Consider the following 57,671-nt stretch of genomic DNA (forward strand, 5'->3'; position numbering starts at 1 on the left):
CTTCGGCGGAAGGCGAGTGACGGGTATTGCCCCCCGCCTGCAATGCTGCGAAGTGCCGTCGTTCACCGCAGGCAGCCGCGTCGACCGTTTCAACCGGAAATTTTCCGTCCCAGTAACGAAGAGCGTTTTTATACAGTCCATGCTGTCTGGTATACGCCTGCCGGGAAAGGCCACTCTTGCGCCAGGCGGATACATGGGATTGCCAATATCGCCGGAGTTCATCGTTTTGCGAGTTAACCGCTTTCATGATCATCACCTCGAAACTGAAGATGACGATCATGATGACACCCGCCAACCCTCAACAAAAGATGGGGTTAATTATCCGCTTACGTTGCACATGATCAATTATGACGCGGCGAAGAACAATCAGGAAAAACCCGTGTTACTGGCCCGGCGAGCGCTGGAATTCACCGCTTCGCGACCTCCCGGAACCGAGGATTACGTGCAATATCTGGCACGCGTTCTCGACGATCAGGACGCCGAGTTCAGCCTGACGGAAGGGATTCTGGTGCGCAACGTCATCCGCTGATGTCCAGCCGTTCCCGGTGAACGAGCTGCGCGTGGGTGGCCGATGTGCTTCCCCGTCGCAACGACCGAACGTTCGCTTCTGCTTGTTTCGGCGGCTGTGCGTTATTTCGAGATGCGGATGTTGTCGATATACGACTGGTAGGGGCTCCCGTGACCGCCGACCTCGATATGATCCAGCGTCACGGTGATCGGCTGGCCGGTCCAGGGATTGGTCGCAGAAAATGATTTCGGCTTGATGGAAAGCCGGTCGCCGACTTTTACCCCATCGACATAGATGTCGCCGGTCAGATCATCGAAATTCAGATCGACCTTGATGTGAGCGAACTGGTCGAACTTCCACAACCCGATCTGGCTGGAACCTCCTCGAGCACCCTGGTCACTGCAGAAATTGAGATGCAGATCGTTGTGATTGAAACTGAGGCGGTTGTAGCCCATACTGCGATCGGTGCCGAGCTTGAAACAGGGACCGATATAGGTGTCACCGCTGCCGCTCCCCGAATCGGGGCGGGTGATCTTGATGTCGAACTCATAGACGAGCCGGTTGCTGATGCTGATCGGAAGATCCTGGTACTTGTTCCGGGAAATTTTGTAACACCCGGGAGGAGAGGATGAGGTGGTGCGGACGATCTCGCCTGCGTCGGTTTCCCGGGGTGTGAACCCGGGAATGGCGGCATTCCCGGCGGGGGGGGCGTCGAAGGTTTCCTCGTAGATCGTGGTCAGAGGGGGCGGCGGTGGAGGGGTGAGCGTTTCGGGCCCCTGTGGCAAAGTCGTCCCCAGAGAGGGTTCATCGAGAATACCCGGATCGGTCGGCCCATCGAGCACGGCAATCATGTCCTTGGCCGAGGTCATGGGTTTGATGAGAGCGGCCTTGGCCGCCGCTGCCGGCGCATTCTTCCGGCGAGTGGCCAGGAGGTCGTCGATGAACCCTCCCATGGGAGAGGTTCCGGTGTTGAGAGTTTGCGCCGAGGTCGCGGTAAACACCAACGGAAAGATCCTTCCCGCCGCGTCAAGAATGGAGGTTTCGTACCGCAATCGCCAGAAGAATAAGCGTTTGGCGCGCTGAAACCGGATCTGGGCATAGACGTCCATTTCGGAGGGACGGCCGGGGGTATCGAGGACATACAGTTCATACTCGCCCCCGAAATCGGAAAAGCCCGTTTCATAATACGGGGCCTTGCTGAAGAAACGGTCTTTCCATCGCTTCGTCTGAATTCGAGCCTGTACTTTTGCCAGTAACGAGTCGGCGATGAACTGGGCGCGGGAAAACTCGTCCAGATGGGCAATCTGGTTCGAATACCCCTGACTCATCGAATGGACGAAGGTCACGAAAAGGGCTACCGCCAGGATGGCAAGGATGATCAAGGGAAGGAGGAACCCCCGCCTTTCGTAAGCTCGAGTCATGGCTGGCCTCCTTGGGGATGTCTGGCGATGAGCTCGGGAACCTTTTTTCCATTGGGCAGGATTTCCAGAGTCATTCTCTGGAGGATGTCCTTGAGGTTTGGAAACACCTCCACATAGCGCTCAGGGCGCTGTCGCAACAGTTCCTCCCGTTGGAAAAATTTCATGAGATGGGGATTCTTCCCGGCGACACGGTCACCTTCCCGCTTCAGAAACGAGGCGAAGGAGGTCGCTGCGCCCGGCCTCAGCTTCAACAGCAGGCGGTATGCCTCCAGGCGTTTGCCCGCAGCGATCTCCCGTTCCCGATCGGTTATGAAGCGCTCCATGCCGGCTTGGAGAAGCCATTCATAGGCATCTCCGGCTTCCTTTACCCAATCGGCGATCTGCGGTCCGAGAGTGGCGTACGTTTTCAGTCCCTGGCGGTAAGATCCCACCGGAAGCTTCCCGAGCCGGTTGGGATCCGTTTCCCGGGCCACATGGTCCCAGGAATCCCTGCACTCAGCCAGGACGTTATACAGCAGGCTCGCCCCATCCTCGGTTCTGGCGGCGATCCGCATCTGCAGGGGAATCAACCGGCCATCGGGAGTGGCGAGCAGGGTGCGTCGTTGCTTGCCGAGCTCGGTGATCTCCGCCGTGATCGTTCCGATAGCCTGGTCAAGTTGCGACATCAGCACGGCAATCCGACCCGCATGATAGGCCAATTCGCGATCGCACTCGTTGGCGGCTGCTGCCTGATCGAGCGTGAGCCCCTCATCGGCCGGGAAGAGGTTCTTGCGGATGAGCTTCAGAAGCGTGTCCTGGTCGATAAACAGACCTTCGGGGATGACCCCGGCGCTGGGACTGAACACCTGCGCCGCCAGATGATAATCGTGCAGCTTTCCCGCCTTGTCGCCCCAGTTGATCCGGATGACCGTCTCGCACAGATGGCTTTCGGGAAGCCCGGCGGACGGCGGTTCCTGGCGCTGCGCCTCGAGCTTGATCCGGAATGGCTTCAATTCACTATACAGCGCTCCATCGGCCGGAGTGACCGTGGGGCCGTCACGGGAATCGATGGTTCCCAAAGGCGGCTTCCGGTCGATTCCCCAGCGGAAATACCAGGAGCCGCCGTCGACGACCTCGCCCTGATCCGTCAGTTCAGGGTATTCGTGCAGCATCTCCAGAAAGGCTGGGTTCAGACGCACCTCTTCGCCCAGATCGGCGCGGACCTTCGTGCCCAGATGGATGGCGGCAAAGAGGTCGGAGGAGTAGCTCAAACGCTGATTGCTCGAGCCCAACAGACGGAACACGGTCAGCAAAACGAGCGACAGGATGCCGACGGAAACCACGACCTCGGTCAGGGTGAACCCGTTCTTGTACTTACTCATAGGCTGCCCCGACGTTCTTGAGGGGAACTTCGATCAGGGCGCTGAGTTCCTTCCCCCCGGAATCCACGAGGGTCAGATGCGCCTGGATCAATCCCGGGGTGATGGTCGTGAAGACCAGCCGGCGGATGCCACCGAACAATCGTCGTTTGCGGCCGGGGTTATAGCTCGAATTATAGGTATCGGTATACATGACCAGGGAATATGTTGTTCCGGAACGGCTGGATGGTTTTTCCGGCTCGGCTTCCAGATACAGAATGCTGGTATAGTTGGCGAGGTCGCGAATGACCAGGGGGCCCAGCGATGATCCGGGAACGGGCTTGAGCACCTCGGTTCCGTCAAGCAGGGTTTCGGTCAGAATATCGGCTGCCCGGCGAAGATCCATGTGCATGGAAAGGTTGCCGGCAACGGCGGTCGAAGAGGAAGAGGTGTTCCGGAAATTCATGAAGCCGATTCCGACGGCCAATGCCAGGATTCCGGAAACGATCATCACCTCCAGGAGCGTGAATGCTCTTCGCTGCACTACGTGGGGGCCTCCATCCCGTCGCGTGATTAAAAGGTCTGCAAGGCTGATCCGTCGTTATCCTGGAATTCGTTGAGGAACTCTGGCAGCTTCCCGCCCGCCGGGATGACCTGGACCTCGGAGGATTTCTCGATCACCCCGGTTTCCTGGTCCTGGAGCGGGGTGATCTTGCCGTCCTTTTCGACCTCGAGCCGACCCTCGAACATTTTGACGACCGATGTCCCATCGGACTGGACCCCGACCAGGAAACGGGTTCCGCGGATACCCAGAACGGCGCCGGGCAGGACGATCTTGAATTCACCATTCATCTTGCGAAATTCGAACATGGTCTTGCCGCGAAACATCGTGATCTTCTGGCCTCCCAGCTGAACCCTGGCCTGAGGGGCGAGGGCGAACTTGTGCCCTTCCTTGAGATCCTTGATGGAAGCCGGCTTGCCGCCCTTGTTCTCGAGAATGTCACCATCATGAAGAGGATATTCGGGGGGCAAGGGCAGTTCGGAAATCTTGCTAGAGCGCTCGAGGCTGACGATGGTCTTTTCCATCGCACTCACCTGGTAGCGCGACTCCCCTTTGCCGACCGAAGGCGCGGCAGAGGATGATTTCCCACTCTTGCCGCATCCGACGAACAGGAGATTCAGAAGAACGAGGGCCACGGCGACGAACACCGTCGTCCCAAGATTCTTTTCACGGGGTCTCATGTGATACCTCCATCATTTCCCAGACTCGCTTGATACAACGGAAAACCGGAAATCATTGTGACAGGAAAAACGATGCGCTGCATAGATGTTCTGACGACAGTTTACACGGAAAAAGCTTCGGAAAGTCTTATTCAGAATAGGAATTATTTTTCGAACAATCGGACAACCCCGCCAGGAATGGGGGGGTTACGCATGGAAGCTGTCTTGTGTTATCCGATTATTGAGTCCTGCATATCAAAAAAACCAGCTTCGTGTCTCCGTTCGTGCTGAGCTTGTCGAAGCACGAACAGTCACTTGCCGATGATTCCTCATTTCGCCCTTCGACAGGCTCAGGGCGAACGGGTGGCTTTCATTCTGCAGGAATCAATAATGTCGGCCAGTTCATCCGGTTGATGTCGGCCACGTTGTCCGGTAGAAGTCAGCCAGGTATCCGGTGTAGGCCGGACACACTGGCCGACTTCCCGGATTGGGTGGCCGACTTGCCCGGATGACGCACAAAACACCATAGAATAAATATACATATATATTCAACGCAGGTGTTCGCCGGGCCGAGGCAACGGGATGCTGAAACGGATGTTCCGGAAATAAAAAAGCGCGCCCGAAGGGATTCGAACCCCTGGCCTTCTGCTCCGGAGGCAGACGCTCTATCCAGCTGAGCTACGGGCGCAACGGAACAAAGAAGGCATCGCAGTCACTTCGAACTCATATCAAAACTCGAATACATTTTACCACAACACACAATCGCCTCCGCCTGACCGAAATGACGGCATCTTGAATAGAGGAATTGCCATTCACAGTATTCACGCGACCCAATCGGCGCACAGCAGTTCGGCCTGGGCGAGAACGGTTTTCGTGGCTTCTTCCTGAAGGTCGGGCGGGTAGCCGTGTTTCTTCAGGATACGCTTCACCATGACCTTGATTCTGGCACGGGCGCTCTCGCGAACCGTCCAGTCGATGGTGACGCTCTTGCGGACCTGGGTGACCAGCTCGGCAGCGATCACCTTCAGTTCGTCGTTGCCCATCGCCCTGACAGCGCTTTCATTCGCGGCGAGAGCGTCGTAAAAGGCGATTTCATCATCGTTCAGCCCCAGGTCAATGCCACGCTTCTTCGCCTCGCTCATCTGCTTCGCGAGTTCAATCAGTTCTTCGATGATCTCCTGCGTTGCAATGGCGCGGTTATGATACGCGTTTAACGCCTTCTGGAGCATCTCGCTGAACTGTCTACCCTGGACGATGTTCCGGGCAGAAATCCCCTTGATCTCGTCTTTCAACAGCTTGGCGAGGAGTTCCGCCGCGACGTTCCTGTGTTTCAGCCCCCGGACTTCAGCCAGGAACTGATCTGACAGAATCGAGATGTCGGGCTTCTTCAGTCCTGCGGCGGCAAAGACGTCGATGACGCCTTCATCGGTCATAATCGCTTGGGATACGAGCTGTCGAATCGCATGGTCCAGATCCTCGGGAGGCCGTTGCGAACCTGATGTCTTCGCAAGTTGCGCCTTGATAGCCTGGAAGAACGCGACGTCGTCACGAATCTCCGTGGCTTCATCCGATGCGGCGCACAGAGCAAAGGCCCGCGAGAGGTCTGTCACCACCTGGACGAACCGCTGTTTGCCGTTTTCCTGTTGTAATACGTGTTCCTGGCCAGCAGGGAGCAGGGCCATCTTCTGGGCCGGTGTTCCGATAGTCCAGGCGGTCCAGTCGAACCCGTGCATGATATCGCAGGCAATATGATACTTCTCCAGCATCACGGATATCGCCTGTGCCGTATCGATGCTGGGCGTCCCCTTCCCGCCGCTCTGGGTGTAGGTTGCAAGAGCGTGCTTCAGCTGGTCCGCAAGGCCGAGATAATCGACAATCAGCCCACCCGGCTTATCCCGGAATACCCGGTTCACGCGTGCAATCGCCTGCATCAGCCCGTGGCCGCGCATCGGTTTGTCGGCATACATGGTATGCAGGCAGGGTGCGTCGAAGCCGGTGAGCCACATGTCACGCACGATGACGATCCGGAACGGGTCTTTGCTGTCCTTGAACCGGTTTGCCATCTCCCGGCGTCGCAGCTTGTTCCGGATATGCGGCTGCCAGTCGGGGCCGTCTTCGGCGCTGCCGGTCATGATGATCTTCATGACACAGGACTGCTTTCGTTCCGCCTCGATATCGTCATCCTTCGCACTCGCCCAGTTGGGGCGCAGCTTCAGAATGGCGTTGTGGAGGTCCACGCAGATGCGGCGGCTCATGCAGACGATCATTGCCTTGCCGTCCATCGCTTCGAGGCGTCGCTCATAATGCTGAACGATATCTTCCGCAATGAGCGCGATGCGCTTCGGATCACCGACCAGTGCTTCGAGAGCGGCCCATTTCGACTTGAGCTTCTGCTTCTTCTCTTCTTCCTCGCCCTCGGTCAGCTCCTCGAACTCCTCGTCCAGCAGGGGAAGAAGCGACTGGTTCAACGACAACTTCGCGATGCGGCTCTCGTAGTAGATCGGAACCGTCGCACCGTCGGTCACCGCGCGCTGGATATCATAGATACTGATATATTCGCCAAAGATGGCGCGTGTGTTTGCGTCAGTCTGCTCTATCGGTGTGCCCGTGAACCCGATGAACGAAGCGTTGGGAAGCGCGTCCCGGAGGTTTCGTGCGAGGCCGTCGATGAGATCGTATTGACTGCGATGCGCTTCATCGGCGATGACGACGATGTTCTGCCGGTCAGACAGCAGGTTCACACGCCCACCGCGTTCTTCCGGCATAAACTTCTGGATCGTCGTGAACACGACTCCGCCGCTGGCGACTTTGAGCAGGGACCGGAGATGTTCGACGGATTCCGCCTGGACGGGCATCTGGCGCAGGAGCTCATGGCACCGCTGGAACTGCCCGAACAGCTGGTCATCAAGATCGTTCCGGTCCGTCAGGACCACAAGTGTCGGATTCTGCATCATCGGATGCCGGATGACCCTCGCCGCGTAGAACAGCATCGAGAAGCTCTTCCCCGAACCCTGCGTGTGCCAGACGACACCGGCCCGCCTGTCGCCTTTCTTCCCGTTCAGCATCGGGCCGACCCAGTAGGTGCCTGCCTCTTCCCGCATGCCTGGAGGGGGTGTCATACCGCTTGCACGGATAGTCTCGTCAACGGCGGCGTTTACAGCGTGGAACTGGTGATACCCGGCGATGATCTTGTTCAGCTTGTCGCTGTCGGTATCTTCTTCGAAGGCGATGAAGTGCTGGAGCAAATCCAGAAACCGAGCCTGCTCGAAGACACCCCGTATAAGGACTTCCAGTTCCAGTGAAATGATGGGCGACGCCGCTTCGCTGTCTATGGTCCGCCAGACCTTGAACCACTCCTGGTTCGCCGTGAGGGAGCCGATTCTCGCCTGCATCCCGTCAGAGACGATTAGAAGTTCGTTGAAGTGCATCAGCGAGCCGATCTGCGCCTTGTAGGTCTGGAGCTGCTGATACGCGGACCAGATGGTAGCGTTCTCGTCGGCGGCGTTCTTCAGTTCGATGACGACGAGAGGTAACCCGTTTATAAATACGACTATATCAGGCCGTCGCTTGTTCTGGCCTTCGACGACGGTATACTGGTTCACCGCAAGCCAGTCGTTGTTCACCGGGTTCACGAAATCGACGAGCCGGACCCGATCTCCTGCGATGCTCCCGTCGGGGCGCTTATACTCAACCTCGACACCATCTCGCAACATCGCGTGGAACCGGCGATTGTTCGCGACGAGAGACGGCGTGTCCTGTCGCAGGAGTTTCCGTATCGCCTCTTCACGCGCTTCGTCAGGGATCTTTGGATTCAGCCGCTGAACCGCATCCTGGAGCCGACGCAACAGAACGACATCGGTGAAGGCATCACGCTCCGCCTGCGCCCCGCCCGGAGCGATATCAACTCCATGAACGACCGTGTAGCCCAGCTCCAGGAACCAGGCCAGCGCCGCTTCTTCGATGATCGCTTCGTTGAATTGGCTCATACTTGTCGTTTTCCCGAGAACCGAACTATCCGGAATTTCCGGATAGTTGCCTCTCCTTGAAGTTCTCGTTCCTGCGTCCTCGACAGTTGTCTCAAGGTGCGGAGTATCCTTTCAAATGTTTGGAGCTCCTCGCCAAATGTTTGGAGCTCAACCCCAAATGTTTGGAGCTCCCCTCCAAATGTGCGGAGCATCCATCCCAACTGTGCGAAGCTCCCCTCCAATTTTCTTGTTCAAATTCGGGGAGTTTGTCACCAAATTCGGGGAGCTCAAGGGCAAATTCGGGGAGCTGGACTCCGAAATTCGGGTAGGTGGTTCGAATACGGGACCAAATTCGGAAGGGGCTCACCGTGAGCATTGATTCATGAAATGTCATTGTTTGCCTGCGACACCTGCATTTCCTTGAGGGTCTTTCCTTCTTTCGACTTCCACTCCAGGCGTCCGTTGGCTGAACGGCCCAGGACGACTCCTGCCGCCGTGGAGGGGGAGTTGAACACGTAGTCCTGGGAAAACACGTAGCCATCAGCCACCTTCTGAAGCACTCCGTTTGTAAGAAGGGCTGACCTGAGTTCCCGAAGATACTGATGACAGGATGGCGTTTCATCCGTCGCTGCACCGCTACCGGCTTTCACAGCAAAGCCCTCTGAAGTTTCCAGACCATGCGCTTCCGTGCCCTTCCCGCTCAAATGCAGAAGCTTTCCGCCTTTCGGTGATGCAGATGGCGCCGAGAAAACGTTCAATCCCAGCAGGGGGCAGCAGAGGAGAATCTCACCGAGGAACCCTTCGGCGTCGGCGGCATCAGACTCTGACAGGGACGGCAACGCAGGAGCATTCCCATTTTCGAGAAGACATCGTTTCGCACGCATGGCGAGATCGAGAAGGCGCGATTCGAGATACTGCACATGCGCCTTGTTCAGATTCTCGTCCTTACTCGTGAACGCAACACAGCCGGTCCAGAAGTCCTTCTTCGCTGCATGCTGCTCAAGACGAGGCTTGATCGGATCACCTTCCCCGACGTAGATCCGAGGCAGGCCAGAGTCTTCTGGTGGCCCCAACAGGATATACACGCCTGTTCGTGACAGTTCCCGGCGCTGTTTCGCATCGCCCATGAGAGCGCGGGGAATGACGATGCCAGCACCGCTCCAGTTCGACTTCTCGATGGTCCGGATTCCGTCTGGATCACCGCCAGGAAGGAATATCTTGATCGAATACGGTTTTCTCATGAGGCAACATCCTCGACGAGAGATACAGCATCCGCGACGCTCAGTTCCCCGCTCAACAGCTTTGGCAGCAGCGTATCGCGTAGAGCGGCAAGGGTGCGGGATTGCTCTTCATTTGCGTATATGGCTGCAAAGACGGGGGAAATCTGTGAATCAAACGTTTTGAGTATGACCTGCGAAGGAATTACCTGTTTGCTCATGTAGGCATGGTTGCGATTTAGTCCCGGAACAGCAGAGTCTGCGCTGAGATTCGCAAGATCTTGTGCAGAAAGTGCATAATACAAGAAATACAAACTTCGACAATCACTGGTAGGCACTACGTAGAAGGTGGTATCAATCGGGTAAAAATCATCATGCGCCCAAGTCACAACACCTGGATTGCCCTTACGTCCGATAACAATCCCAGGACCAGGGACAAGCCTTTCGTTGTGCCAGCCGACAGGGCCATTTGCACCATATACGGAAACATGACCGTTCTTTCGATCTTCCGCCTTCAGGGGTTTTCCGTAGGCTAATTCGAGTATCTCCCCTATGGATTTAACGCACCATCCCTTCGGAATGAGTCCGAGAGATGAGTCTTGAAACTCCCCAGGGAACAGGGCGGCGGTTTCGGCGTCCATTCCGGCGGGTTGTCTGCCGTCGAGTTTGGCGCGGACGGGGTCGAAATCGACGAACCAGCTCTGGAACAGCGCCCTCGCGATACCCTCCAGCGTCTCATTCATCCGCCGGTTCAGTTCTATTTTGTCATCTATAGTTCCGAGGATATGCGCGATGGCTTTCTGTTCGGGGAGAGGCGGGAGTGTTATTTTCATTGCACGCTGGTCTCTCAAACTGACATATTCAGCCATATCCGTCTGGCCAGCGACACCTTTGTATTGCATGAAAAATTCGCGCCCCTGCATCCAGTAAAACAACCAGCGAGGATTAATACGAGACGCATCTTCAGAGCGCCAATAACACAGCTGCGGCGAGTAAACAAATTCAGGGGTATCTTCTCGAACAAATGCAAAACGACCAACAGTCCCTTTCGATGTAAAGACAACATCACCAGGTTTACTTCGCTTCAAACCAACCTTCTCAAGGGTTTCAAAAGGAACTCTGTCTGCATCTTGGAAATGAAAACCTTCATCAATATTCCCAGCACGAGCAAAGGGGATTCCCACTTTCGAAAGTTCACTATTTTTTGCTCGGTAGCCATCATTGATGAGCAAAACACCACGTCGAATCAGTTCTTCTACTTCGAATAAATCACCCGCCATACCCAATTCCCTTCAGGTTCGCCTTGATGGTCTGTTCCAGCTTTGCGGTTTTTCCGAACTGCTGCGGGATGTCGGTAATGTGGCGGGATAACACGCTCACCGTCGAGATGCTCACTCTGAGTCGCCTTTCCTTGGCAATTCGAGAATATGCCGCCGTTCGAATTTGGCGATCTGTGCACAGAAGTGAGCCGTCCTGGCGCCGTGGCTCGATTTTCAGAGAGCGTGCCGGCGATCCTGGAGATGTCGCTTGTACAGAGTTGCCAATCATGCTCTATCCTTCCGCTCATCCATTTCTCGTTCGAGATCGTCGATGGATGGCAAGGCGCCATGAAGCTCTTTTGGAAGAGCTTTCACAATCCGGGTTTCCCAGGAGGCCACCCCAACGGGCTTTTTCAGGTCGCGAAGGGCATACTCGACGACCAGCTTGTTCTTGTCGCGACAGAGGAGAAGGCCGATCGTTGGCTTGTCTTCGGGATGCCGCATCAGATCGTCCACCACCGAGAGGTAGAGGTTGAGCTGGCCGACGAAGCCGGGGTTGAAAGCCGTCGCCTTCAGCTCCACCACCACGAAACATCGCAGTTTCAGGTGATAGAACAGCAGATCGATGTAGAAGTCCTGGTCCCCAACTTCGAGATGCACCTGCCGGCCGACAAACGCAAAGCCCGCGCCCATTTCCAGAAGGAACCGCTGGATGTGATCGACGAGAGCGTTCTCGACCTCCCGCTCCTGCCGCTGGTCAGCGGTTCCGAGAAAATCGAAGAGATACGGGTCTTTGAACACTTGCGCGGCCATATCGGACTCGGCCGGCGGGAGCGTCAGGGAAAAATTTGAGATGACCTTTCCTTGCCGCTGGTAAGCGTCATTTTCGATCTGGAGGGCCAGGATGTTCCGACTCCAACCTTGAGCGATGGCTTGTCTCACATACCATATCCGTGCCTTCTCGTCAGCAACACGCTCCAGGAGCAGGCAATTATGGAACCAGGGAATTTGTGCAGCACCCTGCTGCACAAATTGAGAATCCGGCCAGGCGGCAGCAAAAGCACGCATGTATTTGAGGTTCCGGGGTGAAAACCCCTTCATGTCGGGAAAGGCCTTCCGGAGATCGGCCGACAGCCGGTCGATGACATGCGCCCCCCACCCCTGGGCTTCCTGCCGCGCCAGGATGGCTTTTCCGATGTCCCAATACAGAAGAATCATGCCGGCGTTCGCCGCCAGGACGGTCCGCAACCGTTCCCGGCCAATCCGCTCTTTGATCTCCCGCAGCAGGGCTCCATACTCTTCCGGCATTCGGGTCAGAGCCGCGGCGCCGGGAATGATGGCCCCTTCGCGCTGCCGCCCCAGCGACAACCGCTTCGAATCCGGGTTTTCCTTACTCTTTTTCGATGCCATACCCGAGACCTTTCAGATTTGCCTTGATAACCCGTTCCAGCTTTGCGGATTCTGCAAACTGGCTCTGGAGTTCGGCGACAAGGCGGGTCATCTTCTGCTCGAAGGGTTCGCCATCGGATTCGACTTCTTCGGCACCGACATATCGGCCTGGGGTGAGCACGTGGCCGTGGCTGGCGATCTCATCCGTTGTAGCGGATTTACAGAAGCCGGCGATATCCTCGTATGTTCCGGCATCCTTCTCGCCCCTCCACGCATGGTAGGTGCCGACGATCTTCTGGATGTCAGCCTCGGTCAGTTCGCGGTGGACGCGGTCAACCAGGGTTCCGAGCTTGCGGGCGTCGATGAACAGGGTTTCGCGGGTGCGTTTGCGGAACGCGCCGTTGGTCTTGTTCTTCGTCAGAAACCACAGGCAGACGGGAATCTGCGTGCTGTAGAAGAGCTGGCCCGGCAGGGCGACCATGCAGTCGACGAGATCGGCCTCAACAATTGCGCGTCGTATATCACCTTCTCCCGACTGATTCGACGACATGCTGCCGTTCGCGAGAACGAAGCCGGCCATACCGTCGGGCGCGAGATGATGGATGAAATGCTGGACCCAGGCGAAGTTCGCGTTGCCTTTCGGGGGCGTTCCGAACTTCCAGCGCACGTCGTCGTCGGCACGGTGCCAGTCGGAATCGTTGAACGGCGGATTCGCGAGGACGTAGTTCGCACGAAGATCCTTGTGCAGATCTCGCCGGAACGTGTCGGCGTGCTCGGGGCCGAAATCGGCGTCGATGCCCCGGATCGCGAGGTTCATGATCGCGAGTCGGCGGGTCGTGGCGTTGCTCTCCTGGCCGTAGATGCTGATGTCGCCGATCCTGCCGCCGTGTTCGAGAACGAACTTCTCGGACTGGACGAACATGCCGCCAGATCCGCAGCAGGGGTCGTAGACGCGGCCCTTGTACGGCCCGAGCATTCCGACGAGAAGCCGGACAATACATGAGGGCGTATAGAACTGGCCGCCGTTCTTGCCTTCCGCGCTCGCGAACTGGGTCAGGAAGTATTCATACACCCTGCCCAGCACATCCTTCGAGCGGTTCGCGGCATCACCGAGCCCGATGGTGCCGATGAGGTCGATCAGTTCGCCCAGACGGTGCTTGTCAAGGGCGGGACGGGCGTAATCCTTCGGCAGGACGCCCTTGAGACGCGGGTTGTCACGCTCAATCGCAACCATCGCGTCATCGACGACTTTTCCGATGGCCGGCTGCTTCGCATTCGCCTGGAGATGTGCCCAGCGTGCTTCACGTGGAACCCAGAAGACGTTCTCGGCACGATACTCGTCGGGATCTTCAGGATCAGAACCTTCATACTCGCCCGAACCTGCGACGAGCTTCGCCCGCATCTCCTCGAACGAGTCGGAGATGTATTTCAAGAAGATCAGCCCCAGGACGACGTGCTTGTATTCCGCCGCGTCCATGTTGTTGCGCAGTTTGTCGGCCGCCAGCCAGAGCTTCGCCTCGAAACCCACATTCGCCGTCGATTCGGCGTTCGAACCCGTCGCTTTTCTGCGTGCCATGCCGTCTCATCCTCGATATCGTCGAGATTCGAAGCCGCGCGCTCCCGCATATCCCGCGCCCGGCTCACCATGCATTACGGTAGCCCTGCCCGGAGCCCCCTGTCAAAATACCATAAAATAGAGGAATATACATTTTCAACACAGGGGTTCGCCGGACCGACGTAACGGGATGATGAGGCAGATGTTCCGGGAAATAAAAAAGCGCGCCCGAAGGGATTCGAACCCCTGGCCTTCTGCTCCGGAGGCAGACGCTCTATCCAGCTGAGCTACGGGCGCAGCTGGTTCAGAGTATCACAGGTGGCGGCCCGGCGCAAGTGCCTTCGGGCAAATGCGCTTTCCAGGCTTCTTCTGCCCCCCCTTGACGGGTTGAGCCGAAATCGGATACTATACCGCTGGACGGTATATAAATTTAACCGTCCGGACGGTTTAACAGAATGCGCATCCGCCGGGATGCATTCATCAAGGAGGCTTACAGCATGAGTCCAAGAGTGAACTGCCGGGATCTGATCCTGGACGCCGCGGAAAAAATCGCCATCCACGAGGGCATCGTCAACCTGACGCTCGACGGCGTTGCAAAGCTCTCCGGTGTCAGCAAAGGGGGGCTGCTGTACCACTTCCCCTCCAAAGAGGCCCTGATCGAAGCCATGATGCAGCGGCTGGATATCCGCATGACGGACGAGTTCAACGCCCTGCGGCTCAAGTATCCCGATACCCCTGACCGGGATGCCCGCATCTACGTCCAGCAGGCGCTGAACAATCCGCGACCGGAGCGGCTCGTCGCATCGATCCTCGTCGTCGCCGCCTCCGCCCCAGGGAAAGTGGAGTTCCTCAAGCGGATCACGGCGAGCAGGATGTCGAAAATAGCCAACGTCAGCCCCCAGGCAAAGATCGCCTGCCTCGCGGCCGATTCCCTCTGGCTGTTCGAGTTTCTCGGCCTCTCCACGTATTCGGAAGCAGAGCGCCAGGAGCTCATTGCCGAGATCATGCGCATGGCCGGTTCAACCTCCACCAGCAAAAAGCCCGCAGGAAAAAAATAACGGCGGCTCAATCAGGAAAGGTTGTCATGAAAGGCCGGATTGCCTCGTCATCCGGAGAGTGAACACGATGTTTTGCCCTACCAGGAGCCACAGCCCTTTTCACACAATCCTCCTCACCCTTCTCCTTGCCTCCTCCCGCCTCGCAGCGGCCGAGCCGGCCCCCGTTCAACCGGCTGACGTCATGGCCCGCGCGGAAGAGGCCTCGGCGACCCGGGCTCTGCTCGCGGAACTCTTTCCCGACGTGCAGCGTCAGAACGAGTCCGATAGCGACCAGGCCGGCATGTTCGATCTGGAAGACTGTCTGCATGCGGCTCTCGAATCGAATCTCGACGTCGGTGCCTCGAAGAAATCGGTCGGCATCGCACGCAGCCAGGTTTCTCAGGCTCGCAGCGCGGCCCGGCCGCGTCTCAATGTGCAGGCCGAGCAGGTTCATGTCGACAGGCTGACGAGTTTCGGCACGCTCTCCATCGGGGATAAAGACCCCGCGTATTCCCACGCGGTTCTCCAGCAGCCCCTCTTCACCTCCGGCCGGATCGAACTGGGGATCGCGGCATCGCGGGACAATCAGAAAGCCGCCGAGTGGGGTGTCCGGGCGACGAAGGAGGATGTGATCCTCCGGACCATCAAGGGGTATCTCGCCGTCCTGTCACAAAACAACCGTCTCCGCATCGCAAGCGAAAGCCTGCAGGTGTACCTCGAGCACCTGGCCCTGACGGAAGACCTGGCCAAAGGCGGCGTCATTCTCAGCACGGATGTCGCCACGACGCGGGTCAAGATGCTGGAAGCCCGGCAGAAGGTGCTCGAAGAGGAAAACGCGCTCGAAATCCGCCGGGAATCGCTCGCCGAGCTGATCGGCATGCCAACGGACTCCCTCGCCCGGGTGAAACAGATCGATGCCTGGAGCCTCGCCGCCATCACCCCGGAAGGCCCTGCCACGATGAGCGTCGGCCTGCTTCCCGAGCTCGAAGGGCTGTCCACGACGGGAAAAATGCTCCGAAAGCGCGTGCTCGCCGAGCAGCGCGGCCGGCTTCCGTCCATCGTATTCCAGGCCAAATGGGATTCCGGCAGCAGTTTCAAGACGAATTTTCCCAACTGGAACGCTGCGGTGGCCATCGACCTTCCCGTCTTCGACGGCGGGATCTCTCGCGCAAAAGCCGAACAGGCACGCCGGGAGCTCGAAAAAACGAACCTGCTCCGGGAGCAGACCAGCCGGAAACTCGGCCTCGCGGCGCAGACCAGCTATCTGAAGGTGCAGGAGATCGCCCGGAAGATCGGCCTCGCCATCGAGGCCCTGAAAACGGCGCACGAGAACCTCGAACAGAACCGCATCAACTATCAGGCGGGAACCGTTCTCAACACGGATGTCCTCAACGCCCAGCTCCTGTATTCGGACGCCCGCGTCCGGGTGAACAACGCCGTCTACGAGTATCTGGAAAATCTCGCGGCGTATTACCGGCATACGGGGAATATTGAAGAATATCTTTCGAAGATCCTGCATCTTTCCATCGAACTCTGACAGCGACATCAGCACGGAGAACCCACCATGAAAAAATATATTGTTGCATGCATTATTCTTGTCGTTCTGCTTGCCATAAGCGTTTCCGCACGCATCAGCACGATCCGGAACACGCCTCCGGCACCGAGTATCGCCTCGTTCCAGGCCGCCCGCGGTATTCCCATCACCGTCGCAGCTCCCCGCCGGGAAGCCCTGAAGCTTCAGTACGAGCTCCTGGGCACTATCGAGCCGGTGCAGGAAGTCGAGGTCGTGGCGAAGGTCGGGGAAACGATCACCAGTTCCTCCCTTGCCCTGGGCCGATCGTGCAGGAAGGGCGAGGCGCTGGTGACGCTGTATGACGGGGAGATCGCCGCGCAGGTCCGTCTGGCCGAAGCCGTCGTGGCCCAGGCCCGCTCCGGGCTGGACAAGCTGGCCTCCGGCGCCCGCCCCCAGGAGCGCCGACAGACAGAGGCTGGCCTGGCAGCGGCGCAGGCGCAGTATGAAAGTGCCGCGAAGGAGTATGAGCGGACGGCGACGTTGCTCGAAAAAAAGGCAATCCCCGCGCAGAAGGCCGAAAAGGCCGTCGCCGCTTTCGAGGCGGCAAAAGCCGATCTCGAAGCTGCCCGGCAACGCGTCAGCATGGTCCGGGAGGGAACGCGGCGCGAGGACATCCTCACCGCCGAGGCCGTCCTGAAGCAGGCGCTCGCCAATCTGGAGCTCACGAAGATCCGGCTCCAGTACACGCGCATCGCATCGCCCATCGACGGCGTCGTCTCGCGCGTCTTCAAACAGGCCGGCGAACAGACAGACAAGGACAAGCCCGTGTTCACCGTCGTCTCGACGGACCAGCTGCAGATCGTCGTGGATGTTCCGCGCGAGATTATCCGTCGGATCACCCCCGAGTCCCCGGTCCGGGTCAGGAGCGTGAACGAAGGAACCGAAGTCACCGGCCGGATCGTGGAGATTCAGCCCGACGCCGATCCGGTCACCCGCACCTTCCCGGTGAAGATCGCCTTCGAGAATACCGGCGGCGTCTTCCGCGCCGGTTCGTTTGAACGGGCCATCTTCGATCTGGAAACCCGTCCCGACACCCTGACGCTGCCACGCGAATGCATCATCGATCAGAACGGCAACTCCGGCGTGTATGTGGCCGAGGCCGGCACCGTGAAGTTCCAGGCCGTGACAACCGGGTTGAGCGGCAAGGAGCGTATCGAGGTCCTTCAGGGCGTCAGCGCCTCGGATTCCGTGGTCCTCACCGGCCGCGATCGGGTGAAGGCCGGCGCGGCCGTGGATGTGACAGAGAAGGTGAGTTGAATGAACATGATCGAAACGCTGGTCAGGCGGCCCGTTCTGACCACGATGCTGCTCCTGTTCCTGGTCGTGATGGGGGTGTATTCCTACGGCCTGATTCCCCTGAACATGCTCCCGAGCTTCGATATCCCCCTCATCACCGTCGTCACGGTGTATCCGGGCGCATCCCCGGAAAACATCGAAACGCTGGTCTCCAAGCCGATCGAAGACGCCGTCAGCGCGATCAACGGCATCGACGAGCTCAAGTCGAACTCGTATGAAGGCGCTTCCAACGTCATCATCAAGTTCAATGAAAACGTCGACGTCGACGAAGTCGCGGCAGACGTCCGCGAGAAGGTGTCGGCGATCCGGAACGATCTCCCGGCGGATGCGAAGGAACCGGTCATCCTCAAGCTCGACATCAACGCGATGCCGATTCTCAGTATCGCCATCTCGGGGGACCGGTCGGTCGAATCGACGTACAAGATCGCCGAGGATTTCATCGAGGATGAGGTTCTCAAGACGCCGGGCGTTGCCGATGTCGAGTTCATCGGCGGGCGGAAGCGGGAGCTCCAGGTTTTCGTGAACCAGGATATTCTCCGCGCCTACCATCTCTCCCCGATGACCCTCGCAGGGATCATCGCCCAGAAAAGCCTCAACATCCCAAGTGGCCATATCACCCAGAATAGAACCGAGTATTCGATCCGCATGGACGGCGAGTTCGCTTCCATCGACGATATCCGGAACCTGCCGATCCCCGTTTCGAACGGCCGCAGCATCCCTCTCGGCCAGCTTGCGAAGGTGACGGACGATTTCGAGGAGCTGCGCGAATCGGTCAGGCTCAACGGCAAGAGCGCCGTCGCCATGATCGTCAAGAAGCGGGCCGACGCGAACTCCGTCAGCACCGCGAAAGCCGTTCTCGACGCCCTGGAAGCCCTTCGCAGAAAGCTCCCTTCCGATCTCAGTATTACGCCGATCCGCAACACGTCGACATTCATCCTGGAGTCGTCGGAGGACCTGAACGGCAATATTTTCTCCGGCATCCTCATCACCGCCCTCGTCCTCTTCCTGTTCCTGCACTCGTTCAAGGCGACCGTCGTTTCCATCATCTCGATTCCCGTCTCGATCATCGCAAGCTATTCGCTCATCTATTTTTCCGGGTTTTCGCTGAACATGATGACACAGATGGCGCTGGCGATCAGCATCGGCGTTCTCGTGAACAACGCCATCGTCGTCCTCGAGAACATCTACGTCCACCTGCAGAGGAAGGAAGCCCCGATCGATGCGGCCGTCAGGGGAACGGGAGAGATCCTGGTCGCCGTTTCCGGCTGCACGCTCACGAACGTGGTCGTGTTCACACCCATCGCCTTCATGACCGGCATGGTCGGCCAGTTCTTCTACGAGTTCGGTCTGACGGTCACGTTCGCCACGTTCGTCTCGCTCCTGGCGGCATTCACCGTGACCCCGATGGGCGCGGCCTATTTCATGTCCGGCAGGGACGCCGACCCGCAGGCCAAGAGCGGATTTGGCAAGCTCTGGGACAGGGTCTATGGGGTTCTCGAACAGGATTACGGCCGGATCCTCGCGAAAGCATTCAACCACCGCTGGACGATCGTCACGGTATCGGCACTGCTCGTCGCCTCGACCTTCCTGCTCACTCCCTACATCGGATTCGAGTTCGTGACGGAGGCGGACCAGCACGAGTTCGACATCACGCTCAAGATGCAGCCCGGCACATCGCTGAGCGAGACGGACACAGCCCTCGGGAAAATCGAGGGTATTCTTTCGGCCATCCCCGGCGTGAAGCATGTTTTCACGAAGCTCGGAAAGACCGAGTCTCTCGTCGGCGGCTCATCGACCGGGACGAACATCGGCGAAATCAGCGTCAAGCTCGAAGACACGGCAGGACCCACCAATGCCTTCATCGCGAGCATCTCGTCAGGCATCGCGAAAATCCCCGGGGTCGAGCTGAACATGCGCAAAACCAGCGTCATGGGCTCCTCGGAGTCCCCCCTGCAGATCGATATCACCGGTGACAGCCTCGCCGAGCTGCAGAAGATCGAGAAGCAGGTCCTGCTGATCGCCCGCGAGACGCCCGGCACCACCGACGTCCAGAGCAGCTGGCAATCCGGCAAGCCCGAACTGCGCGTTCTCCCGAAGCGGGACGAGCTCGTCCGGTATGGTGTGACGGAAGCGTTCCTGGCAACCACGCTCCGCAACTACTACGAAGGCAGTATCGCCACCGTCTACCGGGAAGGCGACGACGAGTATGACATCCGGCTGAAGCTCGACAGTGAAGCACGACGGGACGTGGGAAACCTCGCCAGGCTCGTTGTCGTCACCCCCGGCGGCGCGACGGTCCCCCTCACCCAGCTTGCCCGCATCGAGGAGGCATTCGGGCCGTCCCAGATCAACCGGAAGTCCCGGACCAAGCTCATCACGATCTCGGGCAACCTGATGAATCGAAGCCTCGGCGAAGTCATGAACGACATCCGGGCGAAAACCGACGCCATCGACCTTCCGCCGGGATACTCGATCGCTTTTGCCGGCACCGGCGAGCGGATGGGCGAATCGTTCCAGAGCCTTGCCGTCACGCTCGTTCTCGCTCTCGTTCTGACCTACATGCTTCTCGCAGCCCTCCTGGAATCCTTCATCCATCCGTTCACGATCCTTCTCACCTTCCCGCTCGCGTTCGGCGGTATTTTCCTCGGGCTGTTCCTGACCGGGAACACGCTGAGCATCTTCTCCCTGATGGGCGTCATCATGCTGGTCGGGATCGTCGTCAACAACGGCATCCTGCTGATCGAGGAGTACAAGCTTCGCATCGAAAGCGGCCTCGATCGGCTCCAGGCCGTTCTCCAGGGATCGCAGGCCAAGCTGCGTCCCATCATCATGACCACGATCGCCTCCGTCGCGGCCATGCTCCCCCTGGCGCTCGGAAACGGTTCCGGTGGTGAGATGCGCTCCGGCATGGCGGTCGTCCAGATCGGCGGGCTGCTCGTTTCCGGTCTGCTTTCGCTCTTCATCATCCCGATCGTCTACCACGAGGTCGAAACACGCCTGCTTCGGAACTCATGACCGCATGAGTCCTGATGGTTGTCGAAAGGAGTCACCCCCATGACACGCCATCCTTTCCCGTTTCTTCCGGTCCTTCTCCTGTTCGTGTTCGGCCTGCTTCCGGCATTTGCCCTGGCCGGGGATTATCACCTCGACGTGAAAATCTGCAACGATCGGGGCGAGGAGTTCGATTTCGTGTTCCGTCTCGACACACGCGAGGGAAACTCTTTCAAGAGTGACCCATATACTTCCATACAGCCGTATCTGATCCGTATCCGACAAATCTGCGCAGACAAGTGCGGTTACGCAGAAAGTGAGTATGGGCCTGAGTATTATCGGATGGTCTCGATCTCACGATATTCATTCACGCTGCTGGATGATCACGGACGTATCATTCTGCGAACATGAGCCACCGTTGCTTCTGAAGACTGGCGTGAAGAAAGACCTCGAGGGAAGTCGCCGAAACGATGTTCAGTGAACGTCACCGATGCGGAACACGTTCAGGCGTTTCAGGGTTTCGGAGAGATTCAGCTCGAATTCGAGTTTCACGTCACCGATCTCGTAGACCAGGAGAATTTCATACTCATCCGTATCAAGAAGGTTCGGGGCACCGAGCGCAACCATGAGTCCGTCTTTCGTCGTCGTTTTGCCGATCTCCAGAGTCTCGCCGCCGGCGCGGAAGTGCACCGTCGGGGATCTGAACTCGTCGTCCAGCTCGTCGTCGAAGATGAACGCTATGTAGTCAATGCGGTCCCCCTCGGTCTCGAACACAACACCGTGAGATATATATTTAAATACATTGTAATAAACAGGACGGGTGTTGTCGGGTTTCCCGAACTCTTCGAGCCGCTCGAATCGGTCGCCGAGGGCGACGCCGTTCAGCGCACGGGATTCGAGGTCGAACCGGAGGCGGATCGACTCTCGAACGAGCCACCGTGCCGTCGGGTCGGGCCCCAGATATCTGCGCAGCATCCTGATCAGAGCATCGAACATTCTCGCCTCCCGGGCTCACACACAGATCGGCAGCATCCGCCTCAGCCGGGCACGCTATGCAAAGCATACCGCCAGAAACACGGGAACCAGAGGCACGGCTCTCCGAAGATCGGCCGTCACCGCTCACCCGACGGGGCAAGGGTCTCCCAGATTGCGACGGCGGTGGAGCTGGCGCGGGCGTGAGAGATCGAGAGATGAATCTTCCAGGGCTGGTGGCGGTCGACGTGGGCCGCATAATGAGGGCCGAGCTCGACGTGGGGAAACGCCCGGTCGCCCGAGAGCAGCTCGATCTGGCGCCAGGCCATGAAGCCGGGGAAGCCGAGCGCCTTGAACACGGCCTCCTTCGCGGCGAACCGAGCCGCCCAGCCCTGGAGGTTCCGCTGTCGCTCCCGCCCCTCGGCAAGTTCGCGTTCGGAGAAGATGCGCGCGAGGAACCGGTCGCCGAACCGCTCGACGGAGCGGGCAAACCGCTCATGCTCGACCAGATCGATCCCCACCCCCAGAATCATCACGAACCTCCACCAGGAAAGAAGCTTCACCACAGAGTCACAGAGACACAGAGACAGGGACCTTCGCCCGGAACTATTCCCGAAAATCGTGCATCACAGAGTTATGGAGAAACAAGCATCCCCGAGATTTCTTCGCAAAAAGAGGTTCTCTGGGCCTCTGTGTCTCTGTGGTTCGTGTTTTTTGTATCCCGCTGTCCTTCAAGGTCAGTCGGAGAGCACACGCTTCTCGACCTTGCGGGCAAGGGTCGCCATCGCGGCCGAGGCGGTCTTCTGTCCGGTGAGCACGGCTTCCATCTCAGGGTTCACGAAGTCCTCGAGCCGTTCGTAGCTGGTGACGATGGGGTTGCTGACGGCGCTCTTCATCTGCTCCATGAAGGTCATCAGGTGGGGGTCGTCGAATTTCACCAGATCGTAAGCCTTCAGGTTCACCGGCATCTGGTTGAGCTTCGAGCACCAGCGGGCCTGTACTTCGGGCGAGGTGAAGTAAGTCAGGAAGTCGTAGCAGGCCTTCGGGAACTTTCCGGTGTTGAAGATGACGACGTTCGTTCCGCCGACGTTCGTCGAGGTCCCGGCCGGCCCGGCGGGAATCAGCGTCACGCCGAAATCGAGTTTTGAGCTCGTGAATTTGGGCAGGTTCCAGGGGCCCATGAATATCATGGCATATTTTCCATTGGCGAAGCCCTGTTCCGGGGTGATCGAGCCGGCACGCCAGGCACCCGCCTCGATCTTGTAGTCGGCGAAGAGAGCGCGCTTGAAATCGATCGCGCGGATGGCCGGTTCCTGATCGAGCAGGCATTTCTTCCCGTCTTCGGAGATCAGGGTTGCGCCGAAGGTGTTGAAGAACGGCAGGCTCCACCAGAGGGTGTTCTCGAAGCCGCAGGCGAACGTGCCCTTCTCGACGTTCGTCAGCTTTTTGCCCATCTCGACGAACTCGTCCCAGGTTTTCGGCGGCGCCTCGGGGTCGAGGCCGGCGTCACGGAACAGTTGTTTGTTGTAGAACAGGGCGACGCAGGTCGTCTGGTCGGGCAGGCCGAGGTAACGGCCGTCGATGAAGTTGGTGCGAAGCGGCGCCTTCAGATACGTATCCTTGATCGCATCGAAGCCGAACTGGGCCAGGTCGACGAGAGCGTGCTTGCGGCCGAGCTCGCAGACGAACGACCAGTCGACGCGGGCCATGTCGGGGCCGCGGCCGACCGTGAGGGCCGTGCGCAGCTTCGGCTTGTGGCCGTCGAAGGGAATGCGCACCGCGCGCACGCTCCAGCTCGCGTTGGCCGCTTCCCAGTCGGCGATGATCTTCTTGAGCTCGACCTCTTCGTCGTCGTTGTAGGTGTGCCAGAAGTTGAGGATGGTCCGCCCGTCGGCGGTGTATTCGGTCTTGCGCTCGTTGCAGCCCGTCGTGAAGACCGCGCCGGCCAGGAGTGCGACGAAGCAGGCGAAACGGAGGAGGCCGCGTAAAGAAGCGTTCGATATATATTTCACGATATTACTCCTTCACCGCGCCCTGGGTCATGCCTTCGATGAAGTAGCGCTGGGCGAACAGGAACAGCACCACGATGGGCACGATCGAGAAGCAGGAGGCCGACATGATCAGGCCGAGGTCGGAGGTGTACTGGCCGCGGAAGAGGGCCAGGCCGACCGGCAGGGTGACGCTGAGGGGGTTTTCGAAATCCGTCACGATCAGCTGCCAGAGGAAGTTCGACCAGTGGGAGAGGAAGGTGAGCAGGAAGAGGGTGAGGATGATCGGCATCGAGAGCGGGATGATGACGACCCGGAAGATCTGCCACTCGGAGGCGCCGTCGATGCGGGCCGCCTCGATCAGCGAACTGGGGATCGTCTCCATGAACTGCTTCAGCATGAAGATGCCGAACACCGAGGCCAGGTGGGGCAGGATCATGGCGAGCTTCGTTCCGAACAGGCCCATGCTGCACACCATGAAGAACTGCGGAACCATGTACATCATGCCGGGGATCATCATGGTGGCCATCAGCAAGCCGAACAGCTGCTTCTTGTAGGGCAGCTCCTTTTTCGCGAACACGTAGCCGCCCATCGAGGCGAAGAGGGTCACGAGGAACGCGGCCATCGAGGCCACGGTCAGGCTGTTCATAAAATACGTGCCGAAATTTTTCTTCGCCTCGACCGGATCGATCGATGCGCCCGTCGGCGCGGCGTCGAGCTTGAGCACTTTCTTGAAATTGCCGATCGTCGGCTCGGCGGGCACGATGTCGAACGGGTTCGCCGTGTTGATGAGGAGCTCGGTGCCGGCAGGCTTGAACGAGGTGCAGAGCATCCAGAAGAACGGGAACAGCACCACGATGACGCCGACGGTGAGGCAGAGATAGAGGAAGAAGGTGCGCAGGAATTCGGCCCGGTGCTCGGCTTGGGTGGCGATCCAGCGCCGGATGACGAACGAAGCGAGGGCCAGGCCCGTGACCGCGACCATGCCGTCGATCAGCCAGGCCATGTTCTTCATGATCGCGCCGGCCTTCGCGGGGTCGGACCCGGCCATGAAGGCGGCGGCGACCATCGTGACGAACTTGTAGAGCTGGCCGGAGATGCCGACGCAGAGGGCGAGCATCACGACGAACAGGGAGACGAAGATCACGATCCGGAGCGGCGAAGATGCCGGTTTTTCGGGAATCGCGGTTGCGATGTTCTGCATGTTCATTCTGTTCTCTCCCTTCGGTCAGCGGCGCTCGCCGGCGAAAAACCGCTGCTGGATCCAGGTGATGAGCAGCGTGATCGCGAGCAGCACGTAGGAGATCGCGGCGGCGTAGCCGTACCGTCCGCCTTCGAACTGTTTGTACAGGTAATACCCGGCCACCGAGGTCGAGCCGAGCGTCTCCTCGCCGATGACGAGCTGGGGACCACCGGCCGTCATGGCGTAGATCTCGGTGAATGCGTTGAGCGAGCCGATGATGCCGGTGATAACCATGAAGAAGATGATCGGCTGCAGCAGCGGCAGAGTGATGTACCAGAACTGCTGGGTTTTCGAGGCGCCGTCGATGTCGGCGGCCTCGTAGACTGCCTCGGGGATGTTCTGGAGGGCGGCGAGAAACAGCACCATGCCGAAGCCTGCGCCCTTGAGCACCATCGCGAACACGACGGCCGGAAGAGCGGTGTAGGGGCTGGCGAGCGGGCCGACCTTGTTGAAGAACTGCTCGGGGCCGAGGAACGCCGAGGTGATCTGGGCGAGGGCCCCGTATTTCGGCGCGTAGATGAGGGTCCAGATGACGCCGACGACGAGCATGTCGAGGATGTTCGGCAGGAAGAAGGCGCTGCGGAAGAAGCCTTTCCCATAGAGTTTGTTATGCAACAGGATGGCGAGGAACAGCGCGGCGGCGATGCCCAGCGGGATGCTGAGGCCGCCGTAGATGGCCGTCACGACGAGCGACCACCAGAAGGCGGGGTCGTTGAACTTCCAGCTCGCGCCTTCCCAGTGGATGCCGAGGATCTGGAAGTAATTCGAGAGGCCCACCCAGCGCAGGTTCGTGAGACCGAAGCCCTGCGACGAGTCGAAGAAGCTCAGGTAGAGCGAGTACAGGATCGGAAAGATCAGGAACACCGTGAAGAGGATCAGGAACGGTGACAAGAACAGCAGCGAACTCGCCGTTTCCCGGGAATTCTGCGGAGCGCTCACGGCTACTCCTCCTCTCGACTCTGGATATTGGCGGATTCCACCACGAAGCAGGGGAAATCCAGCTCGTTCAGCCTGCGCGCGAGAGCCTCGGCTTCGGCCTCCTGCGCGAACGGGCCCATCAGGACCCGATACATTTCATACTGGTCGTCGGGCACCGTGAACGTCGCGACGTGCCCTTGTTGTCTCAGGGCTTCGACGGTGGTGCGGGCGGTCTCCTCGTCGCCGAACGCCCCGAGCTGGACGTGAAAGCGGGGCGTCGCGACGATCGGCACGACCTCACCCGGCGTCACCGTCACCTTCGCGGCGGCCGGCTCGTCCCGCGGGACGGGGGGGGCGTCGACGTCGCCGGCAACCTCGGCCTCGTCGGCCTGTTCCGCGTTTTTCGCCGCGGAGCCGCGGGGCATCTCGGGGCCCGTGTCGATCAGAAGCCAGCCGACCCCCGCGATCAGGACGGCGATCAGCAGATATATACTATATTCCTTGATATTTTCGGACACGCCGATCGCGGGCGGTCCCCAGTCGAACGAGCGGCCGGCCGAACCGGACGAAGCGAGTTCCGGCTTTTCCCGCACGTCGTCGAAAAGTTCAGGCATGATCGGCACCCCGCATCGGAAGCACCGCGCCGCAGGAACAGGCGGAGCCGGACTGGACGATCTCGATCCGGTATCCGGCGCGGCGGATGACGGTCTTGCCGCACGCCGGGCAGAGGGTGTCCTGATGATGCCCGAGGTCGATGTTGCCGACATACACGTATTTCAGCCGGGACGCGGCCCTGCGCGCGAAATCCTCGAGCGTTTCCGCCGGCGTGGGCGGCGCGGACTCGTGGAACCGCGGGAAATACCGCGAAAGATGGAGAGGCACGTCGGGCGAGAGGGCGGCGATCCAGTCGATCATCCTGTCGAACGTCGCCGGATCGTCGTTGAGATGCGGCACGACGAGATTGGTGAGCTCGACGTGGACGCCCGCGCGCACGGCGGCAGTGATGTTCTCGAGGACCGGCCCGAGCGATGCCTTCGTGATGTCGCGGTAGAACTCGTTCGTAAATCCCTTCAGATCGATGTTCATGGCGTCGGTCACGCCGCACAGGTTGCGCCACGGCTCGGCTTCGAGATAGCCGTTCGTGACCATGACCGTCTTCAGGCCTTTTCGATGCAGCAGGGGCGCCGAATCGACGATGTACTCGTACCAGATGCCGGGCTCGTTGTAGGTGAAAGCCACGCCGATGTTGTCGGGAACCTCCGTGGCCAGCTCGACGAGCCGTTCGGGGGCGATATACTCGGTGGGGCAGATTTCCTGCGAGATTTCGTGGTTCTGGCAGAACCTGCACGAGAGGTTGCAGCCGTAGGAGCCGATCGAAAAAATCGGACGGCCCGGAAAGAAGTGATACAGCGGCTTCTTCTCGACCGGATCGACGTGGCCCGAGGTGATCTGCCCGTAGGTATGGAGAACACCGCGGCCCTGTTCGCGGCCGCGGGCCAGGCACCGGCCGCGCCGGCCGTCGGCGATGCGGCAGTGGTTCGGGCACAGCCGGCACTCGGTGAAAGCGCCGTCCTCTCGCATATACTCGGGTGTACGCATGCGCTCCTGTTCTAGCACGGCCGCTCTGGCCGCGTCAACAATCGGCCGCCCTGGACAGAAACGAACGAGAATTCGTAAGAACCCAGGAATTCGCAGGACAGCAGGGCAAACAAAGTCACGTGCAAATGCGGGCGGTTCACGAACCGCCCCTACGTCATGGTTTCGATTGCTCCGCAGGGGCGCTTCGCGAAGAGCCCGAATTATGGGCCGTGCATGCACACACTTTGACCCTGGGTATATTCCATGATAAGGTGACATTCCCATCTTTCCCGGAGGTCATCATGTTGGAAACCAAGGCCACCGCCCAGGAACAGCAAGACATCGCCGCCCTGTCCGATATCCGCAAGGCCCGTGAACAGGTCCTCAAGGAGATCGGCAGGGTTTTCATCGGTCAGAACAAGGTCGTCGAGGAAGTGCTCTACGCCCTCTTCGCGCGCGGTCACGTGCTGCTCATCGGCGTTCCCGGCCTCGGCAAGACGCTGCTGGTCAACACGCTGGCGAAGCTGCTCGATCTGAACTTCCGGCGCATCCAGTTCACGCCCGATCTCATGCCGACCGACATCATCGGCACCGAGATCCTCGAGGAAGACCAGACGACGCGCGAGCGCCGGTTCCGGTTCGTCCAGGGGCCGCTGTTCACGCAGATCCTGCTCGCCGACGAGATCAACCGCACCCCGCCGAAAACGCAGGCGGCGCTGCTCCAGTCGATGCAGGAATACTCGGTCACCAGCGGCGGCAAGACCTACCAGCTCGACGCGCCGTTCTTCGTGCTCGCCACGCAGAACCCGATCGAGCAGGAAGGCACGTATCCGCTTCCCGAGGCGCAGCTCGACCGGTTCATGTTCAACGTGCGCATCGAGTACCCGCCGATGGAAGAGGAAGTCACGATGGTGAAAGCCACGACGGGCGGCTCCCTGCCCGAGCTGAAGCCCGTGCTGAGCCGCACCCGCATCCTCGAACTCCAGGACATGGTCCGCCGCGTCCCCGTCTCCGATCGCGTCGTGAAGTATGCCGTCTCGGTCGCCGAGGCCACCCGCCCGAAGAAGGAAGGCGGCCTGCCGTTCGTGAACGATTTCGTCACGTGGGGCGCCGGCCCGCGCGCGAGCCAGTATCTCGTGCTCGCCGGGAAGGCCCGCGCCGTGCTTCAGGGCCGCTCCTACGTCTCGATCGAGGACGTGCGAGCCCTCGCCTACGCGGTCCTGCGGCATCGCGTGCTGCTGAACTTCAACGCCGAAGCCGAAGGCATCAACACCGACGTCATCATCGAGCGCATTCTCGCCGCGGTCGCCGAACCCCGCGAATAATCCCCGATGACCACCGCCTCTCGCCTCTCGCGTTACCTCGATCCGAAGGTGCTCGCCTCGATGGCGGCCCTCGAGATCAAGGCGCGCAACGTCGTCGAGGGGTTCATCGAGGGCCTCCACAAGAGCCCGTTCAAGGGGTTCAACGTCGAGTTTTCGGAATACCGCCAGTACGTCCCAGGCGACCCGCTGAAGGACATCGACTGGAAGATTTACGCGCGTACCGATAAATATTATATCAAGGAGCATGAAGAGGAGACGAACCTCTCGGGCTACCTGATCATGGACACGAGCGGCTCGATGAGCTACCGGGGGGGAAACGCGCCGCTGAGCAAGCTCGATTACGCGGCCACGCTCGCCGCCTCCCTCGCCTACCTGATGCTCAAGCAGCAGGACTCGGTCGGGCTGGTCACGTTCGCCGACGGGGTCCGCAAGATCCTGCGGCCGCGCACCGGGATGGCCCAGCTCAAGGCGATCTGCACCGAGCTCGAGCAGACGAAGCCGACCGACCGCACCGACATCGGCGACACGCTCGACCGGGTCGCCGAGACGATGCGCAAGCGCGGCCTGCTGATCATCTTCTCCGACCTGCTCGACAACACCGAGCTGATCATCAACAAGGTCCGGCAGCTCCGCACGCGGCGGCACGAGGTGCTGCTGTTCCACATCCTCGACCATCACGAGCTGACGTTCCCGTTCGAGGACACGACGCTGTTCCGCGACCTCGAGGACAGGAGCGAGATCATCGCCGACGCGTTCTCGCTGCGCCGCGAATACCTGCGCCGGATGCAGCAGTTCGTCGGGGCCTTCCAGTCCGCCCTGCGGAAATCGGGCATCGACTACCTTCTGGCCGACACGTCGCGGCCGGTCGAGGCGAGCCTCAAGAGCTTCTTCACCCGCCGGCAGGCCGTCGGCGCGCGGCTGGCCTGATATGCCGCTGTCATTCGGAAACCCCTGGTTCCTGGCGGGCGCCCTGACGGTCGCCGTGCCGCTCTGGCTGCACCTTTACTACCGCCGGACGCCCATCCCGCGCGACTTTCCCAGCCTCCGGCTGATCCGGCTCTCGGTCGAGGCGATGACGCGCCGCATGAAGCTGCGCCACCTCGTTTTGCTCGCCCTGCGCATCCTGGCGCTCGTGCTGCTGACGCTCGCGTTCGCCCGGCCCTTCGTGGGCGGGGGTTCGGTCGCGGCGACGGGAAGCGGCTCGCCGGCCGCGTTCGTCGTGATCCTCGACAATTCGCTCTCGATGGGCACCACTCACCAGGGCATCTCGCTGTTCAACACGGCGCGCGCCCGGGCGGTCGAGATCATCGACCAGATGGGCCAGTATGACAAAGCATCCGTTATTTTATGCAACGATCCCGGCACCGTGCTGTTCCCGCAACTCACGTGGGACAAGGATGAGCTGAAGAACGCGGTTCGAAACGCCCCGCTCAGCGTCTCCGGGACGAACCTGGCCGGGGCGCTGCAGCCGGCGCTGAAGCTGCTGCTGCCGGTGCGCGCGTTCAAGCGGACCGTCTACCTCGTGACGGACATGACGAAGACGGCCTGGGAGCCGCTTCTCTCGGCATACGACCTGAAGCGCATCGACCCGACGATCGATCTCGTGGTCATCCCGGTGGGCGGCGCGGCACCGCCGAACATCGCCGTGACCGAGCTGCGCATCGACGAGCCGATGGTGATGAAAGGCCGGCCGGTGACGGTGCGGGCGACCGTCGTGAATCATTCCGACCAGCCCCAGTCGACGCGCCTGTCGATCCTCATCGGCGAGGACAAGAAGAGCGAACAGGCGATCGAGCTCGGCCCGCGCGGCTCGAAGCGGGTCGACGTCCCCATGACTTTCGGCGACGAGGGGCTCCAGCACGTCAGGGCCGTCCTGCCCGCCGACGCGCTACCTCAGGACGACGTGCGGCATCTCGCCGTGCGCGTCCGCGCGCCGCCACGCGTTCTCATCCTCTGCCCGCCGCCGGAGCGGGGCGGGATGACGAGCCGCGAGGACCTGTTCCTGAAGTTCGCCCTGAATCCGCTCGGTCGCACCGAGGGAGCGACGTTCCTGGTCGACAGCCGCACGCTCGAAGAAACGGCCGGATTGCAGCTTTCCGATTACACCGCCGTCTTCCTCGTCAACCAGCGTTCCCTCCCTGAGGCGCTGGTGAAAGGCCTCTCGAAGTATGTTTTGGGGGGCGGCAACCTCATCACGTTCTGCGGCTCGCGCGTCGACCCGACGTGGTACAACGCGAACCTGATCGACGGGCTGGGCGGCGGGTATCTGCTTCCGGCGCGTCTGTTCAAGCGGGTTGGGAACGCCGTCAGCAAGGCGGTCTCCTACCAACTCACCGACCTCGACACCGGCCACCCGGCGTTCAAGCCGTTCGAGGGGGACGGTGCCGGAGATCCCGGCCGGGCGCCGGTGTACGAGTTCTATCAGACGCAGCCGAACCCGTCGGCCCTTGTGCTGGCACGCATGAGCCACGGACTGCCCGGCATCATCGAGGAACGCCGCGGGCAGGGCCGATCGCTGCTGATCACGTTCACGGCCGACACTTCCTGGACGACCTGGCCGCTCAGACCGACGTTTCTGCCGTTCGTCCACGCGTCGGTCATGGGCATGGTGACGCGCCAGGGGCTCAACGCCGACGCGGTCACGCCGGGAACCCCGATCTCGATGACCCTGCTCGAAGAGGGACTCAAGCGCATCACGCTCACTCCGCCCGCCGGCCCCGCCCAGGACATTCCGATCAGGCGCGAAGGCGGCGAAGGGCTTCTCCACGTGACGCTCCCTCCAGGCGAGCAGCCCGGCTTCTACCGGCTCCGCCTCGAAGGCTCCGCCGTCCGGGAAGAGGCGTTCGCAGTCAACCCGCCGGCCGGTGAGAGCAATCTCGAGCGCATTCCCGACAAGAAGATCGTGCGGTTCATCCGGCTCGAGCACAAGGCCGGCTCGAAGCAGAGCATCAGCCGCCAGGTCGTCGCCGTGCGCGAAGGCCGCGACGTGTCGATGCCGCTGCTCTGGGTCCTGCTCCTGGCGGTCTTCATCGAATCGGTCCTCGCGAACCGGCCGATCCGCGCGGGCGGAGGTCCCCGGATATGAACTGGCTCCTGGGACTTCTCGGCTTCGACCCGGCGCCGATTCAGACGATCGAGTCGGTGCGGTTCGGCCTCGGCTGGGGCTGGGCCGGCCTTCTTCTCGCGCTGCTGGTCGCGCTTCCCTGGTTCATTCTCACCTACCGGGTCGAGGACAAGCCCTGTCCGAGGCCGCTGTTCATCACGCTCACGGGCCTCCGCATCCTGTTCGTCGCGGGCCTCCTGACGATGCTCGCCGGGCTCAAGTGTACCGTTTCCGGCTGGATTCCCCAGAAGAACAAGCTGGCCCTCGTGATGGACACCTCTCGCAGCATGAGCATCAAGGAAGAGGAGCTGACCAGGATCGAGCGCGTCCAGGCAGCGCTTCAGAAGGGCCGCCTGCTCGAGAAGCTCGAGAAGAAAACGGGCATCACGCCGGCCCTGTTCTCGTTCGCCGGCTCGGTCGCGCCGCTCGGCCGCGACGACGTCGCCTCGTTCGGCCTCTCGGCCGACGGCCCCCAGACGAACCTGACACGCGCCGTCACCGACATCACCGGCCACCTCGGCGAGGGCAACCTGCTCGGCGTGGTCATCCTGACGGACGGCGCGCATAACACGGGCGATTCGCCGCTCGACGCGCTCGGCCGCGTCCGCACTCCGCTGTATTTCCTCGGCGCCGGAAAAACCGGCCAGACGCGCGATCTCGCGATTTCGATCGAGCGGCCGCCCGCGATCGGGTATCTCAACTCGATGGTCCGCCTGCGCGGCGAGCTCCGCATCCAGCGGATCGCATCCGCGTCCATCCCCGTGACGGTCCTGCGCGACGGCGCCCCGTTCACGTCCCTGCCTCTCGACGTGCCGGCCGGGCAAACGAGAATACCTTTCGCTATAAATATCCCGTGCGATACGGAAGGCGCGTTCACGTATGCCGTCTCGGTCCCAAAACTCGACGGTGAGCTGACGCACGAGAACAACGAGACGGCGTTCCTGCTGAAGGTCGTGAAGGAGCGGCTCAAGATTTTGATCCTCGCAGGTTCTCCGTCCTGGGATCAGACCTTCATCCGGGCCGCCGCGCGCGGCGATCCGAACGCCCACGTCTGCGGCTGGACGCGCGTCACCGACGACCGCTGGCTGCCCACCGTCGATTTCGAGCTGAAGGCCGCCGTTCCCGCCCCCGCGATCGCGTCCGACCTCGAGGACGCCGACGTCGTGATTCTCGCGGGCATCCGCGAGACGCTCCTGGAGCCCCATGCCGAGCTTCTCCTGAAAAAGCTCGAATCGGGGAGAACCGGCATGCTGATCCTGCCCGGCGCCGACGGATACGCGAAACTCGGATACGCGGGCTCGAAACTGGCCCAGATCTTCCCCGTCCCGCTCGACGGCGAGTCCTGGGTCGGAACCCCGTGCAGCCTGGCCCTGCCGACGCGCGAGACGCCGTATGCGTTCCTGCGCCTGCTCGACGACCCGATCGAGAACCAGGAGTTCTTCTCCTCGCTGCCGAAGTTCGACGGCCTGTTCACCTACCCCGGCCGCAAGAGCGGCGCCGAGGTGCTGCTTTCGACGACGCTGTCCCGCGGCGGCACGCTCCAGCCCGCGTTCCTGACGCATCGCGTTGGACAGGGGAACGTTGCGATGCTGTGCGGCGGGCCGCTCTGGCCGATGGGATTCACGCAGGTCCCGACCGACCGCACGATCCGCCCCTACACGGCCTTCGTCATCAACACGCTGAAATGGCTCGCGAATCGCCGCGAGGACGCCCAGGTGACCCTCGAACTCCCGTCTTCGCGCGGCTTCGTCGGCCAGCCGGCGACGCTCCGCGTCTGGGTCAGCGACGCGCGCCGCCAGCCGGTCGACTCGGCCCAGGTCACCGCCCAGGTCAAGGCCGGAAGCGGCGAACCGGTCTCGCTCACGTTCACGGCCACGACCGAGAAAGGCTGTTACGAGGCCTCGCTCATCCCGGCCGCCCGCGGGCTGCACGCGATCGCCGCGAAGGCCGTCAAGCAGGGCTCGCTTCTCGGCGAGGCCTCCGGCAAGCTCCTGGTCGAGGTTCCGACGGTCGAGTTCGACGATCCCGAAGTCAACATCGCGCTGATGATGGCCCTCGCCTCGTCGTCCGGCGGCGCCTACCGGCCGGTCGAGGCGCACGACGAGCTTCTCGGCCTGATCAAGCCGACCCCCGGCCAGAAGCGCGAGACGAAGACCTTCGACGCGCGCGACAGCGGGATCCTGCTCGCCCTCCTGCTCATCCTGCCGCTGATCGAGTGGACGATCCGCCGAAAGAGAGGATTCAGCTGATGCATGCCTCGACGAAGCGCCTCGCCTCTCTGACAATCCTTTCCGCGTTCCTGTTCCTCCTTTGCGGAGCCGCTCCGGCCGCCGAGTGGGGAACCATCGCAATCCCGCGCATCCAGTACGGCGGCGGGGGCGACTGGTATACCGATCCGACCTCGCTCCCGAACCTGCTCAAGGCCGCCGCAGACCGATTCAATCTGTCGACGCGCCCCGACAATTTCGCGATCCGCGTTTCCGACCAGTCGCTTTTTGCGTATCCTATGATATATATCACAGGGCATGGTAACGTCAAATTCGAGGACCATGAAGTGAACCGCCTCGTCACCTACCTCGATAACGGCGGATTCCTCTGGGTCGACGACTGCTACGGCATCGACCGGTCGATCCGGCGCGAGTTCCGCAAGCTGTATCCCGACAAGGAACTGGCCCTTCTTCCCGCCGACCACCCGATCTACCGTTCGGCCTACGATCTTCCGAAGGGCCTTCCCAAGATCCACGAGCACGATGGGAAGCCGCCCCAGGGCTATGGTATCTTCAGTAAGGGGCGTCTGGTCATCTTCTACACCTACGAAACCGACATCGGCGACGGCCTCGAGGACGAGGGCGTCCACCCCGAGAACACGCCCGAAAAGCGCGAGGAAGCCATGAAGATGGCCCTCAACATCCTGTTCTACGCCCTCTCGCAGTGAACGACATGCAGACGAAACAGCCTCTCGACCTGCTCGCGGCCTTTCCCCACAACCGGGAACGGTTCGAAGCGCTGCTCGCGCAGTACCGGCGGAGACGCCAGGCGCGGGTGATGATCGCCCGCCTCGGCTGGTGCGCCGCGTCGTTTCTGGGCGTTCTGCTGGTCTTCCTGCTCGTCGAGCGGACCCAGCTCCAGTCGGAAGCCATGCGCTGGCTCCACGTGCTCGCCTCGTGGGGATTGTCGCTGTTCTGGATGATCCAGGCGGTGCGGGCGTTCGTCGTGCCGCCGGATGACGTCGAGATGGCGGTCGAGATCGAAGACACCGATCCAGCGAGATTCCGGTCGCTGATCGCAAGCGCGGCCGAGTTCGCGAAGCCAGATCCTGAGGAGGAAGGCGAGTTTCCGGCTCCCGTCCGCGCCGCCACGTCGTCGGCCCTCAAGCGGCTGACCGTCTCGTCGGCCGCCGTGACGCTGTCGGATTCGGACATCGCCGCGGCGCTCAGGAAGTTCTCGCGCAGGCGCGCGATCATCACGCTGGCGGTCGTCGCGGCGATGCTGTTCGTCTGGACGCTCCTCTCCCCCGCGGAAGTCCGGCGCGGCGCCCTGCGCCTGCTCCGGCCGCTCGCCGATCTTCCGTCCTGGTCGCTGCTCGAACTGGACGTCCGGCCCGGCAACCGTGTCCTCGCGCTCGGCGACAACCTCGAGATTTCCGTCGCGCCGAGCCAGCCGACCGATCAGGAGCCCGTTCTGACGCTGTTCAAGCCGAAAGCCACGGAAGGAACGGCGACGGAAATGTACCCGGACGAGACGGCGTCGGTCTCGCGCTACGTCTACACCCTGACGGGGCTCCAGGAGTCGACCGACTACCAGGTCAGCATCGGCCGCGTCACGTCTGACCGGTTCTCGATCACGGTCATGCCCCGGCCCGAACTGTCTGAACTCCGGCTGACGCTCCATCATCCCGCCTATCTGGCCACGCAGCCGGAAGTCCTCGCCGAGGGCGTCGGCGACGCATCGATCATCGCGGGATCGCGCATCGACATCACGGGCCGTTCCAGCCAGCGGCTGAAGAGCGCCGTCATCAGCACCGTTCCCGGGGCGTCGATCACGGCCGCCATCGAGCACGGCGACACGTTCTCGACGAGCCTTACCATAGCGACAGATACACGATGGTCGGTGCAGCTGACCAACGAGTTCGGGCTGTCGAACGACAACCCCGTCAGGTTCAAGATCACGGCCCTTCACGACGCCTCGCCGACGGTGACGATCCTCAAGCCGGCCATGGACATCGAGTTCCCGACGTCGAAGCGGCTCGATCTGAAGGTCGAGGCGACGGACGATTTCGGGGTCGTGACGACGGTTCTCTGGTACGCGGTGGGCGACCGCCGGGACTGGATACCGCTCAACCTGAAGGCGGATTTTTCCCCGAGAACGCGGTTCGAGGTCGAGTTTCCGTGGATGCTCGACACGCTCGCGATCGAGCCGGGCACGAAGGTCTCGTATTTCGTGAAGGCCGAGGACAGCGTCAAGCCGGTTCCCAACACGGCCTCCTCGCCGGTGTATCACCTGAACATGCCGTCGATGTACGACGTGTACAAGGGCGGCGAGAAGGCGCAGGAAGACGTGACGAAGCAGCTCCAGGAGTTGATGGAAGCCCAGAAAATGCGCCGGCAGGCTCTCGAGCAGACGTTCGAGCAGATCAAGCACGAGGGGCGCATGGACGAGGCGACCGAGCGGAAGATCCGCGAATCGCTCCAGGAGGGCGAGCAGCGCCAGAAACAGGCGGAGGAGATCATCAACAAGTTCCAGGATCTGCAACAGAACTCGAAGGACAACCCCTTCTCGTCACCCGAGGCGCTCGAGAAGATGCAGAAGGTGAACCAGCTGATGAACGAGGTGCTCGACGACGAGGCGAAGCGGCTGATGAAGCAGTTGCGCGAGTCGCTCACCACGATGAAGCTCGATCCGAAGGAGCTCGAGAAGTTCGAGGAAGCCTTCAAGATGGACAACTACCTCAAGAACCTCGACCGGACGATCGAACTGCTCAAGCAGCTCAAGGACGAGCAGAAGCTCGACGCGCTCGGAAAGACCGCCGACGATCTCCTGAAGCGGCAGCAGCGGATGGCGTCGGAGACGGCGGCTCTCGCGGAGAAACAAAAGCAGGGCACCCTTTCCCCGGAAGAGGAGTCGAAGCTGAAGGACCTCGCGGCCCAGCAGGAGAAGCTCCGCCAGGAACTCGAACAACTCCAGAAGCAAGCGCAGGAGCTGGCCGAGCAGAAGCCGAAGCCAGGCGAGCCGCAGAATCCCGCCACGGAAGACGTGAAGAACATGCGTGACGCGATGAAGCAGGAGGATTACAAGAAGACGGCCGAGGAGATCAAGAAGAATCTCGAACAGAAGAACCCTGCCGGCGCCAAAGAGCAGCAGCAGCGGATGCTCAAGTTCCTCGAGTCGCTCGCGAAAAGCGGGCAGAAGATCTGCAACACCTGTTCCGGCGGCCAGCGACAACAGCTCGACCTGTCCCGATTCGTCCGGCGTTCGCTTGACGTCGCGCGCGATCAGGAGAAGCTGTTGCTGCAGCTCAACGGCCTGCCCGGCCAGTTCATGCGCGGCCAGAAGCCGGCCGTCGAGGGGATCATCGACGAGACGTCGGTGCTGCAAGTGATCGTGCGCCAGCAGGCCGCCGACCTGGAGAACGCCCTCGAGACGCTGGTCAGATCGAGTTTTTCGATCGATCCCTCGGTGCTTCAGCCACTCCAGGGCGTGCAGCCGATGTTCAACGAAATCGTGAAGAATCTCGAGGACCGCGCGATCGGCCGGTCGCGGCAGGACCAGCGCGAGATCATTCGGCGGTTCAACCAGCTCGCGATGGAGCTGCTGCGCGCCCAGGACCAGAGCCAGTCCCAGAGTAACCAGAGCGCCGCGAGCGCGATGCAGCAGTTCAAGGACCTGACGCGGCGGCAGCTGAGCCTGTACCAGCAGATGATGCGCCAGCAGCGCTCGCCCGCCGACCAGCGCATGATGGAAGAGATGCGGCGCATGGCGATGGAGCAGCGGAAGATCCGCGAGTCGCTCGAACAGCTGATGCGCGAGGGCAAGCAGCAGATGCGGACGCTGGGCCGGCTCGACGACGTGCTCAAGGACATGCAGGACCTCGAGACGAAGACCCTCGACCCGCGCCTGCGCCGCGAGGTCGCCGAGCGTCAGAAGTCGATCTACGACCGCATGCTCAAGGCCCAGAAGTCGATCAGGAACCGCGAGGAGGAGAGCGAGGAGCGGAAGGCCGTCAAGGCGCGCGAGATCGTGCAGACGGCCCCCGACAAGCCGCTTCCGCAGATCGGCACCGACAGCCGCGACCTGTCGCGCGACTTCCTGGGCGAGAGCCGCGAGGAGTATCCGAAGAATTTCGAGACGCTGCTGCGCGAGTATTACAAATCGCTGAGTTTGTCGGGAGAAAAATTGTGAGAACACTTTTCAGGCGCGCCCTCCCGATTTTTCTGCCGGCCGTGCTGGCCCTCTCGCCGGTCTGCGTCGGCGCGGCGTTCGCGCAGGCTTCGGCGCCCGCGGTCCCGCGCAATCCGAACGACGCGGTGCGCCTGTATCACGAGGCGATGAACGAGTACAGCCTGCGTCATCTGAAAGCCGCGCGCGACCACCTGAACGAACTGGTGAAAGAGTGGCCGGACCATCCGCTCAACCGGCGCGCCCGCATCGAGCTGGCGCGGGTCTGCGTTGACCTGCGCGAGTATGATCGAGCGATCGAGCTGCTGTCGAGCGTCGCCGAGGGGCCCGCGAACGACGGGGACACGGTGACCGCGCTCGAGTCGCTTGTCGAGCTGCTGTTCACGCTTCAGCGGTTCAAGCTCGGCGTCGACCTGCTCGAAAAGCGGTGGCAGGCGAACCCGAACGACGTCGATCTGGGGAAGAATCTCGCGAAGTTTTATCTGCAGACGGGGCGTTCCGAGGAAGCCCAGCTTCTCCTCGAAAACCTTCTCGAACGCACGTCGCGCCGCGATGTGTTCGCCGACCTGCTGAAGCTGGCGACGAAGACCGGCACCGTCGAGCGGCTGATGTCCGCGATCCAGCAACGGAGCGCCAGGTATCGGGCCGTCGACTACCTCGAGTTCGTCACCGACTGCCTGATGAGCCTCGCCCGGCACGAAGAGGCGATGAAGATGCTGCGCGAGTCGCCGGAAACGCGCACCGATATCGGACTGCTGCGCAAGCTCGCCCGTCTCGAACTCGAGATGAAGGACCCGGCCGCGTCGCTCCAGACGCTACGCCAGATCGAACAACTCCTGCCGAACGAGTGGGAAACCGCCAAGGCGGCGGGCCATTGCCTGTTCCTGCTGGGCAAGCCGGAGGAAGCCGTCGAGGAGTGGCGGCGTCATCTCAGTTCCCAGACCGTCCCGAGGCCCGACGGGTATCAGCTGTTCACCGAGGTGCTGATCGAGCACAAACTGTATCCCGAGGCGCTCGAAGCCTTCGCCCAGGCCCGCCAGGCACTCGGAAACCCGGCCCAGTTCGCTGAGGAACGCGCCGGCGTGCTCGAGGCGATGGGCCGGCACGAGGAAGCTCTCGGCGAGTATCTTGCGGCGATGGCCAACGGAATGTTCAAGGCAGATATATTTGAGAAGCTATATACGTATAAGTCTTCAACGTTCGACCTTCGCGAGAAGCTGAAGTCGGCTCTGGCTACCTCACGGGCGCTCTCGCTGAAGAAGGCGATGCTCGAGGTGCTGATGCGAGGGGAAGCGGCGGCGGACATCCCCGAGATCGCCGGTCTGCTCGACGCGGACGCGCCCTTTGAGGAACTGCTGTACGAGCGCATCCGTCAGGGGCTCGCAGCGGCGCCGACGGCGTTTCTGCATACGCTGTGCCTCGACCTGGTCCGCCGCGACCCGCGCCGGGAGCTGGCGCTCAAGTTGTGCCGGCTACTGCTCGACCAGCCCGACCTTTCCGCCGGCCAGGCGAAGGCAGCCTTCGACGCGGCCTCCGCCGCCGTCGCGCTCGAGCCCGGCCCGGACGCGAAGTTGCGGGCGGCCCTGTTCGTGGCCCTCGGTCATGCGGCGCTCGAGCGGTTTTCCGATACGGCGGCCGCCGAAACGCTGTTTGCCAAGGCGCTCCAGCCGCCGCTCCCATCGGTGGCGCCGTCGGCCGCGTTCGACGCGGCGCTGTGGCTGATGCGCCTGCACGCCGCACGGAACGAGATGCCGGCCGCCGAAGCCGCGCTCGCAACCGCCTCGACCTTCGTGAGCGGGAAAGACCCCATGCACGGCCCGCACGCCGAGGAGCTTCCCGTTGCCTTCCAGGGCGAGGGCGGTGCGATTTCGTTCCAGGATCTCATGCTGGACCCGGAGGAACCGCTGTTCGAAGGAAACGAGGGACAAGCCCGTCTGCTGTACGAAACGGCTTGGCTCCAGGCGCAGCGGGGCGATTACCAGAACGCTCTCGATACGCTTCGCAAGCTCACCGAGGAATACCCGGAATCGCTTTGGATGGATGACGGGCTTCGTCTCGCCCTGCTGATCACGATGGGATCGACCGGAAACATGGACGGGCTGAAGATCCTGTTCGAGGCCGACCGGCTCGCCCTGACGGGAAAGGCGATCGAAGCCGTTCCCGCCCTGGAGAGCCTCGCTCTCACCGCATCGGGGACGCCGCTCGCCCTCGACGCCGCCGCGAAAGCGCTCCTATTCTCTGAAACGGCCTCCGACGCCGCGTCGCTGATGTCGAAGCTGGACGCCTTCGTCGCCCGCCACCCCGCCCACTGGGCGGTTCCCGATCTCATGATGCTTCACTGGAGGCTGATGAAACGCTCGAACGCGCCGGCCACGAGCGAATTGGAGCTGCTGAAACAATTCGTCGACCGCTTTCCGGGCGATCTGCGCTCCCGGCGCGCCAGGCTCGCCATCGCCGACCTGCTCCGCCGGAGCCGCTGAGGACAGACAATGCACGCACACCGCCGCCGATTCCCCCGTTTGCCGATGCTCGCCGCCACCCTTCTTGCAGCCCTTCTGAGCGCCCTGCCGGTCTCGGCGGCGAAACTCCTGATCCCGATGGACGACGACCAGACGGACCACCTGCGTGCCTACGGGATCGCGTATTACGCGCTCGACAAGGGGGGCATCGACGTCGAATGGCTCCTCAACTACCGAGGCGGCTCGTTTCTGATGGACGATATCGATATGGTCCGGAACCGCGCTCGCGAACTCGGGGTCAGGACCGCGTCGATTCCCGACGAGGAAGCCCTGCAGATCCTGGCGAAGATCGAGGACGACAACATGGAGCGGGTGCTGCTCGAGAAGGCGCCGAAGGTGGCCGTCTACTCACCCGACTACGCCGAGCCGTGGGACGACGCCGTGACGCTGGTTCTCACGTATGCCGAGATCCCGTTCGAGAAGTTCTACGATAAACAGGTGCTCGACGGGACAATCTCGCGTTACGACTGGATTCACCTGCATCATGAGGATTTCACCGGCCAGTTCGGCAAGTTCTACGGCTCGTTCCGGTTCGCCGACTGGTACCGCAAGCAGGTCACGCAGGCCCAGCTCGACGCTCAGAAATACGGGTTCGCGAAAGTAACCCAACTCAAACTGGCGGTCGCGCGCGGCATCAAGAAGTTCGTCCTCGACGGCGGCTTTCTGTTCGCCATGTGCTCGGCTGTCGATTCCCTCGACATCGCGCTCGCGGCGAACGGCACCGATATCGTCGCGACGGAACTGGACGGGGATCCGCCCGACCCGCTGTACGCTTCGAAACTCGACTTCAGCCAGACGTTCGCATTTCAGAACTTCAGCCTGATTCCCGATCCGATGGTGTACGAATTTTCCGACATCGACGTCTCCAACAATTACATGGGCGACGCCGGCACGTTCAAACTGTTCGAGTTCTCCGCGAAAGTTGACCCGATCCCGACGATGCTGACCCAGAATCACCGCGGCGTCATCGACGGCTTCTTCGGCCAGACCACCGGGTTCCGCAAGAGCTTGCTGAAGCCATCCGTCACGGTGATGGCCGAAAACAACGACGGCATCTCGGTGAAATATATTCGCGGAGATATAGGCAAGGGAACCTTCTGTTTCTTCGGAGGCCACGACCCGGCCGACGTCAGCCACGTCGTCGGGGAGGGCCCGACGAAACTCGATTTGCACAAGAACAGCCCCGGATACCGGCTCATTCTGAATAACATTCTCTTCCCCGCCGCAAAAAAGAAAGAACGAAAAACCTGACGAGCCGCATATCGTCACGGTTCGAGGCCTGAGCACACCCTATGCTTTCCACGTTTCTGCCCCTGATTCTGCTGGCGTACGGCACCTCCGAACTTGCGGGAACGGCCGCCTTCCTCCCGCTGACGACGGCGGTCTGCTGGCTCCTGCTGACCTGGGCCTGGACGTGCGTGCTGCTGCCGGGGGCACTGACGCGGCTGCGGTGCGAAGGACGCCTTCCGGGATTCAACGAGGCGCAGACGGGGTTTTCCTGGCTGGTCACGGGCTGGATCATCCTCCTTCACGCCGTCTCGGACCCGGCGGCCTGGCTCGTGCCCGGCCTGTATCGGACGTTTCCCCAAGCGTGGCCGATGTTCGTCTCGATCGTCCTCTACGCCGGCATTCTCTGGATCGTGCGTGTGCCGTTCCGAGCCGCCTGGAGCCGGATCTTCGACCCCGACCAGACGCCCGAGGAGTTCTTCCGCGCCCGCATGACGCTTCCCATCCTGTTTTTCCCACCGATGCTGCTCTGGATGGCAATCGAGGACTCGTGGCTGGGCGCAATGCGCCTGCCAGGCCTCAGCGACCTCGAGAACTTCGTAATGGCGCCGCTGTTCTTCGTCGGCCTCTACCTGTTCTCGCCGAACCTGTTCAACTGGGCGTGGCGCGCGACGCCGATGGAGCCGGGCCCCCTGCGCTCCGCCATCGTCGACCTCGCCGCCCGGGCCGAGACCCCCATCGCGGGCGTCAGGCAGTGGGATACGTTCCGCGAGCCGATCCCGAACGCCGCGGTCGCGGGGCTCTCGCATAAATATCGATTTGTATATATGACTAATTACATAATGGAAATCTTCGACGATCGTCAGGTCCTCGCCGTCGTCGCTCACGAACTCGGCCACCTCCGGCTCGGCCACGTCTGGACCTACATGATTTTTTCGCTCGACCTCGTCTTTCTCTCCCTGTTCGCGAAGATCCAGCTGTTCCTGTGCCTGCCGTGGTATGCGGCGCAGGCCGAGACGCTCAACTCCGTCGTCGATCTGGTCGTATTCCTGGCGGTATTCATCGTCTTCTTCACGGCCCTGACTCGCCACAGCGAGCGGCAGGCCGACCGGTTCGCGGCGTCGCTCGTCGGCGGCGACCTGTTTGCCGGCACCCTCGAACGCCTGCAGGAGTTCGTCTCGCCGGTCCCGTCGCGCTGGCCGAAATGGACGCTCACCCACCCGGAGTTCGGGGAGCGGACGTCCGTCGCACGGTCCTGGAACGGCCCGGTCGAACGGCTGGTTTCATCGGAGCGAAGACTCAGACTGGGCCTGCTGGTTCTGGGAATCGCCGCCTGTTTCGCGGCCTGGCCAGGCATGTCGTCGGTTCATCGGCTGGCTGAAATGGCCGACGCCGTCAGCGCGGGGCACATTCGCGAGGCCGCGCGCCTGTGGAACGCGCTTCCGCCGGAGCTGAAAACGCATCCTGAGGCGGCAGCGCAACGGGCAGCGCTGGCGTTCCAGTCCGGAGACTGGGCGTTCGTGCTTCGCCAGGCTGCCCGTGCGTCCTGGGGCGACGGCGGGCCGTCCCCCGACGGACCGATTTCAGAGATACCGCATCATGCGGGTCCGCCAGAAGTTGCTCTTCACTTCGAGATCGTGCAGTTTCTGCTGGAGCTGCTTGACCTCGGGCGAGTTCATGGCGTATCCCTTTTTGATAAGGCTTTCGATCATCTCCAGATTCCGCTCGGTCAGCGATGAGTAGCGCTGGATCTGGTTCATGACGAAATCCTCGTCATCGGGCGGCACAAAGGTCGGCAGCGATCTTTCGCGAATATCCGACATGTTCGAGACTCCTTCGAAGTATATTGAAGGGCATCCCACCTATCGGCGGAGATCCGTGAATCGTTTAGTACGTACAGCCCTCTTTTTTCTGACTCTGCTCGTCTGCGCACCCGTGGCCGGCGCCGCGCCGGTTTCGAGATTCGATCTTCTGGAAAAGGCCTGCCGGGCGTTCTGGGAGCGCACGCCCGACGAAACCGCTGTGCTGCGGTCGAACCTGCTCAAGCCGTTCCCCGACGGCCGCATTCATCTCGACTGGCCCGCGACGCGGGGAACCGCCCTGCTCGTTCTGTACGAACTCCTCGGCCCGTCAACGGCGCCCGCATCTCCGGCCGCCACCTTCACCGACATCGCCCCCGGCACCTCTCTCGGTTCGGCCGCGGCAGTTCTCGGCATCTGTTTCGAGTCCACGGAGAAGCGCCGGTTCATGCCTGATCGCCTGCTGGCGGAAGGCGATCTTGCGAAGGCCCTCGCTTCCATCAGGAAAACGCACGTCATCCCGGCTATCCCCCCGGAGTGGCTGGTTCCGCGCGACACGGAGAAGAAGGAGATGGCGAACGCGCTCGAACGCCGATTCCCCGTCGATTTCACGTTCGACGATCCGCTCAAACGCGGGAACGTTGATGAAACCGGCGCGACAGACGCGCGGCGTCTGGAGCGGATGCGCGGCCTCGTGAATCCCGACCAGATGGCGCCGCAGGAGGCATTCGACCTGACGGCCGCCCTATCCGGGATGGAGGAGCTCGAGAAAACCCTCGACACCCTCGAAATCACCGTTCACGAGCTCACGACGGAGGGAATTCCGCCCGAACGCGTTTCGGACGCCCTCGCGGCATTCGACGAAATAGCGGCGATTCTCGCGGGAACGACGGACAAGCTTCGGTTTTCCCGCCGGCACCTCGAGGCGGCCATCCTGACCGACCCGGAGCGGCTTCGCGACGCGGCCGGCCTTCGCGTGCGTATTCTCGACAGCCAGCGGCGGATCGCACGCTTGAAAGAGAAGATCGACGCCCGCCGCCCCGAGCTCGCCGGAACGAATTGATTCCGCCGACGGTTACGGCAGCCGCAGCCAGGCGGCGAGCATGATCGCCAGGCTGGGGATCGTCACCAGCGCGATGACCTTGCGGAGCGAGGCCTTGAAGAACTCCTGCGTCATCGACAGGCAGAGATGCGACGGGGTGATGAATGCCCCGACCAGCCCCGACGCATAGGCGAACTGGAGCCAGGCGAGGCGCTGATCGGCCGGCCACATGGGCAGCAGCAGGGGAAAGACCGCCCCCACGAAGCCGGTCGTGACGCCGGTCAGGGCCCCCATCACAAACGGCAGCAGGAAGGAAAGCCCCGCGATCGGCAGTCCCGCACCGATCAGGAATTCGCTGAACCGGCCGAGCAGGCCGGTCTCCACCAGTTCCCGGCCGAAGAGAAAGACGCTCCAGATCAGCGCCAGGATGGGGAGATGCAGCGAACCCCGGCAGGAGTTCCAGAAATCCGACGGCGTGACCCGCTCGGTCAGCGCGAACAGCGTGATGATCACCGCCAGGCCGATCACCAGCGGCACGCTGAACAGCGCCAGGACGATGACGCCGAGGAGGGGCCAGAGTTCGGACAGCGTCATCCGGACGGTCGGGCGGCCCTGCAGTGGTTCCGACGGCAACGAAACGCCGCTTTCGTCGGCGGGCGCGGGCGGAGTCCCTGCCCGAACGAGAAACAGCGCCAGGCCGGCAACGAACGCCGTCGCCGAGAGCGGCAGAAACGCCCACGTCAGCGCGACCGGCTCGACGCGCGCCAGGCCCGCGCAGAGGATGATTCCCGGATACAGCGGAAACGCGAGTTCCCAGCAGTGGCGGAACCAGTAGTTGCTGAACACCTTCTCCTCGCGGGAGACCGACATGCGGTTGCCGACGCGATCGGTGACGGGGGCGGTGAACATCGCCCCGCCCGGCATCGGGATCAGCCCGACCAGCCCCGGCACGGCCACCATCACGGCCCGCGGGTCGCGGAACAGCCGGTTGAGCACCGCCGTGATCCGTTCCATGCGGCCGGTTTTCTGCAGCAGGTGCGAGTACAGGTAGATCAGCACGACGATCGCCAGCAGTTCGAGAACCGACCGGTCGGCGGTGACCGCCGCGGCATCGCCCAGCAGACCGCGCATGCCTCTTCCGCCGACCAGTCCCGTGACGAGGGCCGTCGCGAGAATGGCCGACCAGAGCGAAAAGCCGTTCACGAGGCGCCTCATTGCCGTCACCATGGTCTCTGACCTCAACGAATGAAATGCCGCATGCTCCGAACACCCGCTTCCATATATAGGCGCTTCCTCAGCAGGTTTCAAGGCTCAGATGCAGGTTCAATCGGACTTGTATCTTTCGCCGCATCCTCTTATTGAGTCCTGCTGAATGAAAACCAACCGTTCGCCCCGAGGTATCGAAGGGCGAACATTTGAAACAGTGGGCACGCGCTTGTTCGCGCTTCGATACCTCAGCACGAACGATGACGGCCGTCCTCAGAACGCCCGCATCATGCGTTGCATGATATACTTATTTATATATCATTTTGCACGCGAAGCGTTGGACATTCTTGACGAGCCGATGCTTTCCAGCGTATCTCTGTAAAAGAGAGAATCTTTTGAAAAGGATGTTGCCATCCTGAGGGTCATGATATTTCCGAGATGTTGTTTCCGTGTCGGGTGGTTTCGGGAATGGTTCGTGTTCATTCTCGGTCTCGGGCTCTTCCTCCCCGGCATCCTTTCTGCACAGGAAGCGCACTCCCGGCCCCTGATCGTCGGCTGCGATGCGAACTATCCGCCGTACGAATACCTCGATTCCCAGGGGCGCCCCGCTGGATTCAACGTCGATCTGATCCGTGAAATCTCCCGCGAGACCGGTCTGGCGTTCGAGATTCGCTCGGGACCATTCCAGGAAATCCGTCAGGCGTTCGAGGCCGGAACCATCGATATCCTCGCCGGGTGGGGATACACCCCCGAGCGCGCGAAGAATTTTTTGTTTTCGGTTCATCTGAATCAGATCAGCTGGAGTCTCTTCGTCCGTACGAGTGGGCCGGTCATCCGGTCGGAGGATGAACTGGAAGGCAAGACGATCATCGCCCAGAAGGGCGACGTCAATTACGATTACTTCGTGTCCCGGAACCGGAACGTCCTGGGGGTCGCAAGACCGGAAGACGCCTTCCGTGCCTTACTCGCCGGGCAAGGGGACTGCGCCGTGGTCAACAAGGGAGTCGGGCTGTATATCCTGCACCGCGATCAGATTCAAGGCGTCAGACGGCTCGAGATTAATTTCCATTCTCTTCGATATTGTATCGCTCTGCATAAAGGAAACGAGGAACTCCTGGGACGGATCAACGAAGCCATTTTCGTGCTCAAGGAGTCGGGGCGATTCCAGGAAATCTACGACCGCCATTTCGGCCTCCTCGAACGCAAAGAGACCACGCTGTACGATGTTCTGAAGAGCGCCCTCATCGTTCTGGTGCCGATCGGGGCGTTGTTTCTGGCGATCCTTGCCTGGACATTCTCCCTGCGCAGCCAGGTTCGCCGGCAGACGCAGAGCCTGGCAGCCAGCGAGAAACGGTTTCGTTCCCTCTTCGAGGATTCTCCGGCCGCCATCTGGGAGGAAGACTTTTCCGCCATCCATGCGCATTTCACGGCGCTTCGCCAGCGGGGCGTTTCTGACTTTCGGCAGTACTGGCAGGAACATCCCGAGGAGATTCCCGTCCTGGCCGGAAAAGTGAAGGTCATTACCCTCAACAAGGCAAGCATTCAGATTCTCGGCGGCAATCGGAAAGAAGATATCCTGCCCAACCTTCCTCAATACTTCACCCCGCAGACCATGGAAGTCTTCAAAGAGGAACTGATCGCCCTGGCTTCGGGCGAAACCATCTTCCGAAGCGAAGTGCCCCTGAAGAACCTGCGGGGAGAACAGATCAATGTCGAACTGGTTCTGATGGTTCATCCCGATTTCGACAGTGATCTCTCGAAGGTTCTGGTGTCATTCATCGACATCACCGAACGCAAACTGGCGGAATCCGCCCTTCGTGAGGCGCAAAAAATGGAGAGCATCGGAACGCTCGCCGGCGGAATCGCCCACGATTTCAACAATCTTCTCACCGTCATCCACGGTCATTCATCCCTGGCTCTCCATACGCTTTCGAAGGACAGCGAGGCGGCCAGGCATATCGAAAAGGCGATAACGGCGACCAGGCGGGGAGCCGATCTGACCAGGCAGCTGCTGGCCTACGCCGGCAAGGGGCGATTCGTCATCGAAACGATCGATCTGAACCGGCTGGTCGAAGAAAACACGCAGATATTGAGAACGGTCGTCCCGCGCAATGCCAGTCTGAACTTCGAGTTTGGAAAACCGTCTCCGTTCCTGAAGGGCGATATCGGGCAGATTCAGCAGATCATCATGAACCTCATCATCAATGCCGGCGAGGCGATCGGTTCCCAGACAGGGTCGGTGACGGTGCGAACCGGCGTTGTCGATCTCGCCCGAGATGATACGAAATACCAGAAATACTCCCGAACGCCCCTTCCCCCGGGGAAATACGCTCTGTTGCAGGTTGCCGACACCGGCAAAGGCATCAGGGCCCAGGACCTCGATCAGATCTTCGACCCATTCTTCACCACCAAGTTCACCGGTCGCGGACTCGGACTGGCGGCGATACTCGGGATCGTCCGTGGACACCAGGGGGGAATCTTTCTCCAGAGTTCGGAAGGGCGCGGAACCCTGTTCGAACTGGTGTTTCCCCTGGCGGAACCGGCCGCGGAGGACGAGCCAAAGCGACCTCTTCAGCCCGACTGCAACGGCCGGGGAAAAACCATCCTGGTGATCGATGATGAGGCGCCCGTCATCGAGGTGTTGTCGCAGATTCTCGCCGGGTCCAACTTCACCGTTCTTTCGTCGCAATCGCCCCTCGAAGGGATCGAGCTTTTCCGACGGCATCACCGGGAGATTTCCCTGGTGCTCCTCGATTATTCGATGCCGGAGATGGACGGAAAAGCCGCGTTCGACGCGCTGACAGCGATCGATACGACCGTCAGGGTCATCATCTGCTCGGGATATTCCGAGGAGTCGCTTTCCTCATCCTTCGTCGGACCGCGGCCGGCGGCATTTTTTCAGAAACCGTATGACCTGTCGGGGCTGGTGCAAAAGATCTCCGCGCTGGCAGTCTCAGGATCGGACGCGGGGAACGACACGGCATTCCGGCCGTAATGATATATCGAGCGTTGTATTTTTTTGATCCGTCCCACCGGGCGAACATCATGTTCTTGTGCGGGATTCATTTTCCATCTATCTTGGGATGGAACAGACGGTCGCTCTTCGAACACGCCCGGCCCCAACTCGGCCGTACAGGAGGTCTCATGCGAAGCTTTGCATCCCGAGTGCTCGGTGCGATCACCGTCCTGGTGATGGCGGCGTTTTTCATCGGCCTGGCGACGCCGGACCCGGCCTTTTCCCGGGCGGGTGGCGGCCATTCCTACTCGTCGGGCGGCCATTCTTCGGGCTCGTCATCGAAGAAAAGCTCCTCCGGCTGGAGCAGCAAGAAATCGAGCAACTCAAGCCATTCTAAGAGCAGAAGCAGGAGTTCCGGGCCATCCACGCCGATGACCCCCGGCGAAGCGACATTCTTTTTGGTGGTCATGGTCATCTGCGGATTCGTCGTCGCGGTGAAAATCTATGCCGATTACGTCAAGAAGGGCCCGGTCGGCACGGATTGGACGGACGTCGAGAAGGTTCAGCGGCAGTTTTCCAAGCTCCGCACACAACCGGCCTCGGCCAGGATAAAAGCCCTCGGTGAATTGAAACTCCGCGATCCCAACTGGAACGAGATGCGTTTTCTGGAACGAGCAAAGCAAGGATTTTCCCGCATCCAGGACGCCTGGTCGAAGCAGGATCTGAGCCCCGTTCAGGGTTTTCTTTCGGATGGCGTGTATGAGCGTTTTTCCATCCAGATCGACGAACAGAAGAGCGACGGCCTCCGGGACCACATGGAAAGTCTCCGTATCCTCAACGCCCGGATCGTCCAGGTGGAAAGCGGCAGTCGGTTCGATGTACTCCACGTCTCGATCCGCGCTTCCGCCGTCAATTACCGGGTTTCCCTGGCGGGCGGCCGGCGGCTGGACGGCTCGACCGAGCCCGAGGAGTTCGAGGAGATCTGGTCGTTCCTCCGGAGGCCCGGGAGCAAGACGCTCGAAAAGCCGGGCCTGATCGAAGGTGTCTGTCCCTCGTGCGGCGCGCCGATCGAAATCGTCCGCGCCGCGAAATGCACGTATTGCCAGACGTTCCTGCGGTCGGGCGAGCACGACTGGGTTCTGGCAGAAATCACCCAGGCATGCGAATGGGTCGTCGAAGACGAGAAGCCGAGGCCCGGCCTGGACCGGCTCACGGAAGCCGATCCCGGGTTCAGCGTGCAGCAAATCGAAGACCGTGCATCCGTCATGTTCTGGCGGTATTACACGGCGTTCCGGCTCGGAAAGGTCGAGCCGATGCTCAAGCACGCCCATCCCGACTTCATCGGGAAACTGCAGGCGAAACTCGTTCCGAAAGCCAACGGTTCGCGGATGGCTTACCAGACGGCTGCGGTGGGATCCGTACGCGTTCTGGGCGCGGCGCTCGGGGAATCGACCTCCGCGCAGTCCTCTTTCGACAAGATTCTGGTCGAGCTCCGGTGGTCCTGGAAGCCTGTCGAGAAAAACGCGAAGGGTCTCGTGATCCCGGGCGGGGAATACCCGCTGAACTGCACCCAGGTCTTCGTGCTGATCCGCAGGAGCGGGGTCAGGACCGAGATCGGCCTCGCGTTGTCAGGGAGTTGCTGCAAGAGTTGCGGAGCCCCGGAAACCGACACGGCGGGCACGGTCTGTCAGTACTGCCAGACGCCCCTGAACGAGGGAACGGCGGACTGGATCCTGGAGCAGATCGCTGACCCCCACGCCCCCGACATCGTCAGGCTGCTGAAATCGCCGCCGGCCGCCCCGCGCCCCGAGGCCGCCTCCCCCAAATGCCCCACCCCGGCCCCCGGTTCGTCCGCAGACAGCGTCTCCGCCGGCACCGTCTCCGCCGATACCGCATCCGGCGATATCTTCGAAGTGCGCGGTTCCGCCGACGCCCTGCGCTGGATGACGGCCGTCATCTTCGCCGACCGGAAGGTCGAGCAGGCCGAACTCGACCTGCTGAAACAGTATGCCCGATCGTACGGTGTTCCCCAGGCGAAGTTCAACGAGATCGTCCTCGCGGCCCAAGCCGGCAAAGCCGTTCTCCGGCCTCCCGCGAACCGCCAGGAGGTCGCCGCCATCTACCGCGAACTGGTCAGGCTCGCCCTGGCCGACGGCACGCTGAGCGACACCGAGGAGAAACTGCTGAACGCCTTCTGCCGCCAGGGCAACCTGCCCGCCGACGAAGCCGCCCGCATTCTCGCTTCGGTGAAATCGGCACGGATGTAATTATATCATTTACCATACTACCGCAGGGGCGGATCGCACTCTCGAAAAATTTTCCTCCGTGCCTGGTATGTGCGTTTCCGTTTGAGAACCAATCCGCAGATGGCGCTGATGAAGCATATTTCGCAGATGAACCGCTGAAAACCTCGTTGTTTTCAACGGAGTATTCCCGTGACTCCGAGGCGCGTGTTTTCACGGCCGTGATTTCTTGTGATACGGCCTGAAATGGGGTATAAACAAGGAAATCTCTGCCGGTGCGGCTCGTTTCGCAGCCGGTATTCTGGAGTTGCGACATGACGTTGAAACGCGGGATCGGGCACGCCTTTCGAACGGCCGGGGGTGCGGCCCTGCTTGCGATGGCCCTCCTTCTCCTATCGGCGCCGACCGTATCGGCGCGGAATCCGCTTTCCAGCTACCTGTCTCGTCTGCTCGACGAGAGCCGCGCCGAGATCGCGATCGGCCAGCTTCTCGCCGACGGCTTCATCGCGGAAGTCGCGCTCAACGCGCAGCCATCCCCCGCAAGCGCTGCCGCCATCGTCCCTGCCACCGCCGACGACGAGTTCATCCGTCGGATCGTGGCGGACCTCTCGTCGAAATGCCCCCGTCCGACCCTGCCGTATTCCGTGACGATCATCGATAGTACCGTTCCCGCGGACATCCCCTTCCCCGGCGGGGCGATCGTCATCACGACGGCGTTGTGGCAGCAGGCGAAGGCGCCCGCCGAAAAGGAGTTTCTCATCGCCCGCAACCTCATGCACGTCGCGCTGCGCCAGCCGATGATCGCCATCAAGCACGAAGGCCTGTATGCGCGCGCCCTCAAGTTGCTGAAACAGCGCACGCGCGACCCCCAACTGCTTCGTCAGGCGGTGCGCGACTACATGAAGGCCGCAGAAACCATGGATCAGAAGCGCGCGGACCGCGAAGGCGTCATGCTCGCCTCGAACCCGGCCGCCGTGCGCGACGGCGGGATCGCGCTTCTCAACCGGCTGACGCAGATGCTGTGGCCGTTTCAATTCGGCGCCGTCGACGATTTCCTGGCCCGCATTCGCGCGCTCGAGTTGCTCGCGCTGCCCTGATATATATACGTGGAATTATATAGCAAATGACTGACGAGGGCTGGCTCAGACAACCCAGGGAGCTCGTGACCGACCAGGATCCCTGGATTCGCCGTCTCGCTCTCGCCGAGCTCGCCCGGGCGCCGCTGGCTATCGACCGCGAACTGTTCGAGGAACATCTCTTCAGCTCCGACCCAACGCTCGCCCTGCCCGCATTCCTCGGCCTGAGGCGCCTCTGCCCGCCGCCCCCCCTGATGGACGAGGCATGGCGCGACATCTTCGGAGAGGCGATCGACCTGCTCGGGAAGCGTGCGGCGAGCGGCCCCCTGCCCCTCCGGGCCGCCGCGATCCAGGCGCTCGCGTTCGCGCCGGGCGGCGTCTCCGACCTGTTGCTCGACCGGCTGACCGCCTCCGCCGTCGACGAGACGCCCCTCGAAGCCCCGATCTGGAGCGAACCGCCCCAGCTTCCCCTCATCCAGGATGGGTGCGGAGCGGGTGATCACTCGGCCTCCCTGGCTCTTCTCCTCGGCGCCGCCATGCGCTCCGGTTCCCGGGCCTCTCGCATCGCACGCCTGCTCGCCGACGGCGACGAGTCGCGGTGCATCCCCGCGCTCCTCGCCCTCCAGGCGTTCCCTCAGCCCGAACTGGCCGAGCGCGTCCTCCCGCTAGTCCGCGCGCCCTCGACCCGCGTCGCCGCCGAGGCGGCCCGGGCCCTGCTCGCCTGCGGCGGGAAGCGTGTCTTCCTGCTTCTGCTCTCGCTCGTCGCCGACACGGCCGAACCGGCCCGCAAGGCGTATCTGCTGCCCCTCGTCGCCCGCACAGGCCGGCCCGAGGTCTGGAAGCTGCTCACGACTCACCTGGCCCACGCCGACCCGCGCGTGCGGAAGGCCGCGATCGGAGCCGCCGCGGGCCTCGCCGTCCCCGCGCAGCAGCGCGCCACCGCCCTGACGCCGCTTCTCGCCGATGCCGATCCGTCGGTCGTCGCCGAAGCGGCGCGGGTGTTGTGGCCGCTCGGTTCGATGGAGGCGCTCTCGAAACTCGAAGAGATGATCCGGCGCCACGACGCCGCTCACCGAGCGCTCGCGGCAGACGCCCTCGGCGGCCTCCCCCCGGCGCCGGCCATCCCGATCCTCGTCGAACAGATCGCGCGCGAGCGGCACGGCGATGTCCTGCGGGCGCTTCTCCTCTCGCTCCGCCGGTTGCTGCCGAAAGCCGCGCCCCAGACGGCAATCACCGAGCGGCTCCTTCCGACCCTGCGCCGGCTGCTCGACGCGTCCGACCCCTTCCTCCGCAGCCAGACCGCCGTCCTGGCCGGTCTTCTCGGTCCAGCCGCCGAAGACATCATCCTGACCTGTCTCGAAAAGCCCGAGCACCCGCACGTGCTCGCCTCACTGCTCGGGGCTTTGCGCCGCATCGGCAGCTCGCGTCTGCTCGTCCTAGCACGCTTCTCCGACCATCCCGACCCGCGGGTGCGCGCGAACCTGATGGAGACGATGCTGTTCAGCGGCCCCGGGGCCGTTCCCTATCTGACGAACGGGCTCCGCGACCCGGCCCCCCGCGTCCGCGCCGCCGCCGCGAAGGGCCTCTTCCAGCTCGGACAGCTCGAGGTCGTCCCCCTGCTGACCCGCATGCTTCTCATTCCCTCGCCGGTCCCGGTGCTCTCGGCCTGCCATGCCCTCGGCCAGCTGATGCGCCTCCAGCCGCCGACCCTGCGCTCGGACCATCCGTTGTCCCTCTCGCTCTCCCGGGAAGCCCGCCGCCGCCGGCCACCGGCCGTCGCCGGCCCCGTCGTCCTGCGCGATCCCTCGCTCCCGGATCTCTTCGAGAAACTGAGCGGAACCGCGAACGATACGAACGCCACGATCGAGATCCTCCAGCACCACGTAAAGGCGCACCCGACCTCCCGGGCGGCTCGACGCATGCTGGCCGCCGTGTTCGCCGGCATGGACCGCGCCGCGCCGGCCCTCTCGCTCATCGAGAGCTGCCTCGCCGAACAACCGGGCGTTCTGGCCGATCTGCTCGACGCATACCGCCTCGCCATGCGCGTCGGGGACCTCCCCCGCGCCGAGCGGCTCGGCCACAAGGTTCGCGACACCTACGGAGCCCTCCTCGACGCCTGCCTCGAACTGGCCCACTCGAGCCGGGGCGGACCCGCCGACCAGCTGCTCGACAGGCTCTTCAACCTGCGCGAGCCGTCCATGAATCTCTACAGCGCCATGATCCAGCTCAAGGCCAAGCAGGGCGACGTCGAAACGGTGCTCGACCTGCTCGCGGAACTCCTGCTGGCCCGCCCGGGAAACGCCACCGTCGCCGCTCGCCTCGCCGCGAACCTCCCGCCGGCCCTCTCCGAGCTCAAATCCGCCCTCGCCCAGTATGCCCGCGCCACCGCCGGCTCCTCCTCTCCCATCCCGGCCTGAACCCGCCGCGGTTTCCAACGGTCTGCCGGAATGGGTGTGCCACCCGCCCCGCGGCGCACACCGGCGATCGTGAGACCATTTTATATTCGATTAAAAATACAACCCGGCCGCGAGATCCGGCCGGGTTGTATGACGACTATTCTACAATTATCCGTATATGCTGCGCCTCAGTGTCCGCCGCAACCGCCGCAGCCGCCGTGGCCGTCTCCGTGGTCGTGAGCGCCGCAGCAGCCGCCCTCATGCTCCCCGCCGCAGCAACCGTCGTCGCAACACCCCTCGTCGGCATTCGCCCAAGCTTCGCTGCCCGGCTCGCCCTCTTCGAGGATGTCGACGACGCGCAGTTTGAACGTCAGGGCCTCGCCGGCCAGGGGATGGTTCAGGTCGAGAGTCACATGCGTGTCGGTCACCTTCTTGATGACGGCCGGCATGTGATGCCCTTCAGGGGTCTGAAGCGCCAGCTGGAGGCCGACGGCGGGCTCGAAGTTCCACTCGGTGCCCTTGCGCTCGATCGTAAAGACGCGCTTCTCGTCGCGATCGCCGTAGGCGTCGGCCGGCGGGATGGTGACGGTGCGCTCCTGATCGAGATTCATTCCGAGGAGGGCGCGGTCGAAGCCGGGAATGACATGGCCCTGGCCGACCTGGAAGCGGAGGGGATCGCGCCCCTCGCTGCTGTCGAAAATCTCACCGCTTTCGAGCGTCCCGGTGTAATGGACCGCGACGAGGCTGTTCTTGTTCACTGTACGCATATTCTTGTTCCTTTCAACATCTTCAACGACTTCACCGGCAACACAACCCCTGCCGCATCGCGGTGTTCCCTTCAATGTACCGCACCGAACGCTCTTTTGCAAGGCGCCTGTCAAGCGCTCCCGCCATGCGAAAATTTTCCCGAAAACCGAAGCGCGCCTTTCCCGGTATGGATATAATGACGGGAAAGACAGATCGTGAATCGGAGCGAGGTATATCATGAGACACACGACACGCCTTTCGAGACTGCTGGCGATCGCCTGCGTCGTCGGAACGACCGCCTGGAGCCCTGCCCCCGCGGGCGCCCAGACGACGTCGCCGTTCGGCGGCGAGCGGGTCACGATCTCCGTGACCGACACCGCTTCCGGCGCCGCAACGACCATCACCTCGGACGCGCAGGATGATCTGCTGACGGCGGAGGAACGCGAACTGATGGCGCTCAAACTCCTGCCGCACTATTATCCCTCCCTGAAGCAGGCGATGCAGAAACCCCTCGGAAGCCTCGATCGGGCGAAGGCCCGCGCCAGGTCGCTATATCGGTACCCGAACGCCGTCTATTCGCCGAACTTCGGCGACCCCGTCCGCATGCTGGAATGGGCCAGACGCTACCGGAACGACGCCGCGATGGTGAAGTTCTCCGGCACGGCGCAGCGGGGCGACATCATTCTGAGCGGCCACAAGACCGTCGAGGGCCAGAAGAACGACCCGATCGCGATCCTCACCGGCGGCAGGTATCACCACGCCATCGTCGTCATCGACGGGCCGCCGTGCGTCTTCATCGAGGCGGTCGGCGCCACCGGCTCGAAAACCGACCCGACGAACAATCGCGTCCGCATCTCGAGCTGGCACGAGCAGCTCGCGGCCTGGGCCGGCATGCGCCTGGAGCGGCCCACCGCAGGGCTGCCGGCGGCCGAGGCGAAGAAGAATATCGACGGGGCCGTCAACTACCTGATCGCCCAGCTCGGCAAGCCGTACGACTACGGCTTCACCAACAACGACACGAACCGCGCCTTCTACTGCAGCGAGCTCGCCTGGAAGTGCTACGCCGTGGGCGCCGGCATGACCAGCTACAAGCCCGCCAAATCCTCGGGCCGCGACCGCATGATCGTCGCCCTGAACGCCGTCGTCGACGGCCTTCAGCCGAAAGACCGCGTCACGATCGCCAACCGGGTCGTCGCGTTCGCGAACGAGTTCACCTCCCAGAAGCCGCCCGACCTGCGCAAGCTCAACGACTTCATCGTCGACGAGCTGACGCCCGCCTGCAAGACCCTGTCGGACGCCTATCCGACGCCCGAAGCCCGGGAAAAGCTCCGCACCGTTCTCGAGAAAGTCCGCACGAACGACGCGTTCCCGAAGTTTCTGAAGGCCCGCGCCGAATTCGAGGCGGCGAAACAGGCCGGAACGTTCGATACCGGCTGGGGCATCGGCGCCGCCCGCAAACTGGCGGCGGAAGCGAAGATCGGCGCATCCATCGTGTCGGACGTCAATTCCCTGATCAAACAGAGCGGCGCCGGCTACGCGAAACTCGCGCAACTCGTCGGCGCGGTGTTCGCCCCGATGTACAAATATATGGGCACCTATGCCGACTTTCTGACGGGCATGGACGAGGCCGGCAAGGTGAACATCCCCGACGGCGCGAAGACGGTCCTCTCGATGACAGAATGGCTCGCCGAGAAGCGCGAATCGGTGAAACAATGGCCGATCGGCTCGAGCCTCGCCAACCTTCTCCCCGGCAATGGCGACGGCAAGGTGCAGGAGAGCTTCACCAGCCCGACGGACCTCGCCGGAACCTCGGCCTTTCACGTCGAGTATCCCTGATCCGCGTCATCACCGGCAAGGCGCCCGAGCCGCACGATCGCGGTCCGGGCGCCTCGCTGTACCGCGTCTCACTTGCCGCCGTGCGGTTTATCCGAAAGGCCCAGCGCCGAGCGGCAGTCCTCACAAAACAGATGTGATGATATATACTTTTGTATTTCCCTGACTCGTTCCGGGTCCGGGCCGTCCGTCCATTTGCCGGGACCGGCGTCGAAGGATGTGATCGGGTGGCGCAGGAACAGCAGACGGAGGCGGTCTTCCTCCTCGGGGCTGGAGACGGTCCAGCGGAAGGCCTTGCCGCACTCGCCGCACTCGGTCGTCATCTCGATACCGGG

The 57,671-nt window shown here is 61.9% G+C and carries 40 protein-coding genes and 2 tRNA genes (1 of these 42 running past the window's edge); 20 read left to right on the plus strand and 22 right to left on the minus strand.

The window, feature by feature from the left end; all coding sequences use genetic code 11:
- Nucleotides 1-529, plus strand: a 529-nt coding sequence (locus tag PLU72_14485; protein ID HOT29386.1) for a hypothetical protein, incomplete at its 5' end; no start/stop codon positions are given.
- 101 nt (nt 530-630) lie between these two features.
- On the opposite strand, the gene PLU72_14490 is transcribed toward PLU72_14485, so the two are convergent.
- The 12 genes from PLU72_14490 to PLU72_14545 form a co-directional block, all read right to left on the minus strand.
- Nucleotides 631-1,929, minus strand: coding sequence for a hypothetical protein (locus tag PLU72_14490; GenBank protein ID HOT29387.1), 1,299 nt, complete (start codon nt 1,927-1,929; stop codon nt 631-633).
- The gene (locus tag PLU72_14495) at nt 1,926-3,290 is read right to left on the minus strand and encodes a prepilin-type N-terminal cleavage/methylation domain-containing protein (GenBank protein HOT29388.1); all 1,365 of its coding nucleotides are present in this window, start codon (nt 3,288-3,290) and stop codon (nt 1,926-1,928) included. Before PLU72_14495 ends, PLU72_14490 begins: the two co-directional genes overlap by 4 nt.
- Complete coding sequence (locus PLU72_14500) at nt 3,283-3,810, minus strand: prepilin-type N-terminal cleavage/methylation domain-containing protein (GenBank protein HOT29389.1); 528 nt, start codon at nt 3,808-3,810, stop codon at nt 3,283-3,285. The genes PLU72_14495 and PLU72_14500 overlap by 8 nt, the downstream gene beginning before the upstream one ends.
- A 29-nt stretch (nt 3,811-3,839) precedes the next feature.
- A complete protein-coding gene (locus tag PLU72_14505) occupies nt 3,840-4,508 on the minus strand; it encodes a FecR domain-containing protein (protein HOT29390.1) in 669 nt (222 codons plus the stop codon).
- Nucleotides 4,509-5,101: 593 nt separating this feature from the next.
- A tRNA-Arg gene (locus PLU72_14510) sits at nt 5,102-5,175 on the minus strand.
- Between the two features lie 133 nt (nt 5,176-5,308).
- A complete protein-coding gene (locus PLU72_14515) occupies nt 5,309-8,473 on the minus strand; it encodes a type I restriction endonuclease subunit R (protein HOT29391.1) in 3,165 nt (1,054 codons plus the stop codon).
- Between the two features lie 359 nt (nt 8,474-8,832).
- On the minus strand, nt 8,833-9,693 hold the full coding sequence (locus tag PLU72_14520) for a GIY-YIG nuclease family protein (protein HOT29392.1): 861 nt from the start codon (nt 9,691-9,693) through the stop codon (nt 8,833-8,835).
- Entirely contained in the window at nt 9,690-10,949 is a 1,260-nt protein-coding gene (locus PLU72_14525; protein ID HOT29393.1) for a restriction endonuclease subunit S, read from the minus strand. Before PLU72_14525 ends, PLU72_14520 begins: the two co-directional genes overlap by 4 nt.
- Entirely contained in the window at nt 10,939-11,064 is a 126-nt protein-coding gene (locus PLU72_14530) for a hypothetical protein (GenBank protein ID HOT29394.1), read from the minus strand. The genes PLU72_14525 and PLU72_14530 overlap by 11 nt, the downstream gene beginning before the upstream one ends.
- Nucleotides 11,065-11,213: 149 nt before the next feature.
- Entirely contained in the window at nt 11,214-12,338 is a 1,125-nt protein-coding gene (locus tag PLU72_14535; GenBank protein HOT29395.1) for a PDDEXK nuclease domain-containing protein, read from the minus strand.
- Nucleotides 12,319-13,893: a class I SAM-dependent DNA methyltransferase gene (locus PLU72_14540; GenBank protein ID HOT29396.1), complete on the minus strand. Its 1,575-nt coding sequence runs from the start codon at nt 13,891-13,893 to the stop codon at nt 12,319-12,321. Before PLU72_14540 ends, PLU72_14535 begins: the two co-directional genes overlap by 20 nt.
- A gap of 202 nt (nt 13,894-14,095) precedes the next feature.
- Nucleotides 14,096-14,169, minus strand: a tRNA-Arg gene (locus PLU72_14545).
- 200 nt (nt 14,170-14,369) lie between these two features.
- On the opposite strand from PLU72_14545, the gene PLU72_14550 reads away from it, so the two are divergent.
- From PLU72_14550 to PLU72_14565, 4 genes are all read left to right on the plus strand, one after another.
- Nucleotides 14,370-14,930: a TetR/AcrR family transcriptional regulator gene (locus tag PLU72_14550; protein HOT29397.1), complete on the plus strand. Its 561-nt coding sequence runs from the start codon at nt 14,370-14,372 to the stop codon at nt 14,928-14,930.
- A gap of 67 nt (nt 14,931-14,997) precedes the next feature.
- Nucleotides 14,998-16,446 carry a TolC family protein gene (locus PLU72_14555; protein ID HOT29398.1) on the plus strand — a complete coding sequence of 483 codons (1,449 nt, stop codon included), beginning with the start codon at nt 14,998-15,000 and terminating at the stop codon, nt 16,444-16,446.
- Between the two features lie 27 nt (nt 16,447-16,473).
- On the plus strand, nt 16,474-17,739 hold the full coding sequence (locus PLU72_14560; GenBank protein ID HOT29399.1) for an efflux RND transporter periplasmic adaptor subunit: 1,266 nt from the start codon (nt 16,474-16,476) through the stop codon (nt 17,737-17,739).
- On the plus strand, nt 17,740-20,793 hold the full coding sequence (locus PLU72_14565; GenBank protein HOT29400.1) for an efflux RND transporter permease subunit: 3,054 nt from the start codon (nt 17,740-17,742) through the stop codon (nt 20,791-20,793).
- Between the two features lie 450 nt (nt 20,794-21,243).
- Here PLU72_14565 and PLU72_14570 read toward each other — a convergent pair whose 3' ends face one another.
- The 7 genes from PLU72_14570 to amrS all read right to left on the minus strand — a co-directional run bounded on the left by PLU72_14570 (nt 21,244) and on the right by amrS (nt 27,489).
- Nucleotides 21,244-21,765, minus strand: coding sequence for a hypothetical protein (locus PLU72_14570; GenBank protein HOT29401.1), 522 nt, complete (start codon nt 21,763-21,765; stop codon nt 21,244-21,246).
- A 116-nt stretch (nt 21,766-21,881) separates the two neighbouring features.
- Nucleotides 21,882-22,274: a holo-ACP synthase gene (acpS, locus tag PLU72_14575; GenBank protein HOT29402.1), complete on the minus strand. Its 393-nt coding sequence runs from the start codon at nt 22,272-22,274 to the stop codon at nt 21,882-21,884.
- A gap of 204 nt (nt 22,275-22,478) precedes the next feature.
- A complete protein-coding gene (locus tag PLU72_14580) occupies nt 22,479-23,753 on the minus strand; it encodes an extracellular solute-binding protein (protein ID HOT29403.1) in 1,275 nt (424 codons plus the stop codon).
- Nucleotides 23,754-23,757: 4 nt separating this feature from the next.
- Nucleotides 23,758-24,939, minus strand: coding sequence for a carbohydrate ABC transporter permease (locus tag PLU72_14585; protein HOT29404.1), 1,182 nt, complete (start codon nt 24,937-24,939; stop codon nt 23,758-23,760).
- An 18-nt stretch (nt 24,940-24,957) separates the two neighbouring features.
- Nucleotides 24,958-25,911: a sugar ABC transporter permease gene (locus tag PLU72_14590; GenBank protein ID HOT29405.1), complete on the minus strand. Its 954-nt coding sequence runs from the start codon at nt 25,909-25,911 to the stop codon at nt 24,958-24,960.
- A gap of 2 nt (nt 25,912-25,913) precedes the next feature.
- Entirely contained in the window at nt 25,914-26,504 is a 591-nt protein-coding gene (locus PLU72_14595; GenBank protein ID HOT29406.1) for an SPOR domain-containing protein, read from the minus strand.
- A complete protein-coding gene (gene amrS, locus PLU72_14600; protein HOT29407.1) occupies nt 26,497-27,489 on the minus strand; it encodes an AmmeMemoRadiSam system radical SAM enzyme in 993 nt (330 codons plus the stop codon). Before amrS ends, PLU72_14595 begins: the two co-directional genes overlap by 8 nt.
- Nucleotides 27,490-27,770: 281 nt before the next feature.
- On the opposite strand from amrS, the gene PLU72_14605 reads away from it, so the two are divergent.
- The 10 genes from PLU72_14605 (at nt 27,771) to PLU72_14650 (ending at nt 44,900) form a co-directional block, all read left to right on the plus strand.
- Entirely contained in the window at nt 27,771-28,793 is a 1,023-nt protein-coding gene (locus tag PLU72_14605) for a MoxR family ATPase (GenBank protein HOT29408.1), read from the plus strand.
- Nucleotides 28,794-28,799: 6 nt separating this feature from the next.
- Nucleotides 28,800-29,720, plus strand: a complete 921-nt coding sequence (locus PLU72_14610; protein HOT29409.1) for a DUF58 domain-containing protein — start codon at nt 28,800-28,802, stop codon at nt 29,718-29,720.
- 1 nt (nt 29,721) lies between these two features.
- Nucleotides 29,722-31,878, plus strand: a complete 2,157-nt coding sequence (locus PLU72_14615; protein HOT29410.1) for a BatA and WFA domain-containing protein — start codon at nt 29,722-29,724, stop codon at nt 31,876-31,878.
- Nucleotides 31,875-34,145 (plus strand): hypothetical protein, encoded by a 2,271-nt coding sequence (locus PLU72_14620; protein HOT29411.1) that lies wholly within the window; start codon nt 31,875-31,877, stop codon nt 34,143-34,145. The genes PLU72_14615 and PLU72_14620 overlap by 4 nt, the downstream gene beginning before the upstream one ends.
- Nucleotides 34,145-34,831, plus strand: coding sequence for a DUF4159 domain-containing protein (locus PLU72_14625; GenBank protein ID HOT29412.1), 687 nt, complete (start codon nt 34,145-34,147; stop codon nt 34,829-34,831). Before PLU72_14620 ends, PLU72_14625 begins: the two co-directional genes overlap by 1 nt.
- Nucleotides 34,832-34,836: 5 nt before the next feature.
- Complete coding sequence (locus PLU72_14630; GenBank protein ID HOT29413.1) at nt 34,837-38,295, plus strand: hypothetical protein; 3,459 nt, start codon at nt 34,837-34,839, stop codon at nt 38,293-38,295.
- A complete protein-coding gene (locus PLU72_14635; GenBank protein ID HOT29414.1) occupies nt 38,292-40,772 on the plus strand; it encodes a tetratricopeptide repeat protein in 2,481 nt (826 codons plus the stop codon). The genes PLU72_14630 and PLU72_14635 overlap by 4 nt, the downstream gene beginning before the upstream one ends.
- Nucleotides 40,773-40,781: 9 nt before the next feature.
- Complete coding sequence (locus PLU72_14640) at nt 40,782-42,062, plus strand: asparagine synthetase B (GenBank protein ID HOT29415.1); 1,281 nt, start codon at nt 40,782-40,784, stop codon at nt 42,060-42,062.
- Nucleotides 42,063-42,103: 41 nt separating this feature from the next.
- Nucleotides 42,104-43,777, plus strand: a complete 1,674-nt coding sequence (locus PLU72_14645) for a M48 family metalloprotease (GenBank protein HOT29416.1) — start codon at nt 42,104-42,106, stop codon at nt 43,775-43,777.
- A 139-nt stretch (nt 43,778-43,916) separates the two neighbouring features.
- Entirely contained in the window at nt 43,917-44,900 is a 984-nt protein-coding gene (locus PLU72_14650; GenBank protein ID HOT29417.1) for a hypothetical protein, read from the plus strand.
- A gap of 12 nt (nt 44,901-44,912) precedes the next feature.
- Here PLU72_14650 and PLU72_14655 read toward each other — a convergent pair whose 3' ends face one another.
- Nucleotides 44,913-46,082 carry a DUF401 family protein gene (locus PLU72_14655; protein HOT29418.1) on the minus strand — a complete coding sequence of 390 codons (1,170 nt, stop codon included), beginning with the start codon at nt 46,080-46,082 and terminating at the stop codon, nt 44,913-44,915.
- A gap of 478 nt (nt 46,083-46,560) precedes the next feature.
- On the opposite strand from PLU72_14655, the gene PLU72_14660 reads away from it, so the two are divergent.
- The 4 genes from PLU72_14660 to PLU72_14675 all read left to right on the plus strand — a co-directional run bounded on the left by PLU72_14660 (nt 46,561) and on the right by PLU72_14675 (nt 54,777).
- A complete protein-coding gene (locus PLU72_14660; GenBank protein ID HOT29419.1) occupies nt 46,561-49,080 on the plus strand; it encodes a transporter substrate-binding domain-containing protein in 2,520 nt (839 codons plus the stop codon).
- Between the two features lie 149 nt (nt 49,081-49,229).
- Complete coding sequence (locus PLU72_14665) at nt 49,230-51,308, plus strand: TIM44-like domain-containing protein (protein ID HOT29420.1); 2,079 nt, start codon at nt 49,230-49,232, stop codon at nt 51,306-51,308.
- 290 nt (nt 51,309-51,598) lie between these two features.
- Entirely contained in the window at nt 51,599-52,381 is a 783-nt protein-coding gene (locus PLU72_14670; GenBank protein ID HOT29421.1) for a hypothetical protein, read from the plus strand.
- A 26-nt stretch (nt 52,382-52,407) separates the two neighbouring features.
- A complete protein-coding gene (locus PLU72_14675; protein ID HOT29422.1) occupies nt 52,408-54,777 on the plus strand; it encodes a HEAT repeat domain-containing protein in 2,370 nt (789 codons plus the stop codon).
- Nucleotides 54,778-54,944: 167 nt separating this feature from the next.
- Here the strand turns inward: PLU72_14675 and PLU72_14680 are convergent, their stop codons facing one another.
- Entirely contained in the window at nt 54,945-55,523 is a 579-nt protein-coding gene (locus PLU72_14680; protein HOT29423.1) for a peptidylprolyl isomerase, read from the minus strand.
- Nucleotides 55,524-55,740: 217 nt separating this feature from the next.
- Here PLU72_14680 and PLU72_14685 point away from each other — a divergent pair, with 217 nt between their 5' ends.
- A complete protein-coding gene (locus PLU72_14685) occupies nt 55,741-57,339 on the plus strand; it encodes a YiiX/YebB-like N1pC/P60 family cysteine hydrolase (protein ID HOT29424.1) in 1,599 nt (532 codons plus the stop codon).
- A 68-nt stretch (nt 57,340-57,407) separates the two neighbouring features.
- Here the strand turns inward: PLU72_14685 and PLU72_14690 are convergent, their stop codons facing one another.
- A protein-coding gene (locus tag PLU72_14690; GenBank protein HOT29425.1) for a hypothetical protein crosses the window boundary here: on the minus strand, nt 57,408-57,671 show its final stretch. The gene runs 423 nt beyond the window's last position; 264 of the gene's 687 nt are visible here — the last part of the coding sequence; the start codon falls outside the window, past its right edge — the gene reads right to left on this strand; its stop codon occupies nt 57,408-57,410.

It is taken from the genome of Candidatus Ozemobacteraceae bacterium, assembly GCA_035373905.1.
Taxonomy (GTDB): Bacteria; Muiribacteriota; Ozemobacteria; order Ozemobacterales; family Ozemobacteraceae; genus MWAR01.

Coding starts and splice junctions, on each gene's coding strand:
- PLU72_14490 (HOT29387.1), bottom strand. CDS start 1,929: ATGACTCGAGCTTACGAAAGGCGGGGGTTCCTCCTTCCCTTGATCATC.
- PLU72_14495 (HOT29388.1), bottom strand. CDS start 3,290: ATGAGTAAGTACAAGAACGGGTTCACCCTGACCGAGGTCGTGGTTTCC.
- PLU72_14505 (HOT29390.1), bottom strand. CDS start 4,508: ATGAGACCCCGTGAAAAGAATCTTGGGACGACGGTGTTCGTCGCCGTG.
- PLU72_14515 (HOT29391.1), bottom strand. CDS start 8,473: ATGAGCCAATTCAACGAAGCGATCATCGAAGAAGCGGCGCTGGCCTGG.
- PLU72_14520 (HOT29392.1), bottom strand. CDS start 9,693: ATGAGAAAACCGTATTCGATCAAGATATTCCTTCCTGGCGGTGATCCA.
- PLU72_14525 (HOT29393.1), bottom strand. CDS start 10,949: ATGGCGGGTGATTTATTCGAAGTAGAAGAACTGATTCGACGTGGTGTT.
- PLU72_14535 (HOT29395.1), bottom strand. CDS start 12,338: ATGGCATCGAAAAAGAGTAAGGAAAACCCGGATTCGAAGCGGTTGTCG.
- PLU72_14540 (HOT29396.1), bottom strand. CDS start 13,893: ATGGCACGCAGAAAAGCGACGGGTTCGAACGCCGAATCGACGGCGAAT.
- PLU72_14550 (HOT29397.1), top strand. CDS start 14,370: ATGAGTCCAAGAGTGAACTGCCGGGATCTGATCCTGGACGCCGCGGAA.
- PLU72_14555 (HOT29398.1), top strand. CDS start 14,998: ATGTTTTGCCCTACCAGGAGCCACAGCCCTTTTCACACAATCCTCCTC.
- PLU72_14560 (HOT29399.1), top strand. CDS start 16,474: ATGAAAAAATATATTGTTGCATGCATTATTCTTGTCGTTCTGCTTGCC.
- PLU72_14565 (HOT29400.1), top strand. CDS start 17,740: ATGAACATGATCGAAACGCTGGTCAGGCGGCCCGTTCTGACCACGATG.
- PLU72_14570 (HOT29401.1), bottom strand. CDS start 21,765: ATGTTCGATGCTCTGATCAGGATGCTGCGCAGATATCTGGGGCCCGAC.
- acpS (HOT29402.1), bottom strand. CDS start 22,274: ATGATTCTGGGGGTGGGGATCGATCTGGTCGAGCATGAGCGGTTTGCC.
- PLU72_14585 (HOT29404.1), bottom strand. CDS start 24,939: ATGAACATGCAGAACATCGCAACCGCGATTCCCGAAAAACCGGCATCT.
- PLU72_14595 (HOT29406.1), bottom strand. CDS start 26,504: ATGCCTGAACTTTTCGACGACGTGCGGGAAAAGCCGGAACTCGCTTCG.
- amrS (HOT29407.1), bottom strand. CDS start 27,489: ATGCGTACACCCGAGTATATGCGAGAGGACGGCGCTTTCACCGAGTGC.
- PLU72_14605 (HOT29408.1), top strand. CDS start 27,771: ATGTTGGAAACCAAGGCCACCGCCCAGGAACAGCAAGACATCGCCGCC.
- PLU72_14610 (HOT29409.1), top strand. CDS start 28,800: ATGACCACCGCCTCTCGCCTCTCGCGTTACCTCGATCCGAAGGTGCTC.
- PLU72_14615 (HOT29410.1), top strand. CDS start 29,722: ATGCCGCTGTCATTCGGAAACCCCTGGTTCCTGGCGGGCGCCCTGACG.
- PLU72_14620 (HOT29411.1), top strand. CDS start 31,875: ATGAACTGGCTCCTGGGACTTCTCGGCTTCGACCCGGCGCCGATTCAG.
- PLU72_14625 (HOT29412.1), top strand. CDS start 34,145: ATGCATGCCTCGACGAAGCGCCTCGCCTCTCTGACAATCCTTTCCGCG.
- PLU72_14630 (HOT29413.1), top strand. CDS start 34,837: ATGCAGACGAAACAGCCTCTCGACCTGCTCGCGGCCTTTCCCCACAAC.
- PLU72_14640 (HOT29415.1), top strand. CDS start 40,782: ATGCACGCACACCGCCGCCGATTCCCCCGTTTGCCGATGCTCGCCGCC.
- PLU72_14645 (HOT29416.1), top strand. CDS start 42,104: ATGCTTTCCACGTTTCTGCCCCTGATTCTGCTGGCGTACGGCACCTCC.
- PLU72_14665 (HOT29420.1), top strand. CDS start 49,230: ATGCGAAGCTTTGCATCCCGAGTGCTCGGTGCGATCACCGTCCTGGTG.
- PLU72_14670 (HOT29421.1), top strand. CDS start 51,599: ATGACGTTGAAACGCGGGATCGGGCACGCCTTTCGAACGGCCGGGGGT.
- PLU72_14675 (HOT29422.1), top strand. CDS start 52,408: ATGACTGACGAGGGCTGGCTCAGACAACCCAGGGAGCTCGTGACCGAC.
- PLU72_14680 (HOT29423.1), bottom strand. CDS start 55,523: ATGCGTACAGTGAACAAGAACAGCCTCGTCGCGGTCCATTACACCGGG.
- PLU72_14685 (HOT29424.1), top strand. CDS start 55,741: ATGAGACACACGACACGCCTTTCGAGACTGCTGGCGATCGCCTGCGTC.